Annotated in this window: 52 protein-coding genes (1 of these 52 running past the window's edge); 36 read left to right on the forward strand and 16 right to left on the reverse strand. The window is 59.6% G+C overall.

Features of this window, described 5'->3' with window-relative positions; genetic code table 11:
* Positions 1-55: 55 nt before the first annotated feature.
* The 7 genes from HK23_RS11435 to HK23_RS11465 all read left to right on the forward strand — a co-directional run bounded on the left by HK23_RS11435 (position 56) and on the right by HK23_RS11465 (position 9,030).
* Positions 56-1,165 carry a two-component system sensor histidine kinase NtrB gene (locus HK23_RS11435; RefSeq protein ID WP_061502982.1) on the forward strand — a complete coding sequence of 370 codons (1,110 nt, stop codon included), beginning with the start codon at positions 56-58 and terminating at the stop codon, positions 1,163-1,165.
* A gap of 56 nt (positions 1,166-1,221) precedes the next feature.
* Entirely contained in the window at positions 1,222-2,670 is a 1,449-nt protein-coding gene (gene ntrC / locus HK23_RS11440) for a nitrogen regulation protein NR(I) (RefSeq protein ID WP_063907387.1), read from the forward strand.
* A gap of 9 nt (positions 2,671-2,679) precedes the next feature.
* The gene (locus tag HK23_RS11445) at positions 2,680-4,941 is read left to right on the forward strand and encodes a sensor histidine kinase NtrY-like (protein WP_086654070.1); all 2,262 of its coding nucleotides are present in this window, start codon (positions 2,680-2,682) and stop codon (positions 4,939-4,941) included.
* Positions 4,931-6,322, forward strand: a complete 1,392-nt coding sequence (gene ntrX / locus HK23_RS11450; protein ID WP_063907389.1) for a nitrogen assimilation response regulator NtrX — start codon at positions 4,931-4,933, stop codon at positions 6,320-6,322. The genes HK23_RS11445 and ntrX overlap by 11 nt, the downstream gene beginning before the upstream one ends.
* Before the next feature lie 67 nt (positions 6,323-6,389).
* Positions 6,390-6,674, forward strand: a complete 285-nt coding sequence (gene hfq / locus HK23_RS11455; protein WP_043550541.1) for an RNA chaperone Hfq — start codon at positions 6,390-6,392, stop codon at positions 6,672-6,674.
* Complete coding sequence (hflX, locus tag HK23_RS11460; RefSeq protein ID WP_179193888.1) at positions 6,628-7,971, forward strand: GTPase HflX; 1,344 nt, start codon at positions 6,628-6,630, stop codon at positions 7,969-7,971. The genes hfq and hflX overlap by 47 nt, the downstream gene beginning before the upstream one ends.
* Before the next feature lie 126 nt (positions 7,972-8,097).
* Positions 8,098-9,030: an arginase family protein gene (locus HK23_RS11465; RefSeq protein ID WP_086654072.1), complete on the forward strand. Its 933-nt coding sequence runs from the start codon at positions 8,098-8,100 to the stop codon at positions 9,028-9,030.
* A gap of 20 nt (positions 9,031-9,050) precedes the next feature.
* On the opposite strand, the gene HK23_RS11470 is transcribed toward HK23_RS11465, so the two are convergent.
* The 4 genes from HK23_RS11470 to HK23_RS11485 all read right to left on the reverse strand — a co-directional run bounded on the left by HK23_RS11470 (position 9,051) and on the right by HK23_RS11485 (position 14,263).
* Entirely contained in the window at positions 9,051-10,007 is a 957-nt protein-coding gene (locus HK23_RS11470; protein WP_086654073.1) for a ribokinase, read from the reverse strand.
* A gap of 107 nt (positions 10,008-10,114) precedes the next feature.
* Entirely contained in the window at positions 10,115-10,747 is a 633-nt protein-coding gene (locus tag HK23_RS11475; RefSeq protein WP_086654074.1) for an NUDIX hydrolase, read from the reverse strand.
* Between the two features lie 84 nt (positions 10,748-10,831).
* Positions 10,832-13,438 (reverse strand): ATP-dependent chaperone ClpB, encoded by a 2,607-nt coding sequence (gene clpB, locus HK23_RS11480; RefSeq protein ID WP_086654075.1) that lies wholly within the window; start codon positions 13,436-13,438, stop codon positions 10,832-10,834.
* 216 nt (positions 13,439-13,654) lie between these two features.
* Entirely contained in the window at positions 13,655-14,263 is a 609-nt protein-coding gene (locus tag HK23_RS11485; protein WP_043550728.1) for a superoxide dismutase, read from the reverse strand.
* 322 nt (positions 14,264-14,585) lie between these two features.
* Here HK23_RS11485 and HK23_RS11490 point away from each other — a divergent pair, with 322 nt between their 5' ends.
* Positions 14,586-15,371, forward strand: a complete 786-nt coding sequence (locus HK23_RS11490) for a squalene/phytoene synthase family protein (protein ID WP_373270330.1) — start codon at positions 14,586-14,588, stop codon at positions 15,369-15,371.
* A 53-nt stretch (positions 15,372-15,424) separates the two neighbouring features.
* Here the strand turns inward: HK23_RS11490 and HK23_RS11495 are convergent, their stop codons facing one another.
* The gene (locus HK23_RS11495; RefSeq protein ID WP_256940170.1) at positions 15,425-15,673 is read right to left on the reverse strand and encodes a helix-hairpin-helix domain-containing protein; all 249 of its coding nucleotides are present in this window, start codon (positions 15,671-15,673) and stop codon (positions 15,425-15,427) included.
* Positions 15,663-16,637 (reverse strand): NAD(P)-dependent oxidoreductase, encoded by a 975-nt coding sequence (locus HK23_RS11500; protein WP_086654077.1) that lies wholly within the window; start codon positions 16,635-16,637, stop codon positions 15,663-15,665. Before HK23_RS11500 ends, HK23_RS11495 begins: the two co-directional genes overlap by 11 nt.
* 103 nt (positions 16,638-16,740) lie before the next feature.
* Here HK23_RS11500 and msrP point away from each other — a divergent pair, with 103 nt between their 5' ends.
* Both msrP and HK23_RS11510 read left to right on the forward strand, forming a co-directional pair.
* Positions 16,741-17,694, forward strand: coding sequence for a protein-methionine-sulfoxide reductase catalytic subunit MsrP (gene msrP / locus HK23_RS11505; RefSeq protein WP_086654078.1), 954 nt, complete (start codon positions 16,741-16,743; stop codon positions 17,692-17,694).
* A gap of 4 nt (positions 17,695-17,698) precedes the next feature.
* Positions 17,699-18,319, forward strand: a complete 621-nt coding sequence (locus HK23_RS11510) for a protein-methionine-sulfoxide reductase heme-binding subunit MsrQ (protein WP_086654079.1) — start codon at positions 17,699-17,701, stop codon at positions 18,317-18,319.
* Between the two features lie 72 nt (positions 18,320-18,391).
* On the opposite strand, the gene HK23_RS11515 is transcribed toward HK23_RS11510, so the two are convergent.
* Positions 18,392-19,873 (reverse strand): SulP family inorganic anion transporter, encoded by a 1,482-nt coding sequence (locus HK23_RS11515; protein ID WP_086654122.1) that lies wholly within the window; start codon positions 19,871-19,873, stop codon positions 18,392-18,394.
* Positions 19,874-20,106: 233 nt separating this feature from the next.
* Here HK23_RS11515 and lpxB point away from each other — a divergent pair, with 233 nt between their 5' ends.
* A complete protein-coding gene (gene lpxB / locus HK23_RS11520) occupies positions 20,107-21,306 on the forward strand; it encodes a lipid-A-disaccharide synthase (RefSeq protein ID WP_179193889.1) in 1,200 nt (399 codons plus the stop codon).
* A 233-nt stretch (positions 21,307-21,539) separates the two neighbouring features.
* Here lpxB and hisI read toward each other — a convergent pair whose 3' ends face one another.
* The 5 genes from hisI to HK23_RS11545 are packed head-to-tail and all read right to left on the reverse strand — an operon-like array spanning position 21,540 to position 26,602.
* Positions 21,540-21,959: a phosphoribosyl-AMP cyclohydrolase gene (gene hisI, locus HK23_RS11525; RefSeq protein ID WP_063907398.1), complete on the reverse strand. Its 420-nt coding sequence runs from the start codon at positions 21,957-21,959 to the stop codon at positions 21,540-21,542.
* Complete coding sequence (gene ygfZ / locus HK23_RS11530) at positions 21,956-22,843, reverse strand: CAF17-like 4Fe-4S cluster assembly/insertion protein YgfZ (protein WP_086654081.1); 888 nt, start codon at positions 22,841-22,843, stop codon at positions 21,956-21,958. The genes hisI and ygfZ overlap by 4 nt, the downstream gene beginning before the upstream one ends.
* 29 nt (positions 22,844-22,872) lie before the next feature.
* Positions 22,873-24,645: an asparagine synthase (glutamine-hydrolyzing) gene (asnB, locus tag HK23_RS11535; protein ID WP_086654082.1), complete on the reverse strand. Its 1,773-nt coding sequence runs from the start codon at positions 24,643-24,645 to the stop codon at positions 22,873-22,875.
* Positions 24,645-25,697, reverse strand: coding sequence for a glycosyltransferase (locus HK23_RS11540; protein WP_143217557.1), 1,053 nt, complete (start codon positions 25,695-25,697; stop codon positions 24,645-24,647). The genes asnB and HK23_RS11540 overlap by 1 nt, the downstream gene beginning before the upstream one ends.
* Positions 25,694-26,602, reverse strand: a complete 909-nt coding sequence (locus tag HK23_RS11545; RefSeq protein ID WP_086654083.1) for a glycosyltransferase family 9 protein — start codon at positions 26,600-26,602, stop codon at positions 25,694-25,696. Before HK23_RS11545 ends, HK23_RS11540 begins: the two co-directional genes overlap by 4 nt.
* Positions 26,603-26,804: 202 nt before the next feature.
* Between HK23_RS11545 and HK23_RS11550 the strand changes: the two genes are divergently transcribed.
* The 4 genes from HK23_RS11550 (at position 26,805) to der (ending at position 30,873) form a co-directional block, all read left to right on the forward strand.
* Positions 26,805-27,197: a hypothetical protein gene (locus HK23_RS11550; RefSeq protein ID WP_086654084.1), complete on the forward strand. Its 393-nt coding sequence runs from the start codon at positions 26,805-26,807 to the stop codon at positions 27,195-27,197.
* 123 nt (positions 27,198-27,320) lie between these two features.
* Positions 27,321-28,013, forward strand: a complete 693-nt coding sequence (locus HK23_RS11555) for a hypothetical protein (RefSeq protein ID WP_086654085.1) — start codon at positions 27,321-27,323, stop codon at positions 28,011-28,013.
* Between the two features lie 6 nt (positions 28,014-28,019).
* Positions 28,020-29,417 carry a PQQ-binding-like beta-propeller repeat protein gene (locus tag HK23_RS11560; RefSeq protein ID WP_063907402.1) on the forward strand — a complete coding sequence of 466 codons (1,398 nt, stop codon included), beginning with the start codon at positions 28,020-28,022 and terminating at the stop codon, positions 29,415-29,417.
* Between the two features lie 13 nt (positions 29,418-29,430).
* On the forward strand, positions 29,431-30,873 hold the full coding sequence (gene der, locus HK23_RS11565) for a ribosome biogenesis GTPase Der (RefSeq protein WP_179193894.1): 1,443 nt from the start codon (positions 29,431-29,433) through the stop codon (positions 30,871-30,873).
* 54 nt (positions 30,874-30,927) lie between these two features.
* Here der and HK23_RS11570 read toward each other — a convergent pair whose 3' ends face one another.
* The gene (locus HK23_RS11570) at positions 30,928-32,271 is read right to left on the reverse strand and encodes a GntT/GntP/DsdX family permease (protein WP_063907403.1); all 1,344 of its coding nucleotides are present in this window, start codon (positions 32,269-32,271) and stop codon (positions 30,928-30,930) included.
* A gap of 313 nt (positions 32,272-32,584) precedes the next feature.
* Between HK23_RS11570 and HK23_RS11575 the strand changes: the two genes are divergently transcribed.
* Positions 32,585-33,994 carry an MFS transporter gene (locus HK23_RS11575; RefSeq protein ID WP_086654087.1) on the forward strand — a complete coding sequence of 470 codons (1,410 nt, stop codon included), beginning with the start codon at positions 32,585-32,587 and terminating at the stop codon, positions 33,992-33,994.
* A 64-nt stretch (positions 33,995-34,058) separates the two neighbouring features.
* Here the strand turns inward: HK23_RS11575 and HK23_RS11580 are convergent, their stop codons facing one another.
* A complete protein-coding gene (locus HK23_RS11580; RefSeq protein WP_086654088.1) occupies positions 34,059-35,486 on the reverse strand; it encodes a glutamate--cysteine ligase in 1,428 nt (475 codons plus the stop codon).
* A 72-nt stretch (positions 35,487-35,558) separates the two neighbouring features.
* A complete protein-coding gene (locus tag HK23_RS11585) occupies positions 35,559-36,317 on the reverse strand; it encodes a 16S rRNA (uracil(1498)-N(3))-methyltransferase (RefSeq protein ID WP_086654089.1) in 759 nt (252 codons plus the stop codon).
* 177 nt (positions 36,318-36,494) lie between these two features.
* Here HK23_RS11585 and ubiA point away from each other — a divergent pair, with 177 nt between their 5' ends.
* The 18 genes from ubiA (at position 36,495) to HK23_RS11670 (ending at position 55,050) form a co-directional block, all read left to right on the forward strand.
* The gene (gene ubiA / locus HK23_RS11590) at positions 36,495-37,412 is read left to right on the forward strand and encodes a 4-hydroxybenzoate octaprenyltransferase (protein ID WP_086654090.1); all 918 of its coding nucleotides are present in this window, start codon (positions 36,495-36,497) and stop codon (positions 37,410-37,412) included.
* Between the two features lie 216 nt (positions 37,413-37,628).
* Complete coding sequence (gene mbfA, locus HK23_RS11595) at positions 37,629-38,585, forward strand: iron exporter MbfA (RefSeq protein ID WP_086654091.1); 957 nt, start codon at positions 37,629-37,631, stop codon at positions 38,583-38,585.
* 114 nt (positions 38,586-38,699) lie between these two features.
* A complete protein-coding gene (locus tag HK23_RS11600; protein ID WP_256940171.1) occupies positions 38,700-39,380 on the forward strand; it encodes a LolA family protein in 681 nt (226 codons plus the stop codon).
* A 103-nt stretch (positions 39,381-39,483) separates the two neighbouring features.
* A complete protein-coding gene (locus HK23_RS11605) occupies positions 39,484-40,863 on the forward strand; it encodes a replication-associated recombination protein A (protein ID WP_086654093.1) in 1,380 nt (459 codons plus the stop codon).
* A 10-nt stretch (positions 40,864-40,873) separates the two neighbouring features.
* Positions 40,874-41,857 (forward strand): RluA family pseudouridine synthase, encoded by a 984-nt coding sequence (locus tag HK23_RS11610; RefSeq protein WP_063907410.1) that lies wholly within the window; start codon positions 40,874-40,876, stop codon positions 41,855-41,857.
* 31 nt (positions 41,858-41,888) lie between these two features.
* The gene (locus HK23_RS11615; RefSeq protein WP_086654094.1) at positions 41,889-44,069 is read left to right on the forward strand and encodes an AsmA family protein; all 2,181 of its coding nucleotides are present in this window, start codon (positions 41,889-41,891) and stop codon (positions 44,067-44,069) included.
* Positions 44,066-44,815, forward strand: a complete 750-nt coding sequence (locus tag HK23_RS11620) for an ATP12 family chaperone protein (RefSeq protein WP_086654095.1) — start codon at positions 44,066-44,068, stop codon at positions 44,813-44,815. The genes HK23_RS11615 and HK23_RS11620 overlap by 4 nt, the downstream gene beginning before the upstream one ends.
* A 160-nt stretch (positions 44,816-44,975) precedes the next feature.
* Complete coding sequence (locus tag HK23_RS14590) at positions 44,976-45,146, forward strand: hypothetical protein (RefSeq protein WP_156508092.1); 171 nt, start codon at positions 44,976-44,978, stop codon at positions 45,144-45,146.
* 104 nt (positions 45,147-45,250) lie between these two features.
* Positions 45,251-45,787 (forward strand): Spy/CpxP family protein refolding chaperone, encoded by a 537-nt coding sequence (locus HK23_RS11625; protein ID WP_063907413.1) that lies wholly within the window; start codon positions 45,251-45,253, stop codon positions 45,785-45,787.
* Positions 45,788-45,903: 116 nt separating this feature from the next.
* Positions 45,904-47,298, forward strand: coding sequence for a signal recognition particle protein (gene ffh, locus HK23_RS11630; RefSeq protein WP_063907492.1), 1,395 nt, complete (start codon positions 45,904-45,906; stop codon positions 47,296-47,298).
* 48 nt (positions 47,299-47,346) lie between these two features.
* Positions 47,347-47,697 (forward strand): 30S ribosomal protein S16, encoded by a 351-nt coding sequence (gene rpsP / locus HK23_RS11635; protein ID WP_063907414.1) that lies wholly within the window; start codon positions 47,347-47,349, stop codon positions 47,695-47,697.
* Positions 47,698-47,725: 28 nt separating this feature from the next.
* Complete coding sequence (gene rimM / locus HK23_RS11640; RefSeq protein ID WP_086654096.1) at positions 47,726-48,268, forward strand: ribosome maturation factor RimM; 543 nt, start codon at positions 47,726-47,728, stop codon at positions 48,266-48,268.
* Positions 48,265-49,017: a tRNA (guanosine(37)-N1)-methyltransferase TrmD gene (gene trmD / locus HK23_RS11645; RefSeq protein ID WP_086654097.1), complete on the forward strand. Its 753-nt coding sequence runs from the start codon at positions 48,265-48,267 to the stop codon at positions 49,015-49,017. Before rimM ends, trmD begins: the two co-directional genes overlap by 4 nt.
* Positions 49,018-49,031: 14 nt before the next feature.
* Positions 49,032-49,418 carry a 50S ribosomal protein L19 gene (gene rplS, locus HK23_RS11650; protein ID WP_063907417.1) on the forward strand — a complete coding sequence of 129 codons (387 nt, stop codon included), beginning with the start codon at positions 49,032-49,034 and terminating at the stop codon, positions 49,416-49,418.
* Between the two features lie 181 nt (positions 49,419-49,599).
* On the forward strand, positions 49,600-51,003 hold the full coding sequence (leuC, locus tag HK23_RS11655; protein WP_086654098.1) for a 3-isopropylmalate dehydratase large subunit: 1,404 nt from the start codon (positions 49,600-49,602) through the stop codon (positions 51,001-51,003).
* Complete coding sequence (gene leuD, locus HK23_RS11660) at positions 51,003-51,626, forward strand: 3-isopropylmalate dehydratase small subunit (RefSeq protein ID WP_063907419.1); 624 nt, start codon at positions 51,003-51,005, stop codon at positions 51,624-51,626. Before leuC ends, leuD begins: the two co-directional genes overlap by 1 nt.
* A gap of 15 nt (positions 51,627-51,641) precedes the next feature.
* Entirely contained in the window at positions 51,642-52,757 is a 1,116-nt protein-coding gene (leuB, locus tag HK23_RS11665; RefSeq protein ID WP_063907420.1) for a 3-isopropylmalate dehydrogenase, read from the forward strand.
* A gap of 148 nt (positions 52,758-52,905) precedes the next feature.
* Positions 52,906-55,050 (forward strand): prolyl oligopeptidase family serine peptidase, encoded by a 2,145-nt coding sequence (locus HK23_RS11670; RefSeq protein ID WP_256940172.1) that lies wholly within the window; start codon positions 52,906-52,908, stop codon positions 55,048-55,050.
* A gap of 200 nt (positions 55,051-55,250) precedes the next feature.
* Here the strand turns inward: HK23_RS11670 and rpsU are convergent, their stop codons facing one another.
* Positions 55,251-55,454 carry a 30S ribosomal protein S21 gene (gene rpsU, locus HK23_RS11675; RefSeq protein ID WP_006557524.1) on the reverse strand — a complete coding sequence of 68 codons (204 nt, stop codon included), beginning with the start codon at positions 55,452-55,454 and terminating at the stop codon, positions 55,251-55,253.
* Positions 55,455-55,656: 202 nt separating this feature from the next.
* On the opposite strand from rpsU, the gene def reads away from it, so the two are divergent.
* Positions 55,657-56,187 carry a peptide deformylase gene (gene def, locus HK23_RS11680; protein WP_086654099.1) on the forward strand — a complete coding sequence of 177 codons (531 nt, stop codon included), beginning with the start codon at positions 55,657-55,659 and terminating at the stop codon, positions 56,185-56,187.
* Positions 56,184-56,798: the 5' portion of a ubiquinone biosynthesis protein COQ9 gene (locus HK23_RS11685; RefSeq protein ID WP_086654100.1), read on the forward strand. 51 nt of this gene lie beyond the right edge of the window; 615 of the gene's 666 nt are visible here — the first part of the coding sequence; the start codon lies at positions 56,184-56,186; its stop codon lies off the right edge, out of view. The genes def and HK23_RS11685 overlap by 4 nt, the downstream gene beginning before the upstream one ends.

A 56,798-nucleotide genomic window follows, 5' to 3' on the forward strand; every position in this document is an offset into this window, starting at 1 on the left:
CCCCGCGCCTCCCGCCATGCCGATGCGCAGGCGCACGCGGCATGACACAGGCTGCATGAAGCGCCCCGCATCGCCTCAGGACGGGAGCCCGTCCGCTGGTCTGCTGCTGGACAGCCTGCCGGTGCCGGTGCTGGAACTTGGTCCCACGAACAGGCTACGCTTTGCTAATGCGGCGGCGGAAGAGTTTTTTGCAACCTCTCGCCATCAGCTCTGCCAGAGCGCGCTGGACGAACTGGTGCCGGAAGACCATCCGGTCTTTTTGCTTGTGCAGCATGTGCGGAAGGAAGGCGGCACCATTACCGAGCATGAACTGGTATTCAGCAGCCCGCGCTTTCACCATGAAGGGGTGACGGTGCAGGGGGCGGATGTGCTGGATTATCCGGGCTCCATTCTGCTGACGTTTCATGACTCCTCAGCTGCGCGGGCGCTGGATCGCCAGCTTGCGTTCCGCTCCGCAGCGCGCAGCGTGTCCGGCATGGCCGAAATGCTGGCGCATGAAGTGCGTAATCCGCTCTCGGGCATTAAAGGCGCTGCGCAGATTCTTGAGCATTCCGTTGGGGAAAGCGACAAGGAGCTGGCGACCCTGATCTGCGATGAAGTGGATCGCATTGATGCGCTCGTTGAACGAATGGGCGTGTTTAATGAGGCCCCGGCAGATTATCGCTCCCTGAATATTCATCGCGTTCTGGAGCATGTCCGTCTGCTGGCCAGCAAAGGCTGCGCTGCGGGGCTGCGGATTGTGGAACGGTATGACCCGTCTCTGCCGCATGTCTGGGGGAATCGGGACCAGCTGGTGCAGATGCTGCTCAATCTGGTCAAGAACGCTGCCGAGGCGATCCGCGAGACGGAAAAGCCGGGTGAGATCACGCTGAGCACCAGTTACCGCCCCGGAATTCGGCTGGCAGTGCCCGGCACTTCACAATGGCGGCACCTGCCGCTGGTGGTGACGGTGCGGGATACAGGGCCGGGTATTTCAGAGACCATCCGTCCGCATCTGTTTGAGCCGTTTATCAGCACCAAAATGAGCGGGAGCGGGCTGGGGCTGGCCCTTGTCGGCAAGATTATGGACGACCATGGCGGCGTGATTGAAGTGGAAAGCCGCCCCGGACGCACGGAAATCAGTCTGTATTTGCCCGTGGTGCCGGATGGCAACGAAAGCATCTGACAGCTTCGTTCTTTTTTTGTAATGATCTTTTCGTATCTGAGTGTAACCTGATCCCTATGACACCTTTGCCCACTATTCTTGTTGCTGATGATGATCGCTCCATTCGTACCGTGCTCGGGCAGGCGCTGGGGCGGGCCGGGTATCAGGTTCAGTCCACCCCTAACGCCGCAACGCTCTGGCAGTGGGTGGAGGAAGGCGAAGGGGATCTGGTGATTACCGATGTGGTGATGCCGGATGGCAGCGGCCTGGATCTGATCCCGCGTATCCGGCAGGCCCGGCCAGATCTGCGCATTATTGTCATGAGCGCGCAGTCCAATCTGGTGACAGCGGTCAAGGCCACCCAGCGTGGTGCGTTTGAATACCTTGCCAAACCGTTTGATCTGAAAGAGCTGCTGAGCGTTGTGGCGCGCGCGCTGGTTGCCCCGGCGCATGAGGCGGATAAGCCTGCGGTGGCCTCGCCCCCGGAAGAGCGCCTGCCGTTGATTGGTCAGTCCCCGGTTATGCAGGGGATTTACCGGAGCATTGCCCGTCTGACGACGTCCGATCTGACGGTGATGATTAGCGGAGAGAGTGGCACAGGCAAGGAACTGGTTGCACGTGCCCTGCATGAATATGGGCGCAGACGGGGTGGCCCGTTTGTGGCCGTGAACATGGCCGCCATTCCGCGTGACCAGATTGAAAGTGAATTGTTCGGGCAGGAGCGGGTGCCGGGCGCTGTGACAGGCCGAAGCCCCGGACGTTTTGAGCAGGCAACGGGTGGCACGCTGTTTCTGGATGAAATTGGCGATATGCCGCCGGAAGCGCAGACGCGGCTGCTGCGTGTATTGCAGGAAGGCGAATTTACCACCGTGGGCGGTCGCGCGCCGATCCGGGCGGATGTGCGGATTATTGCCGCAACGCATCGGGACCTGCGGCAGGCTATTCGGGCCGGTACGTTCCGGGAAGATTTGTATTACCGGCTGAATGTTGTGCCGCTGCGCCTGCCGCCCTTGCGGGAGCGGTTGGAGGATATTCCACTGCTGGCCCGCCATTTTCTGGCGCAGAGCCGGGAGGCCGGGGCCGGGGCACGTGTGCTGGATGATTCCGCGGTGGCGCGTCTGCAATCCTGGCGCTGGCCTGGCAATGTGCGTGAGCTTGAAAACCTTATGCGGCGCATTGTCGCCCTTTATCCGCAGGAAACCATCAGCAGTGATCTGATTGATGCGGAACTGGCAGAACCGCTGGCGCATGAGGTGATTGCGGAAAAGGCAATGGTGGAAGAGCCGCTGTCCGATGCCATTTCCCGCCATATCATGCGGTATCTGACAGCAGGGCGGGAGGGGATGCCCTTGCATGATCTGTACGCACGTGTGATTGCAGAGGTGGAACGACCTCTTATTCAGATGACATTGCAGGAAACGCGTGGAAATCAGATCAAGGCAGCGGCCATGTTGGGACTGAACCGGAACACGCTGCGCAAAAAAATTCGCGAGCTGGAAATTCCCGTTGTGCGCGGAGTGGTCTAACCTGCCTTTATGCAGCGCTTTTTCTCTTCTTTGAGCACTCTTCTGGCCCGGACCCGGCTCCACTGGCTTTTGCGGTCTCTGGAACGGAAAAGCGTGGCTCTCACGTTGGCCGCTCTGGCGCTATGCCTTGGCTTTGCAACCTTTGTGGTGCTGTCCGGCGGCATGTCCTTTGGCCATTATGCGGTGATCGAACCGCTGGTGTTGCTGCTGAACAGTCTGGTGCTGGGTCTGCTGCTGCTGGCTGTGGCCATGCGGGTGGGGCCGATGCTGGTGGAGCATCGGAAAGGGCTGGCCGGGGCCAAACTGCACGTTCGACTGGTGACACTGTTCGGGATTGTGGCGGTCGCGCCGACGCTTGTTGTGGGCGTGTTCGCCACTCTGTTTTTTCATTATGGCGTTCAGATCTGGTTTTCCGACCGGGTGAATACGGCGCTGAATGAAGCCATGGAGGCCTCCCGCGGCTACCTGACGGAACATAACGCCAATATCCGCACCGATGCGTTCTCCATGTCCAACTACATCATGAGTGCGCAAAATGAACTGGCGGCCAGTGGCATGAACCTGCTGCAGGACCATGATGCGTTGGGCGAGATGCTGGACAGTCAGGCCACCATGCGCGGGCTGACAGACGCACTAGTGTATGACCCCATTACCAATAAGGTGGTGGCAGCAGGCGGCCTGATGAGCCGCGCCGGAGATCAGGCACTCCCACCACCAGCCGCCACCATGATGGCGCGCTCCAATGATATCGCTATTCTCGATTCCCCCGATGAACGCACGGTGCGGGCGGTGGTTGAGCTTTCCCAGACCCCGGCGCTAATGCTGGTGATTACTCGTCTGGTGGACCCCACCATTCTGGAACATATGCACCGCACGGAAAAAGTGATTGCGGATTACCGGCGCCTGAACGGGAACCGTGCGAAAATCCAGCTGACGTTCGTGATGATTTTTGCGCTGGTGGCTCTGCTGGTGCTGGCGGCAGCGGCGCTGATTGGTCTGGCGCTCGCCAACCAGATTGCCAAGCCGCTGGGGCTGCTCATTCTGGCGGCTCGCCGGATTAGTGAGGGCGATCTGGGCGTGCATGTGCCCGAGGCCAACCGTGATGATGAGGTGACGAGCCTTTCCCGTGCCTTCAACCGCATGACGGAACAGCTGGCCAGCCAGCGCTCAGAACTGATGGCTGCGTACGGGCAGATTAATGAGCGGCGTCGTTTTACCGAAGCCGTTTTGTCCGGCGTGTCTGCCGGGGTGATCGGGCTGGATGTGGAACAGCGGATTGAGCTGCCTAATCGTGCCGCCAGTCTGCTTTTGCAAACAGATCTGATGGACGCCATAGGCGAACCTCTGGCGACGCGCGTGCCGGAATTTGCCGAGCTTCTGGCCGAAGTGCGTTCTGTGCCGGATCAGGTGATTACGCGGGAAGTGCAGACCGGCCCCGAGACCAGCCGGCGTATGTTGCTGGTGCGGATTGGCGCGGAACTACGCGGGACGGTGACGGAGGGCTACGTGATGACCTTCGATGACATCACGGCCCTGCAACAGGCCCAGCGGAAAGCAGCATGGGCGGATGTGGCGCGGCGCATTGCGCATGAAATCAAAAACCCGCTGACCCCGATCCAGCTTGCGGCGGAACGGCTCAAGCGGCGCTTCCTGCGGGAAATTACGTCGGACCCGGAAACATTTGCGCAATGTGCGGACACTATTGTGCGGCAGGTGGGGGATATTGGGCGTATGGTGGATGAATTCTCCGCCTTTGCCCGCATGCCGCAGCCGGTGATGACCAATGAGGATCTTTCCCGCATTATACGGGAAGTTCTGGTGCTCCAGCGTAACGCGCACCCTGAAATTACCTATCACGTCAGCCTGCCGGACAGAGGTCCGGTGGTGCGGTGTGACCGGCGACTGATCAGCCAGGCGTTGATCAACCTGCTGCAGAATGCAGCCGATGCCATTGCCATGACAGCAAAACAGGGTGATGTTGAGGGAAATGGCTTAAACACAGCCAATGCGGTATGGATTGACCTGAAGGACAGTGAAGGCAACGTCGAAATTTCTGTTGCAGATAATGGCGTTGGTTTGCCGTCGGGCGACAGGCATCGGTTGACCGAGCCATACGTGACGCACAAGGCTAAGGGCACCGGGCTTGGTCTGGCCATTGTCAAAAAGATTATGGAAGACCATGGGGGTGCGGTGCGTCTGGAAGACAGGGCGGAGGAAACAGGAACTGTGGCTATTCTGATTTTGCCGATGAAGGACGACCATGGCTCATGAAATCCTGATTGTTGATGATGAGCCCGATATCCGGATGCTCATTGAGGGCATTCTTGAAGATGAGGGTTACGAAACACGGGTTGCTGCGACATCTGATGCAGCCATAGCCGCCTTCCGGGCCCGCAGACCGTCTCTGGTCATTCTGGATGTCTGGTTACGGGACTCTCAGCTTGATGGGCTGGGGATTCTGAATGTCCTGCATGCGGAAGAACCGTCTGTGCCGGTCATCATGATTTCCGGTCACGGCACGATTGAGACCGCCGTGGCGGCCCTCCAGCACGGCGCGTATGATTTTATTGAAAAGCCATTTCAGGCAGACCGCTTACTGGTTGTGGTGCGCCGGGCGCTGGAAGCCTCGCGTCTGGCCAGAGAAAATGAGGAACTGCGCCTGCGGGCCGGGCAGGACACGGAACTGTTTGGCAATAGTGCGCTAATTACAGCAGTGCGTGGCCAGATTGAGCGCGTAGCCCCCACAGGGTCTCGTGTGCTGATTACGGGTGGCCCCGGTTCCGGTAAGGAAGTGGCAGCCCGCATGATCCATGCGCGCTCCCGCCGGACAGACGGACCGTTTGTTGCCCTGAACTGCGCCATCCTTGCCCCGAACCGGTTTGAAGAAGAGCTGTTCGGGCTGGAAGGCGCGCCTGACGGCACGGGGCGGCGGACCGGTGTGCTGGAACGGGCGCATGGTGGCACGCTGGTGCTGGATGAAGTGGCCGATATGCCGCTGGAAACGCAGGGCAAGATTGTCCGCGCCTTGCAGGACCAGACCTTTGAACGGCTGGGTGGTTCAACCCGCGTCAAAGTGGATGTCCGCGTTCTGGCGACCACCAATCGGGATTTGCAGTCCGAGATCATGGCCGGGCGCTTCCGGGAAGACCTGTATTACCGGCTGGCGGTTGTACCGCTCCGTCTGCCGGGCCTGCGGGAACGGCGGGATGATATTCCGGGCCTTGCAGAACTGTTTTTGCGTCGCGCTGCGGAGATGGCTGGTCTGCCCCAGCGTGAACTCTCGGCTGATGCCATTGCCGCCCTGCAGGCCTATGACTGGCCGGGCAATGCGCGTGAACTGCGCAACCTGATGGAACGCGTGCTGATTATGATGCCGGGCAACAGTGTCGAGCCCATCCGCGCGGAAATGCTGCCCTCTACCATCGGGGAGGGCGCTCCGGCCCTGCTGAAGTTTGATGCCTCGGCCGATGTCATGAGTCTGCCGCTGCGCGAGGCGCGAGATATGTTTGAAACGCAGTACTTGCAGGCCCAGCTGCTCCGTTTTGGGGGGAATATCAGCCGGACAGCAATATTTGTTGGCATGGAACGCAGTGCATTGCATCGCAAACTGAAGCAGCTTGGTGTAACGTCCGAGGAACGAGGGGTCGGCTGACGTGTTTGCAGTTCTTCTGCAAGCCATCGTCCGGCTGTAACAAAAAATGAGAATAGGGCCTCCCATCGTGGATAAGGACACCGGATACAATGTGCAGGACGCGTTTCTGAGTCAGATTCGCCGTTCACGCTCATCTGTGACAGTTTTTCTTGTGAATGGCGTAAAATTGCAGGGCAATATTACGTGGTTTGATGATGCCGCCGTTTTGCTGAAACGCGATGAGCATACACAGCTGATTTACAAGCACGCCATCAGCACGGTCATGCCGACTGTGCCTATTAATATCTTTGAAGCACCAAATTCTGGTGCGCAGACAGACAGAGAGCCCACACTTGGCGACGATTTTATCTGATACAAAACCCGTTGCCACCCGTGGCGCGGTTATTCTCCCCTGGGAAAAATCCGCCCATGACCAGGATGTAAGGGCTGCGGAAGCCCGGCTGGAAGAGGCCGTTGGTCTGGCGGCCTCCATCGGGCTGGTAATTGTTTTACAGGCGACGTTGCTGCTGCGGACCAGACGCTCCGCCACCCTGCTGGGTAAAGGGCAGGTCGATTCGCTCAAAATTGCTGTTCAGGCTGAAAAAATTGACGTTCTGGTGGTGGATGCTCGCCTCAGCCCCGCCCAGCAACGCAATCTGGAAACCGAGTTTGGCTGTAAGGTCATTGACCGGACCGGGCTGATTCTGGACATCTTCGGTGCGCGTGCTGCAACGAAGGAAGGGACGCTACAGGTCGAGCTGGCGCATCTGGAATATCAGCGTTCCCGGCTTGTGCGGTTGTGGACCCATCTGGAACGTCAGCGCGGGGGCTTCGGCTTTCTTGGTGGTCCGGGTGAAACACAGATTGAGGCTGACCGCCGGATGATTGGTGATCGGATTGTCCGCCTCAAGAAAGATCTGGAGCAGGTGCGCCGCACACGCGGGCTGCATCGGCAGGCGCGTAAGCGGGTGCCGTTCCCGGTTGTGGCACTGGTTGGCTATACCAACGCGGGCAAATCGACCCTGTTCAATGCGCTGACGGGTGCTGCGGTTTACGCAAAAGACCAGTTGTTTGCGACGCTGGACCCCACCATGCGGGCTATCACCCTACCATCTGGCCGCCGGGTGATCCTGTCGGACACGGTGGGGTTCATTAGTGATCTGCCGACGGAACTGATTGCTGCCTTCCGTGCCACGCTTGAAGAAGTGGCGGAAGCCGACATCATTCTGCATGTGCGCGACATTGCGCATCCGGACAGTGCCGCCCAGAAAAAGGATGTGTTCCACGTTCTGGAAGGCATGGCACGAGATAACATGATTGAGCCGGACTGGTCCGGTCGCATGATTGAAGTGCTGAACAAGATTGATCTGCTGGGCGGCCCGGAAGAGCTGGCGCAGCTGGGCGATGCTATCGGTATTTCCGCGATAACCGGGGACGGTTTGCCGGAACTGATGGCGCTGATCGACCAGCAGATGACCGCCACCATGGAAGAGGTGCGCTACCGCGTGCCCTTGTCTGACGGGGCAGCGTCTGCATGGCTCTATCAGCATGGAGAAGTGCTGAACCGTAAGGATGATGAAAGCGGCGTGGACATTACCGTGCGCATCAAGGCAGAAGACCGCGCGCGGTTTGAAATGCTGTTCAAGCAGGTTGAGCCGCTGCTGGCGTAAAATTTTCGCAGCGTGCATGGTTTGGAAACGGTCAGGTTCTGTATGAGCCTGACCGTTTTTTATTATCTTGTCTGACTATTCTTTTTCCGTAATGTTTTAAGGCGCGCACGCAGGAGGCCAGCTAAGATGGATATTATTCTGGCCCCCACAAATCTTGGGCTTAGTCCGCTCTATGCGCGGCATGAACCGGGCACATGGCGGGCACCGGATGTGCTGATGGCCACCGGGCTGGCAAAGGCTCTGGGCGCTGAGGCGTCCGTTACGACACTCCTTCGGCCGACATATTGCCCGGTGCCGCCTGCGGGAACACTTATCCGAAACGCCTGCGCGATCCGGGATTTCAGCCTGACACTGGCGGAGCATGTGGCGCAGAGTGTTCAGAGTGGAAATTTTGCGCTGGTTCTGGGTGGGGACTGTTCGATTCTACTGGGGGCGCTTGCGGGTGCGCGGCAGAGCGGGTCTCTGTCTCTTATTCATTTTGATGGCCATAGTGATTTTCGGCATCCGGGGAATTATGAGTCCAGCCGGATTATGAGCGGTGTTGCGGGAATGGACCTCGCACTGGCGACAGGGCGCGGAGAGCATTTTCTAACCCAATGGCCTGATATTGAAGGTCCGCTCGTGCAGGATGACCATGTTATTCAGATTGGTGAGCGGGAAAGCCATGATGCCGATTTTGCATGGCCCGACATTGCCGAGACTGCCATCACACAGATTGATATTTTTGATTTTCAAAGGATAGGCGTAGCGGCAGCCTGTGCAAAAATTCAAGCTCTGCTGACGTCACACTCAGAGGCCGGATTCTGGATTCATTTTGATGTTGATGTGCTGGATCAGGTCATCATGCCAGCGGTTGATTGCCCCGGATCTCCGGGGCTTTCACCCGCTGAAATGGTGTCGCTTCTTAATCCGCTTGTTTCTGACAGACGCTGTCTGGGGATGACAGTTTCCATTTATGATCCGGAGAAAGACCCGGACGGGCGCTGTGCCAAAACACTTGTCGCTCTGTTGGGGCAGTTAGCGTATCGCGATCGTGAGGCTTGTGGGAAAGTCCCTTAATTGACAAGCAAGTGATGGGTTTACGCTTCTGGCTGAGCCGCCATTAACGCGGCAACAGCCTCCCATTCGGGTGCCGCGTCTGCCGCGCCATGGCGGGTGGTGGCCAGCGCCCCGCAGGCTGAGGCTATACGAACAGCTTCGGGAAAAGGTTTTCCCTGTGCCAGTGCAAAGGCGAGGCCAGCGTTAAAACAGTCCCCGGCAGCCACAGTATCAACAGGTTCAATACGGAATGGCGCACTATGGCCGCTCTGCGTTCCATCATGCCAGAACACACCGCGGCTTCCCATTTTGACAAGAACGGCTTTTACACCTCTGGCCAAAAGCACTTCAGCCGCCTTTGCCGCGTCTTCTACTGTGTCTGGCCGAAGACCTGTGAGCTGGAACGTCTCGCTCTCGTTTGGTGTCAAAATATCAATCTCGTGCCATAGCGCATCCAGAAGCCCGTGCTCCGGAGCCGGGGCAGGATCAAGCACGACCACAGCACCAGCCGCCCGTGCTTTACGGGCGGCAGCCAGAACGGCCTGTTGAGGCACTTCAAGCTGCAATAAGAGGACTGTTGCCCGTTCCAGCCAGTCTGACGCGGCGTCAACGTCCGTCTCATCCACAGCCATGTTTGCGCCGCCAACAACCGTGATGCAGTTCTCTCCGCTGCCATCAATCCCAATCAACGCAATCCCTGTTGCCTGAGCCGCATCTTCCCGGAGCGGAGTAAGATCGACACCAAAACGCTCAAGTTCCCGACGGGCCTGCGCTCCAAAGCTGTCCTGACCGATGCGCCCGGCTAAAGCCACCTGAATGCCCGATCCGGCAGCCAGTCGCCCGGCAGCGGCGGCCTGATTACTGCCTTTGCCGCCAAGCATGACGGCATAGCTTTCACCGTGCACAGTCTCACCCGGGCGCGGTAAACGGGCAGCCCGGGCGGTAACGTCAATATTGATGCTTCCAAAGGACAGAATCAGGGGCTTCGCATTCGGCATAAGTTGGGTCTCGGTAAGGGAAAGACGTCTATCTTAGCATCTCCGGCCCCCAGTCGTCATGAAGGTGCTGACGGGGTGGCGGAGGGTAAGGTTAGAAAGAAGGAAGGTCAGTCGAATTCGGTCGGCAGGGAAGGGGTAGCGTGGTGCGCAAAGAGGCGTTCGATCTGATGCGGGAGCACCCGGCCTAGAGAAAGCTCTTCTGGAATTTCATCATGGGCAAAAAAGCGCACTTCACTGGTTTCAATACTGGTGGTGGGGCTGCCGCCCGTCAGTTCTCCCAGAAAGAACAGTTTGGTGACGGTAAAGGCTTCCGGGGGCTGGTGCCCCTGCGTGGAGCGGTCCAGCGCCATGGCGAGTTTGGTAATGCGTACGGTGTAGCCCGTTTCTTCCCACACTTCTTTGGCCGCACAGTCAGCAGCAGTCAGGTTCACATCGGTCCATCCACCGGGCACGGTCCATTTGTTATGGTCCAGCACTTCCCGCACCATCAGAATACGGCCGTCTTTGTCAAACACACCGACACGCACTTCCAGTTTAGGTGTCGCGTAGCCAGCCTGTTCCTGAAAAATGGTTTCGATTTTTCCTGCAGGGAGACCGCTTCCTTCCGCCATCATCCGGGCGGCGAGGGTGCGCAGCATTTCATAGCGTTCTTTGTCAAAAGGGTCTTTGGCGTAGGTCAGGCCGGTCTGGGAAATGCCCTGAATTTCACGGGCCCAGATCAGCCAGTTGGGTTCTGCCATAAGGAAACTCCCTTTGTGATGCGCGCAATAAAAAACGGGAAGGCCTGAGCCTTCCCGTTTCTGTTGTGCCTCTTTGCAGGGCGATCAGGCAAGAGCCGCAGCGGCTTCCTGACCGTTGATGAGCAGGCCATCCCCGTTGGCAGAGATTTTGACATTCTCGCCATCGTGAATGGTCCCCTGCAGCAGCAGTTCCGCCAGCGGGTTTTGCAGGCTGCGCTGGATAACCCGTTTCAACGGACGGGCACCATACACAGGGTCATAGCCTTCATTCGCCAGCCATGCGTGGGCCAGATCATCCAGCGTGAGAGTGATCTTGCGATCATCCAGCAGGTTCTGCAGGCGACGCATCTGGATATCGACAATCTTGGTCATGTCCGCTTTCTGCAGGCGGGAGAACAGGATGATCTCGTCCAGACGGTTCAGGAATTCCGGACGGAAGTGCTCGCGCACCACCTTCATGACCTGTGCCTGCACCATGTCGGTCGATTCACCGTCCGGCTGATGTGCCAGCACATCCGAGCCGAGGTTACTGGTGAGCACAATAATGGTGTTACGGAAGTCCACTGTGCGGCCCTGACCATCCGTCAGGCGACCATCGTCGAGCACCTGAAGAAGAATGTTGAAGACATCTTCATGCGCTTTTTCAACTTCGTCGAACAGAATGACCTGATAAGGCCGACGCCGCACTGCTTCTGTCAGCACACCGCCTTCTTCATACCCAACGTAACCCGGAGGGGCACCAATCAGACGGGCGACCGCGTGCTTCTCCATGAATTCACTCATGTCGATGCGGAGCAGAGCCTTTTCATCGTCAAACAGGAAGCGGGCCAGAGCCTTGGTCAGCTCGGTTTTCCCCACACCCGTCGGGCCGAGGAACAGGAAGGAGCCAATCGGGCGATTGGGGTCCTGCAACCCTGCGCGCGCACGCCGCACCGCGTTGGACACAGCTTTAAGGGCTGCTTCCTGACCGACTACGGATTTCCGCAGATCATCTTCCATCCGCAGCAGTTTGGCGCGTTCACCTTCCAGCATGCGGTCCACCGGTACACCCGTCCAGCGGGAGACAACGGAGGCCACGCCCTGATCTGTCACGGCTTCGGACACAAGATCCGTTTTCCCAGCTTCAGACTGCGTTTCCTGCGCCTGTGCAATCTGGGCCTGCAGGTTGGGGATGACGCCATACATCAGCTCGGACGCCTTGCCGAGGTCACCCTTACGCTGAGCAACCTCCACTTCGGACCGGGCCTGATCAAGCTGTTCCTGCAACTTCTGCACAGCATTCACGCGGTCTTTTTCCGCATGCCAGGCCGCACTCATGGCGTCAGACTTTTCTTCCAGATCGGCCAGTTCCGCTTCCACGGCTTCCAGACGGTCCTTGCTGGCGCTGTCATCTTCCTTGCGCAGGGCTTCACGCTCAATCTTGAGCTGAATGATGCGGCGGTCGAGTTCGTCCAGTTCTTCCGGCTTGCTGTCAATCTGCATACGTAGGCGGCTGGCTGCCTCGTCAATCAGATCGATGGCTTTATCCGGCAGGAAGCGGTCGGTGATGTAGCGGTTGGAAAGTGTTGCGGCAGACACCAGTGCGCCGTCGGTAATCCGGACACCGTGATGCAGTTCGTACTTTTCCTTGATCCCGCGCAGGATGGAAATGGTATCCGCGACGGAGGGCTCACCAACAAACACAGGCTGGAAGCGCCGGGCGAGGGCGGCATCCTTCTCGATATATTTGCGGTATTCGTCCAGCGTGGTGGCACCAATACAATGCAACGTGCCGCGGGCCAGTTCCGGCTTGATGAGGTTGGACGCATCCATCGCCCCGTCGGTGCGGCCTGCGCCTACCAGCGTATGCATCTCATCAATAAAGAGAATGACCTGCCCTTCGGCAGATTCAATTTCTTTCAGAACCGCTTTCAGGCGTTCTTCAAATTCACCGCGATATTTCGCGCCAGCCACCAGTGCGCCCATGTCGAGCGAGAGCAACTTCTTGTTCTTCAGAGCTTCCGGCACGTCACCATTGACGATGCGCTGCGCCAGACCTTCCACAATGGCGGTCTTACCCACGCCGGGTTCACCAATCAGAACCGGATTGTTTTTGCTGCGGCGGGCGAGAACCTGAATGGCACGACGAATTTCTTCATCACGGCCAATCACGGGGTCCAGCTTGCCTGCCTGTGCAACTTCCGTCACATCACGGGCATATTTTTTCAAAGCATCAAAATTGGCTTCAGCGTTTTCGCTGGTCACAGTGCGTCCTTTGCGGATGGTGGCAATGGCTTTGTCCAGAGCGTCGGGCGTTGCGCCATGCTCTTTCAAAGCGCGACCGGCAGGGCTGTCAGAGGCGGCAATGGCCACCAGCAGACGGTCCTGCGCCACAAAGGAATCTCCGGCTTTCTGCGCGCCCTGTTCGGCGGCATCCAGCACACGGACCAGATCCGGTGTGGCAGAGGGCTGACCAGCCCCGCCGCCCTGTACTTTGGGCAGTTTGGCCAGAGCCTGTTCATTAGCTGCTCTTACTGCATCCGGTGCACCACCTGCGGCGCGGATAAGGGAGGACGCAGCGCCTTCCTCATCATCCAGCATGGCCTTGAGCAGATGCTCCGGCGTGAGCTGCTGGTTAAAATCCCGAATGGCAATAGTCTGTGCGGCCTGCAAAAAACCGCGAGAACGTTCAGTAAATTTTGCGATATCCATAGTTTCCCTCTTGTCCCTTCTACTCAGGCGACTGAAGGCCTTGTCCCCATCCCATTATGGCAATGGCGGCATGGTCTTTTCTCGCTAACAGAGATTGGAATATCCGTTGCAACAATCAAGAGGGGGGGATGCAGGGCTGCTATTTTTTGCCGGCAACAGGGCAAAAAAAACGCCTCCGGTGAGGGAGGCGTTCTTTCCGGACTGAGCTGAAAAAACTCAGGCAGCGTTCAGCTGAGCTTCAGCGAACTCGTAGTTTGCCAGCTTGTCCAGGTAGTTGGTGATGTAGTCCGGACGACGGTTGCGGAAGTCCAGATAGTAAGCGTGTTCCCACACATCCAGACCCAGCAGCACTTTGCCCTGACCTTCAGCCAGCGGGTTGGAGCCGTTGGCGGTTTTGGTCACGGCCAGTTTGCCGTCCTGACCCAGAACCAGCCAGGCCCAGCCGGAACCGAACTGAGAGGCCGCTGCCTTTTTGAACTGGTCCTTGAAGGCATCAACGCTGCCGAAGTCACCGTTGATTTTTGCAGCCAGCTTGTCCGGAATCGCACCGCCAGCAGAGGAGAGGTTCTGCCAGAACAGGATGTGGTTCCAATGCTGACCTGCATTGTTGAACACGGGAGCCTGAGCGCTGTCGCCTTTAACAGCCAGAATAATTTCGTCGAGAGACTTGCCCTGCAGAGCGGGGTTGGCTTCAACAAAATTGTTCAGAGCCGTGACATAGGCCTGATGGTGCTTGTCATGATGCAGTTCAAGCGTTTCCTGGCACATGCCGCGTGCGGCAAGAGCGTTGTAGGAATAGGGAAGGGCTGGCAGTTCAAAAGCCATGACATACTCCATAAAGGTAAAAGCGGGCGACCATGCGCCATGATCCAGAGCTATGGGGCGGCGGCACATGCGTCAAGGGACTGCGGTGTGACAATGTTGCTTTCCACCGGGCCAGTCACACACAGTTGTCCCTGATGTTCCGTCTTTGCCGCTAACGTCTCGCACGGGAAAAAGATCCTTTAAAACACCCTGACCGCGCCAGAGTGCTGGGAGCAGCCGGTGCCGGTGTGGCGGCGGCTGCTCTGCAGAACATGTGCGGAACCGGTGGCTTTGTGGGGTGTAAAGGAGTGGAAAGGGCAGGATGACGAAAGACGGGCAGGGCATGCGGCAGGAGGGGGCTTTGACGGCAGACTATCTGGCGGAGAGTGTGCGGCGTGCTGACCCGGACAGGGCCTTGTGCGCGCGCTTTCTGCCTGCCTCTGTTCGCGCGGATGTGGGGGTGTTGCTGGCGTTCCATACAGAACTGACACGTGCGCTTGCCCCGGCACGCTCTGCGGCGATAGCTGGCCCTATCGCGGGGCTGATCAGGCTCCAATGGTGGCGAGATGTGCTGGAGGGGGCGCGGACGCCTGACCACGAACTTGCCCCTCCGCTTTTATCCGCACTTGAGCGAGGCATATTTTGCCGGGAGACGCTGTTACGCATTCTCAGCGCACGGGAGGCTGAGCTGGACCCGCAGCCAGATATCCGCATCTGGCGAAAGATGATGCAGGATGGCGCTGGAGGGGTTCAGCGCGCTGTGGGTGAAGCACTGGGTGTGCAGGATGAGAGCATTCTCGTTCGGCTGGAAGCCTGCGGAGCGGCTTATGGCACCGGGGCCATGCTGCGGCACTGGCCGCGCCTGCAACTGAGCGGACGTTATCTGTTTCCGGGCGATGAGGTCGGGTTGCGGCAGGAAGGTGAGGCGTTTCTGGCTGCGTGTGACGTGGCTTCTCTACCGCCCGCCGGCCGACTGGCGGTCTTGCCAGCTGTGCTGGCTGAGCGGGATCTCGCCCGCAACAGTGCACAGGCAGGACAGCCTCGAGGGCTGGGGGACCGTCTGGCTGTCATGCGAGCAGGGTGGAAAGCTGCTCGCGCCTTTCAGCGTTCTGGCGCGGCGGCATTGTAGACAGGAAAGATGCCGGCCTGTTGACGGCTTTTCCGTTGGGGCGTGAAGCGCCACTAGTCTCGTGCCTCTCCGGTGCGGGCCTGATGGATGGCGGCGGCAAAAACATCATGCACACACGGATCATGCCGTTGCCGGGTTTTCTGGCAGAGCGCCAGATACAGAGTATCCGGCTCCTGCTCAGCAAGCTGCGGCACAGTCTGAATACCCAGAACGGCAAAATCGGCCAGCGCAGCCTTGCCGACATTGCGGAGGTCGGTAAGGCTGCGGGTGTCTTTCTGTGTGGCAGTGTCCTCAGGCATCATTGGCGACGATGTGTTCCATCACGCCGATCAGCGCAGAGTAATCCTCGTTCGCCGCAGCGCGGCGGGTAAGGGAGAGTTGCTGCGTGGTTGCGGCCATGGTGGGCATGGGGACGGCCAGACGCGCCCCGGCATCCAGCAGCAGGCGCATGTCTTTCTGCATCAGGCGGGTGGGGAACTGCGGCGTGAAGTCACCATCTTTGGCGGCACGGATCTTGCGTTTGTGGTGCGGGGAAATGACGGCAACCTCGCCCAGCGCATCAAACAGCATGGATCGGTCCAGCCCGGCAGCCAGCCCATAGGCAATGGTTTCCGCTACAGCGGCCAGACCTGCGCCCATAATGCCGTTAATCACCAGTTTCAGTCGTGTGCCACTGCCGGAGGGGCCTGCGTGGACGGTGGTCTTGCCAATGCAGTCAAACACCGGCTTTGCGCGGGCAATCAGGGCGTCATCGCCGCCTGCCAGCACAACCAGTGCACCGGCTTCTGCTTCCGGTGTGCTGCCGGAAACAGGGCAGTCAATGACGGAAATGCCCTTTTCTTCACCGGCTTTCTGCAGGGCGTCCGTGGCTTCGGGTGAGACGGAGCTGGTGTTCAGTAAAAGCTGATTTTCGCGCATTCCTGCCAGTGCGCCGTTCTCACCATACATGGCGGCGGCAAGGGCTTCATCATCCGGCACGCAGACGAGGACGATGTCCGCTTTTTTTGCAACGTCGGCAGGGGAGGGCAGGAAGGGCGTGGAGCCGTCGCCGCCTTTGCCGGAGGGTGTGTAGGCCACCAGCGCGTATCCGGCTTTTTTGAGATTGTCTCCCATACGGCTGGCCATGGCCCCAAAGCCAATAAATCCAATGGTCTGCTGCGTGGTCATTCTGCAAGTTCCTGTCATTTTGCGTGCGGCAACTATGGCAGAAACGGCAGAACTTCTCATGTGGTTTCCTGCATGGTTCCTTTGCGCTGAATGCTGCATAAGAAGAAAGCGTATTCAGGACGTTTTTCCATATACAGTAGCGGCACTTTTGTTTTCACTGCACGGAGCAGTTCTGCTCACGTAAAAAGGAAGGGGCTTTCCTATGGCTGTGTATCGCTATCCTCGCCCGGCTTCCTCGGACATTACGCCCCGACGGCTGTTTTTCTCACGCCGGGCTTTGCTTGGCACGGCAGTGGGTGGGGTTCTGGCAGGCGGGTTGAATTCCGGCATGGCGCAGGCTGATGCGCCTGTTGCGCCGTCCGCACGGGGCTGCCCTGCGGCGGAAACACCCACGCCTCGGGATGATGTCACACATTATAATAATTTTTATGAATTCGGGATGGAGAAGAGCGACCCGGCAGAACTGTCCGGCGGCTTTCATCCTCGCCCCTGGCAAGTGCAGGTGGATGGGTTGGTTGAGCATCCGCAGGTCTGGGATCTGGACGCGCTGAATGCCCGTTTTGGGCATGAAGACCGTCTGTATCGCATGCGGTGCGTGGAAGCGTGGTCTATGGTCATTCCCTGGCAGGGGTTTGAACTGGGGGCGTTGCTGCGGGCGGCAGGGGTGAAGGCGGGAGCAAAATATGTGGCGTTCACGTCCGTTGTGCGACCGTCTGAAATGCCCGGACAGCGGGGTGGCCTGTTCTCCCTTCGCTGGCCCTATGTGGAAGGGCTGCGGCTGGACGAAGCCATGCATCCGCTTACTTTGCTGGCGACGGGTGTGTATGGCGAGGCGCTGCCTGCGCAAAATGGTGCGCCCATCCGGCTTGTGGTGCCATGGAAGTATGGATTTAAAGGCATCAAATCCATTACCCGCATTACCGTGACAGATCAGCAACCGCCGACAAGCTGGAACCAGATGGCCCCGGATGAATATGGTTTTTACGCCAATGTGAACCCGGATGTGGACCACCCGCGCTGGAGCCAGTCGAGCGAGCAGATTATCGGGGAAGGCAGCCTGTTCAGAACCGCCCGACGGCCAACGCGGCTGTTCAACGGCTATGCAGAGCAGGTGGCCTCTTTGTATCGCGGTATGGATTTGCGGAAGGATTTTTAGGCGGATGGCACCACCCTCTTCTGGCCCGCGGCGGCGGTCCCGTTTTTCTCCGCTGACACGTCAGGTTTTTCTTTATCTGTTTTGTCTGATCCCCGCCGTGTCCGATATTGCGCAGGGGATGGCGAATACGCTGGGACCAAACCCGGTCTCGGTCTGTTTGCACGATTTCGGGCGCTGGGCGTTCCGGTTCTTGCTGATCTCGCTGGCAGTCAGTCCGCTTAAGCGTTTTGTCGGGCTGGACTTTATGGTCTATCGCCGTCCGCTTGGGTTGCTGGCCTTTAGTTATGCGGCGCTGCATGTGGTGTTTTACGTTGGTGTGGCCCGGCATTTTGATGCGCATGTCTTGTGGAAGGACTTTACCAGCCGTCCGTTCCTGACCTTCGGGCTACTGACATTCCTGATTTTACTGGCGCTGGCGCTGACCTCCACCCGCAGGGCGATCATCGCTTTGGGGAGGCGCTGGGCGAAGCTGCATAAGCTGGTTTATGTGGCCATGATTCTGGCCTCTGTTCACTACGCCATCGCCTTTAAAACCTGGCACACGGAGCCGTTTATTTATGCGGCGATTGCAGGAGTTTTGCTTTCCTTGCGACTGGTGCCGAAGGCAGGGAAACGCACAGTCTGATGTTTGAATAGAAAAAGCCCCGCCAGACGTTGGTTCTGGCGGGGCTTTTTGCAGAGCGTTTTGAAAAGCGGATTAAGCCGCAGGGTGCGTTTGTGTATCTGCTAGCAGGGTGTCATGCCCCAGTGCGTTGAGCAGCTGTGCTGCGCGGGCGTCGGGATTCATGATCTGCACTGTCTTGCCGCGTCCTTGCAGGCGGGAGACGATTTTTTCCAGCGTATCAGCCGCACTGATGTCCCACAGCCGCGCGTCTTTCAGGTCCAGCACGATGTGGCTGGCGGTATCCTGAAAATCGACGGCGTCAGACAGCAGGCTGGCGGAGGCAAAAAAGACCTGCCCCTGCACGTGGTAGGTGCGGGTGGTGCCATCAGCGCTCAGCGTGTTGTTCACTTTCAGAAGCGTCATGACCTGAAAGGAGAAGAACAGCCCGCTGAGCAACACGCCACAGGCCACCCCGGCGGCCAGATCATGCGTGAGGACCACCACGATAACCGTCACCAGCATGACAGTGGAAGACAGACGCGGATGCCGCACAAGGTCACGCAGGGACGACCATGAGAACGTGCTGACGGACACCATGATCATGATGGCCACCAGAGCCGCTACCGGCACGCGCGCCACAAACCCGTGGCAGGCCACCAGCAGCAGAAGCAGGAAGGCCCCGGCAGTAAAGGTGGAGAGACGACCGCGTCCACCGTAGCGGAGGTTGCCCACGGTCTGGCCGATCATCCCGCAGCCCGCCATGCCGCCAAACAGGCCAACAAACATGTTGGAAATCCCAAGCCCTGTGCATTCCATGCGCTTGTTGCTGTGGGTGTCCGTCATTTCATCCACTACGGTGGCAGTCATGAGGGATTCCAGCAGGCCGACCATCGCCATGGCGAAGGCATAGGGTAGCACGATTTTAAAGGTTTCGACCGTCATCGGCACGTGCGGCAGCGTGAGGGACGGCAGGCCGGTGGGCAGCGCGCCCAGATCAGACACCACATGCACCGGCATGGGGACGACCATGGTCAGTCCGGTGAGCACCAGAATGCAGATAAGCGGGGAGGGAATGACGGTGGTGATGCGCGGCAGCAGATAGACAATGGCCAGCCCCAGAGCGATCAGCGCGTAGGTGTGCCATGTGACATGCAGCATCTGCGGAATTTGGGCGGAAAAGATCAGCAGGCCGAGCGCGTTCACAAAGCCTGTTTCTACTTCCCGTGAGACAAAGCGCATCATGCTTTGCAGCTTGAGCAGGCCAAACACAATCTGGAACGCCCCAGCCAGCAGGGTAGCGAGGAGCAGGTAATCAAACCCATACCCATGCACGAGGTCCGCCGCCACCAGAGCAACGGAGCCAGCGGCCCCGGAAATCATCCCCGGTCTGCCGCCCGTAATGGCAATGGCAATGCTGATGACAAAGGAGGCAAACAGCCCCACCGCAGGGGCCACGCCCGCTGCGTAAGAAAAGGCGATGACTTCCGGGATCAGCGCAAAGGTTCCGACCATCCCGGCCAGAACGTTTTTGACCGGATCATCCGTCCATTCTTTGAGATATTGGCTAACAGTCACGAGACCCCTTTCTGCCATGTCTGGTGTTTTCTCTGATACAGGAGGGCATAAGATGGACGCGCCCGTAACGGAAAGGTTTTTCTGAGGTTTACAGCCCTTGCATGCGGTCATCTGGCGTTTGCGAGCAGCCGCTATCCGTTGGTGCGCCGGGCTTTATGACGTCATAAGCCGATATCGAACATAAAGTGGACATTGTGCTGCCTCAGGTGGCCCGGTATGCGTGAGGTATGGTTGTGAACGCTCCTTCTCCCGCTGCCCCTCTGATCTGGATTCTGGCTGGTGAGGCCAGTGGTGACGTGCTGGGCGCGCGCCTGATGCACGCTTTGCGCGCCCGGAACCCGGCTATCCGCTTTGCCGGGGTGGGCGGTGTGCGCATGGAAGAGCAGGGGCTGCGCAGCCTGTTCCCCATGCGGGATCTGGCCGTGATGGGACTTGTGGAAGTGTTGCCGCGCCTGCGTTCGCTTTCCGCCCGGCTGAATGAAGCCGTGCAGGATATTGAAGCCCGCAGGCCAGACCTTGTGGTGACCATCGATAGCCCCGGCTTTACCCTGCGGTTGCTGAAGCGCATTGCCGGGCTCGGCATTCCGCGTGTGCATTATGTGGCCCCGCAGGTCTGGGCATGGCGGCAGAAGCGGGTGAAGGAATTCCCCGGCCTGTGGGAAGAGCTTCTGTGCCTGTTACCGTTTGAGGAAAAGTTTTTCAGCAAGCATGGCCTGCTGACCAAATTTGTCGGGCATCCGGTTTTGCAATCCGGTGCGGAGACAGGGGATGCGGCTCGGTTTTATCAGCAGCATGGTCTGAAACAGGGCGCGCGGGTGTTGATCCTGATGCCCGGCAGTCGTCGTTCGGAAGCGCCGCGTCTTTTGCCCGTCTTCGGGAAGATGCTCGCCCTGTTGCAGCGGGACATGCCTGACGTGGTGCCGGTTATCCCGGTCTCTCCCGTTGTGGCGGCCACAGTAGCACGAGAGACGGCGCGCTGGCCGGTTCGCCCCGTGATTGTAACGGATGTGCAGGATAAGCATGATGCATTTGCCGCAGCCGGGGCGGCTCTGACAAAATCAGGCACCTCAACGCTGGAACTCGCGCTGGCTGGCGTGCCGATGGCTGTAACCTATCGTGTTAATCCGCTGACGGCCTTTATGGCGCGGCGGCTGATCCGGGTGCCGTATGTAGCGATGGTCAATCTGCTGGCCGGGCGGGCTATTGTGCCAGAACTGTTGCAGGAACAGTGCCGCCCTTCCGTTCTGGCCAGTGCCGTGCGGGCGCTGTTTGAAAACCCAAAGCTGGCGAATGGGCAGAAAGATGCCTTCAAAACCGTTCTGCATGGTTTGCAGGGGCCGGGGGGTAAATTGCCAGCGGATGCGGCGGCAGAGGCTGTGCTTCAGCTTTTGGAAGATGCGGCGCAGAAAAAGAGCGGATCAGAAAAAATTTGATCTAAGCAAAATGTTTAACAGAAAATCGGTTCTGTATTAAGGGATTTTTCTGACTTCATCGTATTTGTTGCGTGCAGTCGGGTCGTCTTTCTGCACCGGATTATACCCGTTTTTTTCGAATCTATTGAGCGCAAAAATTCTCTACCGCTCTTTGGAAAATACGTTTGGGTTTAAACGAATTTTTTGAGAAAATTTTCGGCAGGGGGGTATTCGCCCCTGCCGGAACGCCCTGTTCAGGCCTTTTTGCCATACAGGGCGTTGGGGTCGATCTCGGGTTTGGTGAGTTCCACCAGCCCTTCCGGGCCAAATGCGCGGTAGAAGCAACTGCGGCGACCCGTGTGGCAGGCCACGCCAATCTGGTTGACCAGCAGCAGAACAGCATCGGCGTCGCAATCCAGACGCGCTTCAATCAGATGCTGAATTTGCCCGGAGGTTTCCCCTTTGCGCCACAGCTTCTGGCGGCTGCGGGAGAAGTAGCAGACGCGGCCTGTTTGCAGCGTTTCCTGCAGGGCTTCACGCGTCATCCACGCAATCATCAGCACCTCGCCCGTGTCATGCTGCTGGGCAATGGCGGCAATCAGGCCTGAGCCATCAAATTTTACAACGTCCAGCATGCTGGAAAGGGCGGCGGGTGTTGGGGCCTGATAGGTCATGAGGATGCAGACGAGTCCGGGTTGGGTGTGGAAGAGGAAGGCTGAGGCGGCGTGAGTGCTGCGGTCAGCCAGACGGGCGGGCGGGGCACAACATGGTGGCCGCCGCAGTCCAGCGTTTGTGCAACCGCGCTGGTTTTGAGCAAGGCAAGCCCGACATGATCCTGTGAGGAGCAGAGCGTGCCAACCTCCACGCCGTTCGCCAGAACAGGGGTGCCGGGGGCGGGCAAGGGGCCGGTGCAGGCAACAGGAACCATCCGGCGTTTGACCAGAGTGCGGTAATGCATACGGGCTGTGACTTCCTGCCCCATATAGCAGCCCTTGCTCCATGAGACGCCGCCAAGCAGATCCATATTGGCTTCTGCGGCCAGTGTGCGGCCCACTTCGCAATCCTGCACGCCATCAGGCAGGCCCAGAACCAGCCGGTGCAGGTTGTAGTCCTGCGGGGTGTCCGTGGGTTCTGTGCCCTCTGGCACATCAAGCAGACGCCACCCGGCGGCAGGCAGACGCGGGTCTGCAAAGCTGATGGTGTTTTCCATCAGGGCGGCATCGGGTGCCTCGCCCCATGCGACCATGACGCGCATACCGGTGGCTTCCATCTGCACATCGGCGCGCAGGCGGAAACGGAGAAGCTGCTTGCACAGGCCTTCGGCCTGTTCACTGGCGCAGTCCAGCAGCAGGCAGGTGTCGTCCGGGTCTGCCACCAGAAAGAAATCGGCCTGCCAGCGGCCTTGTGGGGTGAGGCAGGCGGACCATGTGGCCTGTCCGGGTTCAAGGGCGGCGACATCTGCTGTGACGAGCCCTTGCAGGAACTTTACGCGGTCCGCGCCTGAGAGTTTAAGGACGGTCCGGTTTTCCAGCAGGGCACTATGGGAAGGGGTAGGCATGACAGGTGCTCCCGATGATGGTGCAGACCTCAAGAGGACTGGTTGAGTGTTTCAAAAACGTCACCCGCCGGGGCCAGCCCGCGGATATGGGTCCGGTGCCATAAGGCATAGAACAGTAACGTCCAGGCAGCGGGGCCGGTTTTACGGCCTGCCGCAGCTTGAAAGAGTGCGCGTACCCGCTCGGGTTTGGCAATTTCCTGAATGCACGCCTGTTGTGCAACCAGTTGCCCCAGTCGCGCACCGTCCTGTGCAATCCATGCGCCAATGGGCACGGTAAAGCCCTGTTTGGGGGCAAAGGGGCGGGCTGCCGGGCAATGCTGTTCCAGCCAGCGGCGCAGCAGCCATTTGCCTTTATCCCCCCGCACGCGCAGCGTGTCGGGCAGACGCCATGCCAGATCCGCCACCACGGGGTCGAGCAGGGGAGTGCGCCCTTCCAGCCCGTGCGCCATCAGGCAACGGTCCAGCTTGAGCAGCAGATCATTGGGGAGCCATTCGGCAATATCAACGGCCTGCGCGGCGGAAAGGCGGGTTGGGGCAGAGGGCGCAGCCATTTCGGCGGCCATAATACCATCGCGCCAGCGGGTCGGGCGACTGCGGAGAATGTCCAGACTGTCAAACATCCCGCGCCGCCACATGCGCCGGCCCCCCTGCCACCACGGGCGCATGGCAGAGCGGTACCGGCCATAGCCAGCAAAGAGTTCGTCGCCGCCCTCACCGGAGAGGATCACGCGGACATCCTTTGTGGCTTCCTGCGCCAGAAACCATGTGGGGATAATGGCGTAATCGGCTGCCGGGTCATCCATGCAGGCCACAATGGCAGGCAGATGCTGCCAGACCTTATTGGCGGTAATGCGCACGGTCTGGTGTTCCGCCTGCGCGCTACGGGCGAGGGCTGCTGCGGCTTCCGCTTCATTCGCGGCGTTGGGCGCATCAAAAACGGCTGTCCAGGTGCGCAATTTTTCAGGGCGCGGCAGGCGACTCATGGCGGTTAGCAGGCTGGCGCTGTCAATCCCGCCAGACAGAAACAGGCCGAACGGCACGTCAGCGCGTTCATGGGTCTGCACGCTGTTCATGAGCGCCTCATCCAGCTGCGCCAGTGCGGTTTCTTCCGTCAGGGGCGGCTGCACTTTGGGGGAAGACGGCAGGGGCGACAGACGCTGGCGGTCCAGAATACGGCCCTGCACAATGCGGATAGTTTCACCCGGCAGCACGCGGGAAATGCCTTTGAAAATAGTGTCCCGCCCGGTGGTGAACTGAAGTTGCAGCAGTTCATCCCGCGCGGTGGAGGCGACTGTGCGGGGCGCAAGGTTGGCTGCCAGCAGCACGGCAGGTTCCGATGCAAAGGCTACACCGCCCTCAAACTCTGTGAAATACAGGGGCTTTATGCCAAACGGGTCACGGCACAGCAGTAGCTCGTCCTGTGAACTGTCATACAGCGCAATGGCATACATGCCGCGCAGATGGCGGGGGAAGTCCGCGCCGTAGCGTTCCCACAGCCGGAGGGGAGATTCGCAGTCACTGCCGGTTTTGAAGTGCTCCGGGCCAATCTGAGCCCGAATTTCCGGGTCATTATAAATTTCGCCATTGGCGATCAGCGTGCCAGAGCCAGCGGAAAGAGGCTGGTCGCCGCCCGCAATATCAATGATGGACAGGCGGGTATGGATCAGGTCAGCATGCGGAAAGTGGGCAAAATGCGCACCATCGGGGCCGCGATGCTGGAGGGCAGCGGCCATCCGGTCCAGCACATCCTGCCCGCAGGGCTGGGTGCCGCGTGTGTAAACCAGACCGCCAATGCCGCACATCAGGCTTTCTCCACAGTGGAAAGAAAGTCCAACCATGCTTTCAGTACAGGCGCGGTTGCAAAAGTCTGCTCATAATCCGCACGGCCTGCTGCGGCGAGTTTAGTGGCTCGCACCGGGTCTTCCAGCACGGCGGCAAGCTGACGGGCGAGAGTGCGGTCATCTTCAACCGGGGCCAGCAGACCGTTTTCTCCTGAACGAATCAGTTCCGTGGGGCCTTGTGACGCCGCTGCAACCACCGGCTTTTCTGCCGAGAAGCCCTCAATCACCACATTCCCCAACGGTTCATGGCGCGAGGGGCAGACAAGGGCTGTGCAGGCACGAATCAGGCCACCCGGATGCGTAGCCCAGCCGGGCATCAGCACACGGTCCGCCACGCCTTCCTTGCGGGCAAGGTCTTCCAGTGCGGCGCGTTCCGGGCCTTCCCCGGCAATAACCAGCCATACGCCCGGCAAATGGGCCATGGCGCGGATCAGCACATCAAACGCCTTGTTGGTATGCAGACGGCCTAATGCCAGCAGAAAGGGCGCGCCGGGGGGCAGGCCAGCGGGCCGGGCCGGCGCAGTATGGGCCAGTTCCGTTGCAAAATTGGGAAGGTAATGCACCCGGTCCTGCGGCCAGCCCTGTTCCCGCATCCAGCGCACCAGTCCGTGCGTATTGCCGATAAGGTGTGAACAGCGGCGGTAATAAGACAGATCATAAAACCCGCCGAGGCGGCCTGCCAGAATCCAGTCCCCTTGCGGGGTGAAGCGGGCGGCCCTGTTCATCCACGCAACGGTGACGCGAGGGGCAAACTGTTTGAGCTGTGTGCGGAGCTGCGGGCGGGTGCGCCAGTCTGTCAGGCCTCCAAATTTAAGCTCACAGGGAGTGACGCCACCCGCCTTGAGCCGGGCGGTGCGGGCAGGGTCTCGCCGGATGATGGGGAGAACAGACAGGCCGGAGGCAGCCTGCGCCATGCAGAGTCGTTCAAAAAACAGTTCCGCCCCGCCCGTGGGCGCACCGGCCATGACATGCGCAACGCGCAGCGGGGCGGCAGAAGGGGAATGCGCAGTCATGACCTGGTCTCCGCCAGCAGGGTGGATGCGGCCTGAGCAACAACATCCAGAGATAATCCGGCAATAGGTGCGTCTCCCTCTGGTCCGGGAGCGGCAACCCATGTGGCACAGCGCCCGGAGGGGGCATATTCCGAGGCCCGTGAGGGGCCGAACAGCCCCAGAGTCGGTGTGCCTGCGGCGGCAGCCAGATGCATCAGGCCGGAATCGTTCCCGATAAACAGACTGCACCGGGCCAGCATGGCAGCAACCTGAGTCAGAGAGAAGCGGCCTCCGGCATCAATGGCGTCAGGCAAGGCTTCCAGCAGGGGTAAGGCGAGGGCACGTTCCTGCTCTCCGGGGCCGTAGAAAATAGCCGGTCGGGCTGCGGGGTATTGGCGGGACAGGTCGGCCCAAAGCGGCAGATAACGCTCTGTTGGCCAGATTTTTCCGGTCCAGTTGGCTGTGGGGCCAAGGGCGATGATCGGCCCGGCATCTGAGGGAATGATCTGGCTGGCTAGCGTCTTGTCCGCCTCAGACAGCCAGACAGTCGGCATCGGCGGCGGGGAAAGGCGGAGCAACTGGCCGAGATGGTTCAGGCGCAGGCCGGGGCGACGGCCCCCGCGCATAATCAGCCGTTTGCGGGTGCGCAGGAAAAATGTGGTGGCGGAGCCGCGCAGATCGATCGCCAGATCCCACTTCTGGCCGATGCAGGCTTTCCACAAATCCAGCCAGTGCCGGTCATGCGTGCGCTTGGTCATGACGATCACGCGCTCGAGTCCGGGCAAGTTCTCAAATAATCCGGCCGCCACAGGCCCGCAGGCAATGGTAAAGCGCGCATTGGGATAGGTGCGGATGAGGTGGGCCAGAAGGCCGGTGGAGAGCACGGCATCGCCAAGCCGTGTGGCCGTGATGAAGAGAATGCGCATTGGACGGATTCTATACGGGCCTCGCCCTGTTTTTCCAAGAGTAAGAAGGAGATAGCCGCCGCTATGCCGTATTCTGGCCCACAAGCGGGTCCACAAGGGCTGGGGATGGACATTTGCACGGCCTGTGTCATGAACCGCAGGTATTCCGACATCCGCCCGAAGGTTCGGGCAGGACACGTCGTGCAGGACAGGGAAATTGGGAATGAGGAAAGGTTTTTTTCTGGTTTTGGGTGGTCTGCTGGCGGGCGTTGCCCTGGCAGACTCCGGGGCCGCTCAGGCAGCAACCGGCGCATGGGGTGCCCCTGCATGTGGGGCAGAGCCCACGGCACCGTCTGTCGATGTGTCTTCCGTTGAGCGGTACAATGCCAGCGTGGACAAGGTGACGGCGTATGAAAAGGCCGCCCGGGCATACAACACCTGTGTGGCGCGCACCGCCAACAAGGAAGAGACCGCCATCAGTAATGAAGCGCGTGAGAAAATCGCGCATATTCATGAAGGCAGCGCTGTGGTGCAGAAGCGGATTGCCGGGAATTTTGTGCATCTGACGGCCTTCCTGAAAGCAGCCAGCGCAAAATTCGGCGGTGGCGCGCACTAAAGCGCCTCCTTCTGCCGCGTATGATAAGGGGTGTCTTTCTCGCAGGTGACTTGTATGATGTGTGTGCATAGGGCAGAAGTGCCGATTACACACGCATCATAGTCAGAACGGGACCAGCCAGACGTGGCAGAAGATGTTTTCAAGGAAGTTGATGACGAATTGAAGGCTGAACGCCTGCGTCAGACTGCTCGCCGTTATGCCGGATTGGGACTGGGGGTCATTGCCGCCGTCGTGATTGGGGCAGGCGCATGGTCCTGGCACCTGTCCAGCCTGAAGTCTGCGTCTCTCGGGGCAACGGGGTCTTATCTGACGGCCCTGCGTGAGACAGACCACCTTCCGCCTGCTTCCACAACACAGACACCGCTGGGGGAAACCGCCCAGACCGGTCTTGCTGCCCTGCAGAAGCTTGTCGCCACCGGACCGAAAGGCGTTGCAACTCTTGCGCGCCTGCAGGAAGGCGGCGTGCAGGCTGCGCATGGTGATGTGAAAGCAGCACTTGCAGCATGGGATGCCGTGCAGACGGACCAGAGTGCGGACCCAGTTCTGCGGGATCTGGCGACGCTTCTGTGGTGCCAGAAACAGCTTGATGCGGGAGACCCGGCAACGCTGCGGTCCCGTCTTTCCCTGCTGACCGGTAGCGGTAAGGCATGGAATGGTCTGGCGACAGAAGCTCTGGCGACGCTGGATATTCGTGAAGGGCATCTGGATGACGCCCGTAAGAAATTTGCCGTGCTCGCCGCGGCGCAGGACGTTCCTTCGGGCGTGCGGAACAGGGCTCAGGCGCTGTCCCAGGCTCTTGATCCGTCGGCAGGGTAAGGCACCATGAGTAACAAAACACGTTCCGGTTTTTTTGGTCGTCCGTCTGTAGCGCGCAGAAAATTACTGGCCGGGGCCGCCATGATGCCCGTGCTGGCAGGTTGCAGCCTGTTTGATGAAGATGAAAAACCCATTCTGGCGGGCCACCGCACGAATGTGCTGTCTTCCGGCGCTGGCCTGACGGTCGATAAGGAAGACCATACGGCCATTACCCTGCCGGAAGCGATTTCTGTTTCAGACTGGCCGCTGGTGGGGCGCGTAACGTCGCATGTCGGGAGCAACTATCGCTGGGGCGGCCTGCATCCGCGCTGGACGAAAGATATCGGGGCCGGCATTTCCGAACCTGATCTTCTGGCATGGGCTGCTTTGGGGGATTTCGGCCGCGGGCTGATCCAGTCTCCGCCGGTGGTGCATAACGGGCGACTGTTCATTATGGACGCGCGCTGCGTTGTGCGGGCCTTTAGCTGGCCGCATATGTCGCATTTGTGGACCATCAACCCCAAACCGAAAAAGCTCCAGTCCAGCAATGTTGGCGGCGGCATCGGTGTGGAGGGGGATACTGTCTATATTGTGGACGGTATTTCTCAGGCGCTGGCTGTTAATGCGGCGACAGGTAAGGTGAAATGGCGTTCCGACTTTGGAACGCCGGGCCGCTCTGCTCCGACCATCGCAGATGGCCGCGTCTTCTTTGCCACCATTGATGAGCGCCTGTTTGCGCTGGATGCTGCAACCGGCAATCAGCTGTGGTCCTATACGGCGACAGCAGCGGATACGACCGTGTTCGGCCAGCCTGCTCCGGCTGTGGTGAATGGTGTTGTGGTCGCCGGCTTTGGCGGGGGCGATCTTGTAGCCTTCCGTGCAGAAAGTGGCGAGGTTGTGTGGAGCGATATGCTCGGCAACGTCGGCAGTCAGGCGAGCACGCTGAACCTCACCTGTGTGCGCGGTCTGCCCGTGGTGGTGGACAGCACCGTTTATGCTGTCAGCATGGCGCAGGTTCTCGCTGCGGTCGATATCCGTACAGGTCGCCGCCTGTGGGAGCGTGCCGTTGGGAGCCAGAACAGCCTGCTGTGCGTGGGTGACTGGCTCTACGTGCTGTCTCAGGATGACCAGCTGGCCTGTATCGACCGTCTCTCCGGACATGTGCGCTGGATCACGCAGCTGCGCCGCTTTGAGCGCGTTGATGTCAGCAAAAATATTGTGACATGGATTGGTCCGGTCATGGCCGGTGGCCAGCTTGTGTGCGTCAGCACCATGCCGGGCAACGGTATTGCACGCGTCAACCCGACGACCGGTGCCATCATTTCCGTGGATTCCACGGATCAGGTTTCTTTTGTTCCCCCAATTGTTGTTGATGAGCAGATGCTGATTGTCACCAACGACGGAAAGCTTCGCTCTTATGGCTGATCGCCGGCGGCCCATGCGGCCTGTTGCGCCTGTACCTTCTGCTGATCTCCCTCTGGTGGCCATTGTTGGTCGCCCGAATGTGGGGAAATCAACACTGTTTAACCGCCTTGTCGGCCGTCGTCAGGCGCTGGTGGCAGATACCCCCGGTGTTACGCGTGACCGTAAAGAAGGCCTTGCCCTGCTGCGCGGACGCACCATCCGTCTGGTAGATACGGCCGGCCTGGAAGAAGCCGCTCCGAACAGCCTGTTTGGCCGTATGCGTGCCTCTTCGGAAAGTGCTGTGCGCGAGGCTGTGCTCGTCCTGTTCTGCATTGATGCCCGTGCCGGTATTACGCCCGCGGATGAGCATTTTGCGGCCTGGGTGCGCAAGCAGGGCCGTCCGGTTATGCTCGTGGCGAACAAGGCCGAAGGGCGTGGCGGTGCGGCTTCGGCTATGGAAGCCTATTCTCTGGGGCTTGGTGAACCGGTTGCGGTTTCTGCCGAGCATGGCGAAGGCCTGTCCGACCTGATGGGCGAAATTGTCGAACATCTGCCGCCGGAACCGGAAGTCGAGTTTGAGGAAGACGAGGACGCATTTGAGGCTGATGCGGAAGCACTGGACCCGGATGCGGAAATCGTTCTCCCGGCCCGGCCGCCCGGCCCGATCCGTATTGCCATTGTGGGTCGCCCCAATGCGGGGAAATCAACCCTTCTGAACGCCCTGCTGGGTGAAGAGCGGATGATTACCGGCCCCGAACCCGGCCTGACGCGCGATTCTGTGGCGGTGACGCTGCATGATGAAGGCGACGTGTTTGAGGTGGTGGATACGGCCGGTCTGCGTCGTAAAGCGCGGATTGATGAAGCTCTGGAAAAAATGTCGGTCTCAGCCTCCATCGAAGCCCTGAAAATGGCGGAAGTGGCGGTGCTGGTTCTGGATGCCACGCTGGGTGTGCATGAGCAGGATTTGCAGATTGCCCGCCTGATTGAGCGCGAAGGCCGTGCCTGTGTTCTGGCGCTGAACAAATGGGATGCGGTGGAAGACAGAAATGCCACGCGTCAGGCTATTTTGGACCGTCTGAGCATTTCTCTGGCGCAGATGCGCGGTGTGCCGGTGGTGACGTTCTCTGCCCTGACAGGCGCATCCATTCATAGGCTTCTGCCTGCTGTCCGTGAGGCTTGTGCCGTGTGGAATGCACGTGTGCCGACCGGTGAGCTGAACCGCTGGTTTGAGGATGCTCTGGAACGCCATGCCGCCCCACTGGTGGAAGGCCGCCGCCTGAAGCTGCGTTACATGACGCAGGTGAAGTCTCGTCCGCCGACGTTCGTGATTTTTGGCACCCGTGCCGAGCAGACCCCGGAAGACTACAAGCGCTATCTGGTCAACGGGCTGCGTGAGACATTTAATCTGCCGGGCGTGCCGATCCGTCTGCAAACACGGGGCACGAAAAACCCCTATAATACCAAATCCAGATCATAAAGCTGGGTTTGCTCAAAAGGGCTTCATGGCAACATGAAGCCCTTTTCTTTTGCCTTAATGAATGACCCAGGACAGAGGCAGGCAGATCAGCAGGCCGAGCACGGCAATCAGCGTTTCGATCATGGTCCAGCTGCGCAGGGTCTGGGAGAGGTTCATGCCCAGATATTCCTTCATCTGCCAGAACCCGGCATCGTTCATCAGGCTCAGTCCCACGGAACCTGCTCCGGTAACCAGCACCAGCAGTTCGGGCGAGACAGAATGTGAGGTTGCCAGAATAGGGCCGACAATGCCGGAGGCGGTGGTGGTGGCGACGGTGGCGGACCCGGTGGCGATGCGGACCAGCAGCGCCAGCATCCAGGCCAGAACCAGCAGCGGCACATGGGCTCCAAGCGCCAGATTGGTGATGGAGGCAGAAAGTCCGCTGTCAATCAGCTCCCGCCCGAAGCCGCCGCCGGCGCCAATCAGCAGCATGATGGTGGCTGTGGGCGCAAGGCACTCGTTGCTGAAGCGGAGAATGGTCTCACGCGACAGGCCGCTCAGGCTGCCCATCAGCCAGAAGGACATCAGAGTGGCCACCAGCAGGGCAATGTCTGTGTTGCCCAGAAAATGCAGAACCCGGTAGGGCAGGGCTGTGGCCGGCCAGAGGAGTTCTGCCAGCGCGCCACCCAGCATCAGGACAACGGGCATTAGCAGGGTTGCACAGGAGAGAGCAAAAGAGGGTAGCTTTTCGTGCTCAATCTGCCCGGTAAACTGGGCTTCCAGCGCAGTGGGGGCCAGCGTGCCAATGCGTGGCGCTATGTACCAGGTGTAAACTGGCCCGGCGAGCGCTGCGATGGGCGTGCCAATCACAATGCCCCAGAACAGTGTGCGGGCTGTATCCGCATGGTAGGCGGTAATGGCCAGCAAGGTGGCCGGGTGCGGCGGCACCATGGCGTGCGTGACAGAAAGGGCTGCTGCCATCGGGAAGGCCAGCACAGGCAGGGGCAGATTATTCCGGCGGGACAGGATGATGACCAGCGGGATGAGCAGCACAAACCCGACCTCAAAAAACACCGGCAGTCCGACCAGCAGGCCAATGACCATCATGGCCCAGTTCAGCCGCTTTTTTCCGGCAATGCGGGAGATGGTCAGGGCGATCTGATCCGCGCCGCCTGTTTCGGCCAGAATTTTCCCCAGCATGGTGCCAAGGGCCACAACTCCGGCCACATGACCCAGCACATGACCCATGCCGTTTTCAAAGGAGGCAATGGCCTGCTCGGTTGGCATGCCTGTGGCCAGAGCCAGCCCGACGGACACGATAAAAAGCGTGACGAAGGGGTTGAGGCGCACCACGCCGATCAGGAGCATGAGCAGGACGATGGCGGCGGCTGTCAGGCCAGAGGCAAGAAAAGGCGTCATCTGCTGAGGATGGAGCGGGACGCGGCGCGAATGTCAACCATTTGCTTGGGGCGTTACGGAGCCACTTCCTGACAGAAGCAGGGGTAGAAAACCCTAAACCAATCAAGAAAAAGAGATTTTCTTTATTTGAAAAACGAATAAGTAATATTTCATATGGAAGCACAATCGCGTGTGCTTCTCAGGCAGCCTGCCGCGTGGTGAGGCTCTTATAAAGACTGCCGCAGCCTGTTTGGTCTTTCCCTTTAAGGCTCAGGATGGCACAGAAGCCCCCCGGCGCAAGACGTTACGTATCAGAAAAGGAACGACCAGGCTGATGAATGAACTTGCGCAAACAGCAGGCAAATCCCCCCAGACAAAAAGTGCCGATGGTCTGTTTGGCCCCGCCCGGACATGGGCCATGCTGGCGGTTTCCCTCTCCGTGCTGATGGCCTTGCTGGATTATGCCATTGCCAATGTGGCCCTGCCTGACATTGCGCGGGATCTGCACGCGTCGTCATCAGCGTCCATCTGGGTGGTGAATGCGTATCAGCTGGCTAGTCTGGTTTCTCTGCTGCCTCTGGCGGCGCTGGGGAGCAAAGTCGGGTTTTCCCGCATGTGCCAGTTCGGGATCATCCTGTTCATGGGGTCTTCCGTGCTGTGTGCGATGGCCACGACCCTCCCTGCGCTGGCTGCGGCCCGTGTGCTGCAAGGGGTTGGTGGGGCCTGTATTCTGAGCGTGAATATTGCGCTGGTCCGTTACATTTATCCGCATGCAGAAATTGGGAAGGGCATTGCGCTGAATGGCGTTGTGGTCGCTATGGGTGTGGCCCTTGGGCCAACGGCGGCGGCGGCTATTCTGACAGTAGCATCCTGGCCGTGGTTGTTCTGGGTCAATTTGCCGCTGGGCGCTGCGGCCCTGTTCATGGCCTTTCGTGCTCTGCCAGTAACGCCACGCAGCACGTCCCGCCCGGATATTACCGGCAGCGTCTTGTGCATGCTGGCCTTTGGCGCGCTGGTAATGGGCGGGGACGGGCTGGCGCATCAGTCCGGCATATTGCTGTCCTGTGTTCTGATTGGTGTCGGGTTACTGTCCGGTCTGTTGCTGATTCAGCGGGAAAGCGGACTGCCGCAGCCTATTCTGCCGGTTGATATGCTGGCGAAGCCGGATTTTGCCATTGCCTTCATGACGGGCTTTTGCGGCTTTGTGGCCTCCAATTTCTACATCATTTCCATGCCGTTTACGCTGCATGATGTGCTGGGGATGAGCCCGGCTGCGACGGGCCTGCTGATTACGCCATGGCCAATCGGCATTATGTCCGCAGCGCCACTGGTGCGGCGGCTGGCGGATACGGTGTCCGCTGGTGTGCTTTCATCCATCGGCCTGCTGATGACGGCGACAGGGTTTTTCCTGTTGTGGATGATGCCCGCTCATCCCACCGCCTTTGATATCGTCTGGCGGACATGGCTGGCCGGGTGTGGTTTTGGCTTGTTTCAGCCGCCCAATAACCGCGCCATGATGGTCTCGGCGTCCCATGCGCGGGCCGGGGGCGCCAGCGGGATGGTGCAGGTCGCGCGTCAGGCCGGGCAGACGTGTGGGGCGATGGGGGTTGCGGCCTTTTTCTCCCTGTTTGCACACGGGGCGGCGCTGAAATGCCTGCTTATGGCCAGCTGTGTAGCGGCCTTTGCGGCGTTGCTGAGTTCAAGCCGACTGCTGGCAAGAAAGAAGATCGCAAAAAAGGCCTGAGAGAAAACAGATAAAAAAAGGGCTGGCACGCGGGGAGCGGCCAGCCCGAAAAATGGAAGCGGGATCAGATCTCGCTTTCACCAAAAATGCGGGTCACATCGCCGCTCCATGCGCCGTAATAGCGCTCCAGCCAGCGTTCGGCCTGCGTGGGGCCGCCGGCAGCCATGGCGGTCAGCGGGGCGAGATAGGCCCATTCTTCCCGCTCATTCTCATCCACAAAGCCACGGGCCTGAAGGCCATCCATGGCAATACCGATGACCTGTGCAGCCAGATCCCGCACGGTGCCCTGGCCCCACGGCGTATTCAGCGCCTGAGACGGCACGAGAGAGCGCAGCTTGACGTAATCTTCCCACGGGCGGTCACACACCAGTTCATAGGCGGATTCAAGAGCAGCATCGTCATAAAGCAGGCCAACCCACAGGGCAGACTGGGCGAGCATCATTTCTGCTGAGCCTGCATCGGCCCCGCGCATTTCCAGAAACTGCTTGAGGCGCACATCCGGGAAGGCGGTGGAGATGTGGTTTTCAAAGTCGGCCAGCGTGGGGGTGACGTCTTCCAGACCGTCCTGACGGTCTCCGTTCATCCAGGCGCGGAAGGAGCGGCCAGAGACATCCCGCATCTTGCCATCACGCATGATGAAATACATGGGCACATCCAGCACCCATTCCGCATAGCGTTCAAAGCCAAAGTCTTTTTCAAACACGCAGGCTGGCATGCCAGAGCGGGCGTTGTCCGTATCCGTCCAGATGCGGGCGCGGTTGGAGAGGTAGTTGTTCGGCTTGCCCTCAAAGAACGGGGAGTTGGCGAACAGAGCGGTGGCCACCGGCTGCAGGGCGAGGGCGACCTGCATCTTGCGGACCATATCCTGCTCGGACCCGAAATCCAGATTAACCTGCACGGTGCAGGTGCGCTGCATCATGTCCAGCCCGAGCTTGCCGACCTTGGGCATATAGTTGCGCATGATGGCGTAGCGGGATTTGGGCATCCACGGCAGATCTTCCCGCGTGGCGGTCGGGTGGAAGCCCAGCGGGCTGAACCCCAGACCCAGCTTGCGGGCCAGCGGGCGCACGGACTCATAATGTCTGTCCAGCTCTTCCGCGGTTTCATGCAGCGTTTGCAGCGGCGCACCAGAGAGCTCGAACTGCCCGGCAGGCTCCAGAGAAATGCCTGCGCCTTTGGCGTCTTCAATGCCCTTCAGGCCAATAATCTTGCCTTCATCCAGAATGGGTTCCCAGTCATCCGGCTCCACTTCCTGCAGGCCATTCAGCAGATCTTCAATGCCTGCCGGGCTGTAGGGTGGTGTGGCGTAGGCCGGGCGGCCAGCCTGCGGGCTGGAACCGTTGGCAGCAGCTTCCGGCCGCACCCAGCCAAATTTTTCATGCTCTGTGCCAATGCGCCATGAGTCGCGGGGCTTGCACCCTTTGGCAAAAACCTCAGCCAGCTGAGAAACTGAGCGAACGGGTGTGTCGTCGTGGGCATCGGCGTGAGACATTAGAAATCACTGTTCCTTGAAAAACAGCCCGGCTGCAGGACGCGGGCCAGAACGAAGGTAAAGGTATTCTGACTAATCCTGAGCAGAGCGCAAGCCGTCGCCCATAAGCGCCAGTCCTGCGGCAACTGCGGTATCAGCCCGCAAAACCAGCGGCCCCAGAGAAATGGGGATAATGGCAGGACGTGCAAGGAGGGTGCGGCATTCCGCATCGGAAAAGCCGCCTTCCGGGCCAATCAGCAGGCCATCTCCCGCACGGGCATCCCGCAGGGTGTGGTGGAGGGAAACACCCCGGTCTTCAGCCCGTTCCATAGCCGTAAACAGGCGTGCATCCTCAGGCCATGCGCCCAGAAGGCTGGCCAGCGGGCAGGGCTCGGCAATGGTGGGGATATCCAGCCGCTCACACTGTTCGGAGGCTTCGGTGGCGATGGTCGCCAGCCGTTCCGGGTTGGTGCGGTGGGTGTTGGTGCGTTCGGTGATGAGGGGCAGGAAGCGCGTTACCCCCAGTTCCGTGCCCATGCGCAGGACCATATCCGTTGCGTCGCGCTTGAGCAGCGCGAAGGCGAGAACAAGGTCCGGTTGCTGGCTGGGAGGGCGCAGACGTTCCGTGAGTGTCAGGCTGCCGCGATCCTTGCGAATCTCGCCCAGACTGGCCAGCCATTCACCCATGTCTGCATTGAAGACGCGAACGGAATCCCCGGCCTTTTTGCGCATCACCGTGCCCAGATAGCGCGCCTGTGCCGGGCTGAGCAGGCAGGACGTGCCAGCTTCCGCCGGGCCATCTGCGGCGTCCTGCGGCACAAAAAGACGGGGAAGATGCTCGGGCGAACTCATGGCATTCAGCGATCAGGCAGGTTGGAACGGGAAGGGAGACACGGTCCGGCGGATCGTTCTCGCAGTGATATGGTTGTTTAGGCGGTAATGCCGTTCTGCGCAAAGAGGTTCATGCCAGAGGGTAATTTATGGCATACCCCCGGCACTGCTGTGTTTGGTTAAAGGACCGCCTGTATCGTGTCAGCTTCTTCCGGTCATACCGACATCCGGGTCACGGGCTGGATTGCCCGCCTGCCTCCGGCCCTGCGCCCTTATGCTCTGCTGGCGCGGCTGGACCGGCCTATTGGCACATGGCTGCTGTTTTTGCCGGGTATCTGGGGGATTCTGCTGCCGCAGGGCGTGCCCGTTGCGGAGCGTGTGCGGCTGATTGTGCTGTTTGGCATTGGCAGTCTTGTCATGCGGGCAGCGGGCTGCGTGGTGAATGACATGTGGGACCGTGATATTGACCGGCAGGTGGCCCGCACGGCTGGCCGCCCGCTGGCCTCCGGTGCTCTGCGGATGCGGCATGCTGTGCTGTTTCTGGCTATCCTGCTGGCGATTGGTCTGTCCATCCTGCTGCAACTGAACGGGCTTTCTCAGATTCTCGGGGCGTCCTCGCTGGTGCTGGTGGCCCTGTATCCGCTAGCCAAGCGGTTTACATGGTGGCCGCAGCTTGTGATGGGCTTTACCTTCGGGTTCGGGGCGCCGCTGGGCTACGCGGCTGCGGCAGGCCATCTCTCCCTCGCACAGCTGGCGCTGTATGCGGCAACCATCGTCTGGCAGCTGGGGTTTGATACCATCTACGGCTTTCAGGATATGGAAGATGACGCCCGCATTGGTGTGAAATCCACATCACGCCTCATGGCCGGGCGGGCACGGGCTTTTATTGGCACCTGTTACGTGCTGATGGTGGTGTTGCTGGCGGTGGCGGCACTGCTTGCTGGTGTGGACATTCTTTTCTGGCCGGTCTTGTTGCTGCCGGTCTTTCTGCTGTGGCGGCAGGTTGTGGGGGTTAATCCAGCCGACCCCGCTTTGTGTCTGGCGCAGTTCCGTGCCAACCGGGAAATTGGTTTTGCGGTGGCGCTGGCGCTGCTGGCGGGTTTGGTCGCCTTTTAAAAGCAGCTGCCGGCGTTGTGTTTGTTAAGCTGGCAGCATCAAGAGAGAACATAATCTTTCTGTCGGGACAGTAATGAATGGGGCTAGGTCAGGTTATGACCCCGCTCTTTTCTGTTTTATAGGAAAGTCATTGGCACAGTTGTTCTGAAAATGAGAAATATTCTCATTATGTAAGAATAAATTGAGACTTATCCTGAAAATGTATATGCGGGGCAGATGCGTAAATTTACAGCCCTGACTGAACAGGAAATTCTTGCTCTGGCCATTTCCAATGAGGAAGAGGACGGCCGCATCTATGCGGACTTTTCCTATGCCTTGCAGGAAAACTACCCTGATACCGCGAAAATCTTCGCGGATATGGTGCATGAGGAAGATGACCACAGGCGGCATCTGATTGATGTCTATGTCCGGCGTTTTGGGGATCATATTCCTCTCATTCGTCGGCAGGATATTGCCGGGTTCATGCCGCGTAAGCCTGCCTGGCAAATTCAGGGGCAGGGTATTGAGGTCGTGCGGCGCTACGCGGAGGACATGGAGCGCGATGCGGCCCGCTTTTACCGTCAGGCAGCCCTCCGCACCAACGATGCTGAAACCCGCAAACTGCTGGGTGACCTCGCAACAGCAGAAGATCAGCATGGGCGTGCCGCCAGTGATATGGCCTCTCGCCATCTGACGGACGACAAGCGGGATGATGAAGACGAAAACGCCCGGCGGCGCTTTGTGCTCCAGATTGTGCAGCCCGGTCTTGTGGGGCTGATGGACGGCTCTGTCTCCACACTCGCCCCGGTTTTCGCCGCAGCCTTTGCCACGCATGACCCGCACAGCGCATTTCTGGTCGGGCTGGCGGCCTCTTTGGGGGCCGGGATCTCCATGGGGTTCGCGGAAGCGCTTTCTGATGATGGCGCGTTGTCCGGGCGCGGCAAGCCGCTCATCCGGGGGCTGGTGTGCGGGGCTATGACCATGGCGGGTGGTATTGGTCATACCCTGCCGTTCCTGATTGACTCCTTCAGCGCAGCTATGACGGTGGCTATTGCCGTGGTGGTGATTGAGCTGTTCCTGATCTCATGGATCCGGTGGCGCTATCAGGACACGCCCTTTGGCTCGGCCATTGTGCAGATTGTGTTTGGCGGAGCGCTGGTTTTTCTGGCCGGGGTGCTGATCGGCAGTTCCTGAGCACCGTCCTCTGTTATCCCGCTGCGGCTGGTGGCATACTGCGCCTGCCATAATAAAGGCCCGGGCAAGGTGTTTGCTGGCGGCTTATGGTCACCAATGGGAATGACAGCGCGTATGACATCACGTTCCGGCAAATTTTCAGCCCTCTGTCTGGCTCTTTCTGTAGGGGGTGGTGTGAGCGCTGTGGCTCCTGTCACTCCGGCCATGGCGCAGGTGGCGGCTCAGACCGCCCCGCAGGCCGATGCACCGCAAGGCATCACGCTTTCCGCGTCGGACAAGGTCTGGCTTGGGAAGATTGAAAAGGCCCTCAACAGCGTCACCACCTTTCAGGCGCATATGCAGCAGCTGGATGCGGACGGAAAACGCACTACCGGCGTTGTTTTGATGCAGCGCCCCGGCCAGATGCGACTGGCGTATGATCCGCCAACGCCGCTGCTGCTGGTGGCTAATCAGGGCAAAGTGGTGTTCCGGGATAACCAGCTTGATCAGACCACCGTTATCCCCATGGAGCGCACGCCGCTGGGGTTGCTGCTGCGGCAGCATGTCAGTCTGGCGAATGATGTCACCATTACCGGCTTCCAGCATGAGGGCGGGCTGGTGCAGGTTACGGTTGTGCGCACCTCTTCCCCCGGCGATGGCAGCCTGACACTGGTGTTTTATGATAATCCGGTGGCGCTGCGGTCATGGAGCGTGGTGGATGCGCAGGGGCGCGAGACGCGCGTGACCCTGTTTGATGTGAAGAGCGGAATTACCATTCCCGCAGGTACCTTCACGCTGCCAGCGCAGCCGGAATAAAACAGCGCAGGCGGGGCTGCCGGACTTTCTTCTGAGCGCAGAGGTGGCAAAACAGGCACGGCAGCCCGATATTAGGGATAGTATTTCTTCAGGACAGGCAGGTATGGCGGCACGGCGCACAGCACCTTCGGACATGGCTCCGGGTGGGGATCTTTTTGGTAATCAGGCTCCGCCGCCGGACCGTGAGCCGTCTGCCGCGCATGCAGGGCGGCCTGCGCCTAATCAGCCTCTGGCGGACAGGTTGCGGCCAAACCGGCTGGAAGATGTGGTCGGGCAGGGGCATCTGCTGGGGCCGGATGGCACGCTGACGCGGATGCTGGAGCGGGGCTCTCTCGCTAGTCTGATTCTCTGGGGCGGTCCCGGTGTCGGCAAAACGACCATTGCACGCCTGCTGGCTCAGGCCGCGGGGCTGCGGTTTGTGCAGCTTTCCGCTGTATTTTCCGGCGTTGCAGACCTGAAGAAAGCCTTTGAGAACGCCCGCAGGCAGGCAGAAGCCGGTGGTGGCACGCTGCTGTTTGTGGATGAAATCCATCGCTTTAACCGTGCCCAGCAGGACGGTTTTCTGCCTGTAGTGGAAGACGGCACCATTGTGCTGGTTGGGGCGACCACGGAAAATCCGTCCTTCGCGCTCAATTCGGCTTTGCTGTCCCGCTGTCAGGTGATGGTGCTGAACCGTCTGGATGACCCGGCGGAGGAAGCCCTGCTGGCGCGGGCGGAGGAAGAAACAGGCCGACCGCTGCCACTGACGGAAGAAGGTCGGGCGACCCTCCGCGCCATGGCGGATGGGGATGGCCGTTATCTGCTGAACATGGTTGAGCAGATTCTCAGCCTGAAAACCGATACGCCATTGGATGCGCAGGCGCTGGCCCGTCTGCTGGCCAAGCGCGCTGTGCTGTATGACCGGGACCGGGAAGAGCATTACAACCTGATTTCCGGCCTGCATAAATCTATGCGCGGTTCAGACCCGGATGCGGCCCTGTACTGGTTTGCCCGGATGCTGGAAGGCGGGGAGGACCCGCGTTACCTTGCGCGCCGTATGACGCGCTTTGCTGCGGAAGATGTTGGAATGGCCGACCCGCATGCCCTCCCGCTGGCGATTGCCGCGTGGGAAACTTACGAACGCCTTGGCTCACCGGAGGGCGAACTGGCTCTGGCGCAGCTTGTGGTGCATCTGGCTACGGCGCCTAAATCCAATGGTGTTTATAAAGCCTACGGGGCGGCTCGACGTGCCGCAAAGGCCACCGGCAGCCTGATGCCCCCCGCGCATATTCTGAACGCGCCCACCAAGCTGATGCAGGAAATCGGCTACGGAAAGGGCTATCAGTATGATCATGATACGGAAGAAGGCTTCTCCGGGCAGAATTATTTTCCGGACGAGATGAAGCGTCAGACCTTCTATAATCCGACCGGAAAAGGGTTTGAGCGGGAGATCCGCCACCGTCTGGAAACATGGGCCCGCTTGCGGGATCGGCGTCAGTCGTGAATATCGTCGCATGAGTGTTGTGATTCTGACTGTCAGCGAGGACGAGGCGGATATTCGCCTTGATCGCTATTTTCGTCGCCATTACCCGCATCTGACGCAGGGCGCGCTGCAAAAGCTGTGCCGTACTGGCCAGATTCGGGTGGATGGCAAACGCGTTGAGGCCTCTACCCGCCTGCAACCGGGCCAGTCCGTGCGCGTGCCGCCCATCCCCATGGCGGCCAGACCGGCAAAGGATGCCCCTCGCCCGCTGGATGAGCGGCTGGTGCGCGAGATCAAGGGCATGGTGCTATATCAGGACAAGCAGGTGATTGTTCTGAACAAACCCGCAGGCCTGCCGGTGCAGGGTGGCCCCGGCATTACCAAACATGTGGACATGATGCTGGATGGCCTGCGGGCCGAGCCGGATGATCCGCGCCCGCGTCTTGTGCATCGGATTGACCGGGATACGTCCGGTCTGCTGCTGCTGGCCCGCACCCCCGGTGTGGCGGCCAAGCTGGCGGAAGCCTTCCGTGGGCGGGATGTGAAAAAGACCTACTGGGCTGTTGTGGTCGGTCGGCCTGACCCGATGGCGGGCGAGATTGACCAGCCTCTGGCGCGCCTTGGTGTGGGGGCTAATGCCATCATGGTGGCAGCGGACCGTAAGGACCCGGACGGCCAGTATGCCCGCACGACCTATGAGGTTGTGGATTCGGCCGCCCGCAAATTCTCATGGCTGGCGCTGTCTCCGCTCACCGGGCGGACGCATCAGCTGCGTGTGCATTGTGAATCGCTCGGCACCCCCATTCTGGGCGACCCGAAATATGGTGGGGCCACCGCGCATGTGGATGGCTTTACGGACCAGCTGCATCTGCATGCCCGGCAGCTGGATATGCCACACCCGGCAGGGGGGCGGCTGACTGTGACTGCCGAACTCCCGCCGCATATGCGTGAGACCTTCCGTTCTCTGGGGTTTGCGCCGGGGGCTACGCCCAAGCCGTCTCGTCGCGGCGGATAACAGCGACTTCTGGAACGCAGGAGGAAAGCCAATGCGGCTGAAATGGAAGATCGCTCTGGTAGCCGGGGTTGCTGTGCTGCTGGTCGGCGGGGGCAGCGTTGTCTCCGCCATGCAGGATGCAAACTGGCTGCGCGTGCGGCTGGTTGCCGCTGTGGAAGAACAGACAGGCCGCCATCTGACGGTTGATCAGCTGCATGTGTGGCTCCTGCCGTTCCCGTGGGTGGAAGCCCGTGGCGTGCATCTTTCCGGCGTGGAAGAGGCTGATGCCGCCGGGACCGGGCAGTCTGCGCCGAATATGGTGGATGCAGGGGAAGTCCGTGCTCGCCTTGGGCTGCTGCCGCTGTTCCAGCATCGCATTGTGTTTAATGACGTCAGCATCATTCAGCCCCGCGTCTCTCTGCGGCGTCTGCCAGATGGGCGAGCGGACTGGGTCTTCACGCCGCCTGTGCATCCGGATACCGGAGGGGGCAGCCCGTCTTCCGGCAAGATGCATTGGGATGTCAGTGTGTCCACCGTCCGTATTTCCAAAGCGGACGTGCAGTGGGACGATCAGATTCGGCACAAAACCGGCCAGATCAATTTTGGGCATATTCAGGCAAAGGATCTGGATGGGGCCACCCCCAGCTTTGATGTGCAGGGTGAGAAAGGCAAAGGCCAGTTTGTTCTGACCGGCCAGACAGGTCGCCTCTTGCCGGTGCGCGCCAAAGATTTCCCTGTGCAGTTCAAGCTCGCTCTTAACATTGCCGGTCATCCCGCCGGGCTGGCGCATCTGGATGGCACGGTAACGGACCCGGACGGCGCACGCGCTTATGCGTTGCAGGTCGGCGGTTCGCTGGGGCAGTTGCGGGATCTGGAGCAGTTCTTCCCCCGCGCTGATCTGCCGGACGGACAGAATATTTCTGTCGATGCGCAGATTGCCGGTGCTGGCGAGCAGCCGGTGGCACAAGGCCTCCATGTGCATACAGGGCAGGTTGAACTGGGCCGCTTTGTGCCCGGCAGCAAGCTGAGCCGCGCGATGCTGGATGCCACAAAGCCTGATGAGCCTCTGGCTGTGCAGATTGACGGGCAGCTTGGAGCGCAGGCTCTGGGGCTACGCGGCACGCTCGGCACACTGGCGCAGATGACAGCCCTCGCACTGGCGCCCGAAAAAACTGAAACGCCTGTGGACCTGACCCTTGTGGACGGCGCGTCCAATCTGAAACTGGCGGGAACGCTGGGTGGCGGGCACTCCTCCGTGGATGTGCATGGCGTGCTGGATCAGTTGGCTCCCGGCGGCATTTTCCCGACGGCAGAAGACGTCAAGGTGGATGGTCATGTGGAAACGGCTTCCACGCTGGCGTTGGTGAAAAAGCATGCACCGCAGGACCTGATCCGCGGACTGACGTTGAACGCCAATGTGGAAACGCCGCACGTTGCCTGGCGCGACCTGACATGGACTCAGCTTACCAGCCACGTTGTGGTGCAGGGCGGCCGACTGGTGGCGGACCCTGTGCAGGCAGACGGTTCCGGCACCGCGCAGTCCGCCCGGTTTGTTTACGATGCATCTGGTAACACCCCCGCCTACGAGATTGCGATGCATCCGGTTGTTCTGCCGGTTGCTGCCGTGCAGGGCTGGATGGGTGCGCCTTCTCTGATGCAGGGGCCGCTGATGCTTGTCGGCACCGTTAGCATGCAGGGAGATGATGATGAGACCCGCCGGCGCACGCTGGCCGGGCATATCGGTGCGTCTGTTGTGGATGGTTCTATTGGTGGTGCGGCACTTCGTAACTTGCTCGGACCGGATATTCCGCTGAAAGGCAAAATGCCCGTGCGGTGTTTTGGCACGCATATGCAGCTTGCTGATGGTGCAGCGCAGGTTGATCTGCTGGCCATGGAAACGCCATTCCTTTCCCTGCATGGCCACGGCACGGTGGGGTTAGGCACACACGCGCTGGACCTGCATCTCTCGCCGCGTGTCCTGCTTGGCGGGGCGTCTGCTGCCTCTGACCTGCGGGTGACGGGCACGTTTGCCGCGCCTGTGCCGAAGATGGAGCCGTCTTATGGCGGCCGCTATGGCCTCAATATTGGTGGAGATGATGGCGGGAACGATAATTGCCCCGCGTTGCTCTCTGCTGCACGGGAAGGGGGCGCAGGTCCCGCACCGTCTGCCCCCAAAGCTGGAAAAGACGGAAAGGTGATGAACATGTTGCGCGGACTGGGGCTGTTTAAATGAGCGATCTGGAGAAAAAACCAGCCCCCGCCGGAGCCCGCAAACGGTTCTGGAAGCAGGCGACTGTCGTGCCCGAACAGGAGGGCTTTGCCGTGCAGCTGGACGGCAGGCCGGTCCGGCTGCCGGAACGCACCATGCTGTCTGTGTCCTCCCGTGCTTTGGCAGAGGCGCTGGCAGCAGAATGGCAGGCGGCTGGCCTGACGGTTGGTGGCCATTTCCGCCCGGAAGATCTGCCGCTGACCCGCATAGCCGGCTCCATGCTGGAGCGTATTCCCGGCGCACGGGCTGGCGTGGTCGATAGTCTGCTGGCTTATGCGCATAGTGACTTGCTGTGTTACCGCGAGGCTGGAAATTCAAGGCTGGCGCGGCGGCAGCGCGAACTGTGGGGACCCTGGCTGGACTGGTGTCAGGACACATTCGGCATGGAGCTGCGGACGACGGAAGGGGTGATGCCCATCATCCAGCCCGAGGCCACAATGAAGACCCTGCGCGCTCTGCTCGAGTCTCTTTCCGATGCAGAGCTGGCGGTGCTGGGCGTGGCTGTACCTGCATTGGGCAGCCTGTATCTGGGCCTCGCTCTGGTGAAAGGGCAGGGGGAGCCGGAAGAGCTGGTGGCCTGTGCCACGCTGGATGAGCGGGAACAGATGGCAATCTGGGGTGAGGATACCGACGTGACGGACCGCATTGCCACCCGGCTGCGTGACGTGACGGATGCGGCTCAGTTTTTAGCGCTCCTGCGGAAAGGCTGATTCTGCCTGTCCACACGGGAGCGTGTTTTGTGTGTTGATCGACACTGACATGCCATGAATTTGCCCCGGTCTGCTTCCAGACATGACCTTACAGACTGATGAACGAGCGCGTTCTCTCAGCCTGAAGACAAGGTCATGTCACCCGATGAGGAGCATTCAGATGCGATATGAATCGACAGGTGGAGAACCTCGGCGTCAGGTTCTGTCAGGTCCCGGTTCACGCGCACGGTTGCAGGGGCGCGTTGCCCATGCAGTTGCAACCTGTGCCATGGGATCATGGTTTTTGCTGGGACTGATTCCGGTTCTGGTCATCATCTATTCCATGAGCTGAGACAAAAGCTCCCTGATGACACTGTGGTGACACATCTTGCGTCCGCAGGAATGATCGCCAAGTATTTATCAGGACATAGAATTTTTCAGGAGTTGTAAGAGCCCATGAATTACAGAAACGGTTTCCTTGCCGCAGCAGCGGTTATTGGCCTCTCTGTCGCCGCGCTGCCTGCCCACGCCCACCCCGGTAAGGGTGGTTTCCCGCCGCCGGGCGGTCCTGGTGGCCCCGGTGGTCCGGGTGCCTGCATGCCGGGTGGCCACGGTGGTGGCATGAGCATGCTGGAAGGGCTGGACCTGACCAAGCAGCAGCGCAAGAAGATCGACACCATCCTGCGTGAAGCCCACGATCAGGACCATGCGGACGATATGCGTGATGAATCCTCCAAAATTCATCAGCAGATTCAGGATATCCTGACGACCCCGGGCCCGGTTGATAAAGACAAGATTGCGACTCTGCAGCAGCAGCAGGCCACCCTGCGTGCGCAGGCTGAGGCGCGCCATCTGGAAGTTGCCTCCCGCATCCATGATGTGCTGACGGCAGACCAGCTGGCTCAGGTTAAGGCCCGTCAGGCTAAAATCCATGATCTGATGGAACAGCTGCGCGAAGTTGAACACCCGGCCCCGCCGGCGTCTGACAAGTAAAAAACAGACGTTTCTTGACTCGGTGAGAGCGGGGTTGTAACTCCCTCTCACAAATCAGGACCGCCACTCCGCGAGTGTTCGCGCAGTGGCGCGTCACCTTTTGGGGTAGTACGCTTTTGTTCGAGGCTCTTTCAGGCAGGCTTTCTGGGGTTTTTGATGGACTCGCCAAACGTGGCGCGCTGTCAGAAGCCGACGTTATGGAGGCAATGCGCGAAGTTCGTCTGGCTATGCTGGATGCAGACGTCGCGCTGCCTGTGGTCAAGGACTTCGTTAATAAGGTTAAGGAACGCGCCGTGGGTGCGGAAGTGCTGGAAAGCATTTCCCCCGGTCAGGCCGTTGCGAAGATTGTTAACGATGCGCTGATTGATGCCCTTGGTGGAGCGGGCGCTGTTCCGCTTAACCTGAACGCTATTCCGCCTGTGCCCGTCCTGATGGTGGGTTTGCAGGGCTCTGGTAAAACCACGACTTCGGGCAAGATCGCCCTGCGCCTTTCCACGCGTGAGCGGAAGAAAGTGCTGCTGGCGTCTCTGGATACCCAGCGCCCCGCTGCCCAGTTGCAGCTGGCACAGCTGGCCGAGCAGGCGCATGTGGCTTCTCTGCCGATCGTAGCGGGCCAGACCCCGGTTGAAATTGCACAGCGTGCGATGGATGTGGGTCGGCGCGAAGGCTACGACGTTGTTATTCTGGATACAGCAGGCCGTCTGTCTATCGACGAAGCGTTGATGGAAGAGGTCCGGCAGGTTCGTGCCGTGACCCAGCCTGCTGAAACCCTGCTGGTTGTGGATGCCATGACCGGGCAGGACGCCGTGAACACGGCCAAGGCGTTTAATGACGCCGTGGGCGTGACCGGCGTGGTGATGACCCGGATGGACGGTGATGCCCGCGGTGGCGCGGCCCTGTCCATGAAGGCCATCACCGGCGCACCCATCAAGCTGACCGGTTCCGGTGAAAAGCTGGATGCGCTTGAAGAATTCCACCCCGAGCGTGTGGCTGGCCGTATTCTGGGTCTGGGCGACATTGCCGGGCTGGTTGAAAAAGCGGCTGACACCCTCGATCATGAAGAAGGGGAACGGCTGGCCAAGAAGATGATGGCCGGCAAGTTCGATCTTGATGATTACGCATCGCAGATCAAACAGATCAGCAAGCTGGGGTCTATTTCCGGAATTGTCGGCATGCTGCCGGGTATGGGGAAAATCAAGGAAGCTCTTGGCGACAAGGACCTTGATACCTCCATCCTGAAGACGCATCTGGCCATTATTTCTTCCATGACCAAGGGCGAGCGCAAAGCGCCGGCCATTATCAAGGCCTCCCGCAAAAAGCGGATCGCAGCCGGGTCAGGGACGAGTGTTCAGGAGGTCAACAAGCTGCTCAAGCAGTTTGATATGATGTCCTCAATGATGAAGCGCTTTAACAAGCTGGGCGTGAAAGGTCTCATGCGCCAGGGAATGTCCGCGCTCATGCCTAAAGGAATGGGTGGAGGGCCGCCGGGTGGCGGCTCTCCCTTCCGCTAAAGCGGCCTGTTTCTATCCGAAGTTTTTCAGGGTTTTGGAGAAGTCTGAATGAGTCTTAAAATTCGTCTTGCCCGCGCAGGGGCCAAGAAGCGTCCTTACTACCACATCGTGGTGGCTGATAGCCGTTCCCCGCGTGATGGCCGCTTTATTGAAAAAGTAGGGTCTTACAACCCGATGCTGCCGTCCGACCACGCAGAACGCGTGCGTCTGGTTAACGAGCGCATCACGCACTGGCTGTCTCAGGGTGCGCAGGCAACCGACCGTGTTGCTCGCTTCCTTGGTAACGCTGGTCTGGCTCCCAAGCCCGCTTACGCTGAGCAGCCCAAGAAATCTGCTCCGAAGAAGAAAGCTCAGGAACGCGCTAAGGCTGCAGCCGCAGCTGCTGAAGCCGCAGCCTGAGGCCAGAGCGAGCTAAGCTGACCCGATCATGCGCGCAGACCTGATTCAGATAGGCATTGTTGGCAGACCGCACGGTGTGCGTGGGCTTGTGCATGTGCACAGCCATGCTGCCGATGCGGCCTCGCTGGAAGCTTATAAGGTTCTGGTGGATGAAAAGGGGCGGGAATGGTCTCTGCGCTGGCGCGGGGCGGACGGTGTGGCGGAACTGCGGGATGCGCAGGGCAAGCCTCTGGCCGACCGGACCGCAGCGCAGGCGCTGGTCAATACCCGTCTTTTCGTGCCGCGTGATGTGCTGCCCGAGCCTGAGGAAGAAGAATTCTACCATGCTGATCTGATCGGTATGGAGGCACGGGAAGGCGACTGCTCTTTGGGGCGGGTTGTCATGGTGCATGATTACGGGGGTGGCGCCAGTCTGGAGCTGACCGGTGGCGTGCTTGTTCCGTTCACACGCGCCTGCGTGCCGGAGATTGATCTGAAGGGGCGGGTGGTCACCATCGTGCGTCCTGTTGAGGTCTCTGGCGAGGAAGGGCGTGGCGTGGGGACGGCTAAAGCAGCGGGACCTGCGGCGTGAGCTGGCAGGCAACGGTGCTGACGCTGTTCCCGGAGATGTTTCCCGGTCCGCTGGGATTGTCTCTGGCCGGACGAGCGCTGGAAAACGGTGTGTGGTCCTGTGTTGCGGAGGACCTGCGTGAGCAGGGTCTGGGCCGGCATCGGGCGGTGGATGATTCCCCGTTTGGTGGGGGTGCAGGCATGGTGATCCGCCCGGATGTGGTGGATGCCGCTCTGGCTGCCACGCAGGCTCCGGTGGATGTGCCGCGTGTGTTTTTAACACCGCGTGGCCGGCCACTGCGCCAGCAGGACGTACAGCGTTACGCACAGGGGCCGGGCCTCGTGCTGCTGTGTGGCCGGTTTGAAGGGGTGGACGAGCGGGTTCTTGAAAGCCGGAAAATCGAACAGATCTCCATTGGGGATTATGTTCTGTCCGGTGGAGAAACTGCCGCCCTTGTGCTGCTGGATGCCTGCGTCCGACTGCTGCCCGGCGTGATGGGGAGTGAGGAAAGCGGGGTTGAGGAAAGTTTTTCCGAAGGCCTGCTGGAATATCCTCACTATACCCGTCCTGCTGTATGGGAAGGTCAAAACGTGCCTGAAGTCCTGCTGTCAGGAAACCACGCGGCAATTGCTGCGTGGCGCCAGAAGCAGGCGGAAGAAATCACGCGGGAAAGACGGCCGGACCTGTGGTCTGCCTGGCTGGCTCGCAGGGAGAAAAACGGGACTGCTGCACTCGGAAAAACCGGGCAGACAGACCCAACAGGGGTTTGAGGAAGGATACCGAAATGAACATTATTCAGCAGTATGAAGCTGCAGAAATCGAACGTCTGACCGCCGCACGCGCCGTGCCGGAATTCGCAGCCGGTGATACGGTGCGCGTGTCCGTGCAGGTTGTTGAAGGTGAGCGTAAGCGTCTTCAGGCATTTGAAGGTGTTGTGATTGCCCGTTCCAACAAGGGCCTGAACAGCAACTTCACCGTGCGCAAAATCTCCAATGGTGAAGGTGTGGAGCGTGTGTTCCCGCTGTATGCACCGACCATTGCTGAAATCAAGGTTGTGCGTCGCGGTAAAGTGCGTCGTGCAAAGCTGTACTATCTGCGTGGCCGTAGCGGTAAGTCCGCTCGTATCGCTGAGCGTCCGCGTGACGTTGCTGCTCCGGCAGCTGCCAGCTAATATCGCGTTAAAGCAGGCCGCCTTCGGGTAGCCTGCCTGACCTCAAAAACCCGGTGGGGCTTCGGCTCGCCGGGTTTTCGGGTGCTGAGAAGATGAAGGCGCGGGTTTTTCGTCTGTCAGACCAGGGCTGAGTTCAGGCTGATCTGCGCGAGTCCGTGCCGTTCCATGAAAGGGGAGGGCCATGGCGCCGCGTACGTTATTCGACAAGATCTGGGACCACCATGTTGTCGAAACTTTGCCGGATGGCACCTCTATCCTTTATATCGACCGTCACCTTCTGCATGAAGTGACAAGCCCGCAGGCGTTTGAAGGCCTGCGTCTGGCCGGGCGTAAGCTGCGTCATCCTGAAATGACCATGGCTGTGGTGGACCATAATGTTCCCACGTCTGACCGTACCAAACCCATAGAAGAACCGGAAAGCCGGAACCAGATTGAAACGCTGGAACGGAATGTGAAGGAATTCGGGGTTCCGTATTTCCCGCTGCTTTCAGCCTCGCAGGGCATTGTGCATGTGGTCGGGCCGGAGCAGGGCATTTCCCTGCCGGGCATGACCATTGTGTGCGGTGACTCCCATACATCGACGCACGGTGCGATGGGCTCTCTGGCGTTCGGTATTGGCACGTCTGAAGTCGAGCATGTGATGGCCACCCAGACCATCCTGCAACGTCCTGCCAAAAACATGCGCGTGATGGTAGAAGGGCAGCTTGCACCGGGTGTGTCCGCCAAGGACGTGATGCTGGCCATTATCGGGCATATCGGCACCGCAGGCGGCACCGGGCATGTGATCGAGTTCGCTGGCTCCGCCATTCGCGGGCTGGACATGGCTGGTCGTATGACCATCTGCAACATGTCCATCGAGGCTGGCGCGCGCGCCGGGCTTGTGGCCCCGGATGACACCACGTTTGACTATGTGCGCAACCGTCCGTTTGCCCCCAAAGGGGAAGACTTCGAGAAGGCCGTTGCGTTCTGGCGCACACTGGCCACCGATGAGGGCGCGCACTTTGACAAGGAAGTCTCTCTGCGGGCCGAAGATATTGCCCCGAGCCTGACATGGGGGACCAGCCCGGAAACGGTTCTGCCTATCACTGGCACGGTGCCGGACCCCGCGCAGGAGCCTGATGAGTCCAAACGCACGCAGATGCAGCGCATGCTGGACTATATGGGGCTGGAAGCCGGGCAGAAAATTGCCGGAACGCCGGTGGATGTCGTGTTCATTGGCTCCTGCACCAACAGCCGGATTGAAGACCTCCGTGCCGCTGCTCAGGTGGCCGCAGGTCGCAAGGTCGCGGACGGCGTGCGCGCCATGATCGTGCCGGGTTCTGGTCTGGTAAAAATGCAGGCGGAAGAAGAAGGTCTGGACCAGATTTTTCTGGACGCCGGGTTTGAATGGCGTGAGGCCGGGTGCTCCATGTGTCTGGGTATGAACCCGGATAAGCTGACACCGGGCCAGCGTTGCGCCTCAACCTCCAACCGTAATTTTGAAGGGCGTCAGGGCCCGGGTGGGCGCACACATCTGCTCTCTCCGGCCATGGCGGCTGCGGCGGCTGTTACGGGCTGCCTGACGGATTCAAGGGAACTGGTCTGATGGAAAAATTCACGACCCTGTCAGCTGTTGCTGCGGCTTTGCCAGAAGACAACATTGATACGGATAAAATCATTCCGGCCCGCTTTCTGAAAACCACGCAGCGGACCGGTTTGGGCAAATACGCGTTTGACAGCATGCGCTATCGCCCGGACGGGTCTGAAAACCCGGACTTCATCCTGAACAAGGAGCCCTGGCGGAAAGCTGAGATTCTCATCACTTATGACAATCTCGGTTGCGGCTCTTCTCGTGAGCATGCCCCCTGGGCGCTGCTGGATTTCGGCATTCGTTGTGTGATTGCCCCGTCTTTTGCAGATATTTTCTTCAATAACTGCTTCAAGAACGGCATCCTGCCCATCACCCTGCCGCGTGAAGTCTGTGATCAGCTGATGTCTGATTCCACCATGGGCAGCAATGCCCGGCTGACCATTGACCTGCCCCGGCAGGTGGTGATCCGTCCGGATGGGGAAGAAGTGCCGTTTGAGATTGATCCGTTCCGCAAGCACATGCTGCTTGAAGGACTGGATGATATTGGCCAGACGCTCCAGCACGAGACTGAAATTAAGTCCTTTGAACACAAGGTTGCCGGGGAACGCCCCTGGATGCCGACAATCACCCTTGATTGAAGAATTGGAAAAGTCATGAGTGCTCAGCCTGCAAAACTGCTTGTTCTGCCGGGGGATGGTATCGGCCCGGAAGTGATGCGGGAAGTTGGCCGCGTTATCAGCTGGCTGGAAAAAAATCGTGGTCTTGCGTTTGAGATCACGGAAGATCTGGTCGGCGGTGCGTCTCTGGCTGAATATGGTGAGCCAATCCGCAACGAGGTGATTGAAAAGGCTCGTGCAGCGGATGCGGTGCTGTTTGGTTCCGTGGGTGATCCGCGCTGGGGCCATGTTGGTTTTGAGAAGCGCCCGGAAGTAGCCATTCTCAAGCTCCGTCAGGAACTTGAGCTGTTTGCCAACCTGCGCCCGGCCAAGGTGTTTGATGCGCTGGTTGATGCCAGCACGCTGAAGCCCGATGTGGTGCGTGGTCTGGACATCATGATTGTCCGAGAGACAGTGGGTGGCATCTACTTTGGTGATCCGCGCGGGATTGAAACCCTGCCGGATGGCACGCGCCGTGGCATTAATACCGAAGTCTATACGACGCCGGAAATCGAGCGCGTGGCCCGTGTGGCGTTTGAAATGGCCCGTAAGCGGTCTGGCCATGTCTGTTCCGTTGAAAAGTGCAACGTGATGGAAAGCGGCCTGCTGTGGAAAGAGGTTGTGACCGACCTCCATGCACGTGAATTTTCTGATGTGAAACTCACGCACATGCTGGCCGATAACTGCGCCATGCAGCTGGTGCGCAACCCGCGCCAGTTTGATGTGATTGTGACTGGCAACCTGTTTGGCGACATCCTGTCCGATCTGGCCTCCATGCTGACAGGCAGCCTCGGCATGCTGCCGTCCGCCACGCTGGGTGCTGTGCGGGCTGATGGGAAATGCGCTGCTCTGTATGAGCCGATCCACGGGAGTGCGCCGGATATTGCCGGTCAGGGCATTGCCAACCCGATCGCACAGATCCTCTCCTTTGCCATGCTGCTGCGTTATTCGCTGAACCTGCAGGATGAAGCGAAGATGGTGGAAGAAGCCGTCTCCCGCGTGCTGGAAAGCGGCCTGCGCACGGCGGACATCATGAGCGAAGGCAAGGCCCGTGTTGGCACGTCCGTAATGGGCGAGGCTATTGTCCGTGAACTGGACAAGCTTCAGAAGTAAGAACGCACTTTCTGACGGCTGTTTTCTCGCCTGACCAGATCAAGCCCCCGGTGCCTCGCATCGGGGGTTTTTCTTTTGGTGGACTGTTTTTCAATACGGTGAAAAAACAGTCTGCATGACACATCAGAGAATTCCGGGAACGGTGAAAATGCGCTTGAAACATTGGATTTTGACAGGGGCGGCCTCAGCGCTTGTCATGGCGGCAGCGGCGCCCGGTGGACGGGCAGAGACTGCCGGTGCAGATGCTGCGCCCGTTATCACGGCCACGACAAACACCACGTTTCTGGATGAGATCCATGGTCCGCAGGCTATGGCGTGGGTGCGTGCCCAAAACCTGCACACGACCAGCACGCTGGAAAAAGACCCGCGTTATGCCGGGTTTTATAGGGATGTGCTGTCCGGCCTTCAGGCTCCGGACCGTCTTGCCATGCCGTCAATCATGGGTGGGGCAATCTGGAATTTCTGGCAGGATGCCGCGCATCCGCATGGGATCTGGCGAGAAGCTACGCAGGCCTCTTACCTGAAAAAAATACCCGACTGGACCGTGCGGCTGGACGTGGATGCTCTGGCGAAACAGGATGGCGTGAACTGGGTCTTTAAAGGCGCAAACTGCCTTGCCCCGGCGGATGAGCATTGCCTTGTGGCGCTCTCCGATGGTGGGGAAGATGCCGAGACGCTGCGGGAATTCAACACAAAAACCGGGCAGTTTGTGTCGGGCGGCTTTGTCTTCTCACGCTCCAAGCAGACAGCGGCCTGGGTGGATGACAACACGATTCTGCTGGCCCGTGACTGGGATGGAAAAGGCACCACGCTGACGCCGTCGGGTTATCCGTTTGTTGTCAAAACCATGGTGCGTGGGGCGGCTGCGGGAGAGGAAAAGGAACTCTTCCGGGGTGAAGCATCCGATATGGCCGTCATGCCCATGGTGCTGACAGATGGGGACGGGCATCAACTGGTGATGATCCAGCGGAGCGTGAACTTCTTTGAAACCCGTTATGCTGTGGTGGACGGAGGCAAAGCCCTGCGCTGGCTGGCGCTGCCTGCCAAAAGTGAAATTCAGGGGTTGCTCAAAGGCCGTCTGATTGTCTCTGTTGAGGAAGACTGGCGCCCGACCGGACAGACAAGCATTCCTGCCGGTAGCCTGCTTTCCGTCGATCCTGCTGCGGTAGAGCAGGGTGTGCAGGTGATCTTCACCCCCGGTCCGTCTCAGTCGATCGATCAGGTGGGCGTGACCAAAAACACCGTTCTGGTCAGTTTGTTTGACAACGTGCGTGGCCGCGCTATGCGCTTTACGCCCACAGAGGCTGGCAAACCTTGGCAGGCGACGGCTCTTGCGCTGCCGGATATGACGTCCGTTCATATTGTGGATACCGATCATGCGTCGGATACCGCGTTTCTGAGCGTGGAAGGGTATCTGGAGCCGTCTCAGCTCTGGTTGCTGGAGGGCAAGGGGCAGCCACATAAGGTTAAATCCGCTCCGGCCCGGTTCAAAGCCGATAAGCTGGTGACAGAGCAGTATTGGGCCACGTCTACAGATGGCACGCGTGTTCCGTATTTTATTGTGCATCGGCGGGACATGAAGCTGAACGGCGCAAACCCGACACTGCTGACGGCTTATGGTGGTTTTCAGGTGTCCTACACGCCGCTGTATGCGCCGGAAATTGGGCAGCTCTGGCTGGATCGAGGTGGTGTGTATGTTGTGGCCAATATCCGTGGCGGCGGAGAGTTCGGTCCGGCATGGCATGAGGCGGGTCGGAAATCCGGGCGGCAGAAAGTCTATGATGACTTTGCGTCTGTCGGGCTTGATTTGATCAGCCGCAAGATTACCTCTCCGCGCGATCTGGGTATTCGCGGGCGCTCCAATGGTGGCCTGTTGTCTGGCGTGCAGATGACGCAGCATCCGGATTTGTGGAACGCGGTAATTATTGGCGTGCCGCTGCTGGATATGGAGCATTTCGAAACGATGTCCGCCGGGGCCTCATGGGCTGCGGAATATGGCTCCATGTCTGTTCCCGCAGAGGCTGATTTCCTGCGGTCCATTTCCCCCGTGCAGCATTTGAAAGCAGATGTGTCCTACCCGGAGCCGTTCATTTTTACAGCGACTAGTGATGATCGCGTTGGCCCGGTGCATGCCCGGCGTTTTGCGGCGCGGCTGGAAGCGCTAGGCAAACCGTTTTTCTATTATGAGGATATTGAAGGCGGCCATTCCGGGACGGTTAATGCGCCGGAAGTAGCGCACGAGCGGGCGCTGGAAGCAGTCTATTTATCTCACCGCCTGATGGATGCGGACTGAGTGTTCTTGTTCGGCAGATATGCTGCCAGATGATGAGAGAGCCGGGGGCGGGGTGGTCTGCTTCCGGTTCTGTCGTCTGTTCTGCGGGGTTCATCCGGTTGCGGTTAAGCGGCAGGACTGTGGACGTTCAGGCGCAAAACAAAAAAAGGGCGGGACACGTGCTGTGTCCCGCCCTTTTTAGCGCATGGAGTGCGGAAGCTTTAGAAGCCTTCGCGCTCGAGACGCTTGCGTTCCATTTTACGGGCGCGGCGCACGGCCTCAGCAGACTCACGCGCTTTACGCTCGGAAGGCTTTTCGAAATGACGACGCAGCTTCATTTCACGGAAGATGCCTTCACGCTGCATTTTTTTCTTGAGCGCTTTGAGAGCCTGATCGACATTGTTGTCACGGACGAGAACGTGCACTTGGCCACTAACCCCTGTTTCAGAAAACCCGGATGATCCCGGTTTTGACGTGATATGGAAAAAGACTCGGTAAAACACCTGCGTGCTACCGATTCCTCTATTGGCGGCGTCTATAGCACGGGCTTGCGGAAAGACACAATTCGTTCTTGCCTCTCATCAACAAACTCTTGTGACTATTTAACAGAGCTATAAGGAGGCGGGTATGGCGATCTTGAAAATTGCACGGATGGGGCATCCGGTTTTACTCAAACGGGCAGAAGATGTGGCGGACGTCAGCGCGCCGGATGTCGGGCGTTTGATACAGGACATGATGGAAACGCTGGCAGACGCCGGTGGCGTTGGGCTGGCTGCGCCACAAGTCTATGTTTCAAAAAGGCTTTTCCTGTATTCCGTGCCGGAAAGCCGGAGCGAGGGCGAGGACGATCCGCCATGCGGTGTGCAGGTTCTCATTAACCCGGTTCTGGAACCGGTGGGGGATGAGCAGGTGCCGCGTCTGGAAGGATGCCTCTCTATTCCCGGCCTGCGCGGGGAAGTTCCGCGTTACAAACGGGTCCGCTATGCGGGATATGATCACAGGGGCCAGCCGGTGGAAGGGGTAGCCTCGGGCTTCCGGGCAAATGTCATGCAGCATGAAATGGATCATCTGGACGGGATTCTCTATCCCATGCGAATGGATGATCTGGGAAAGCTCGGATTTGATACCGAGATAACGCGATACGGAGTGCGGACATGACCATAGGATGGGGCAAGGTCGAGCAGGCAATTTCTCTTGCCGTGGCAGGACTGGCCACAGGCAGTATGCCCGCGCCCATAGAGCGGGATGCTGTGCGGGATGAAGCCCTGCGCAAGCTGGCTGCTGTAGCCGGGGAGCGCGGCTGGAGCGTGCCTGTGCTGAGGGACGTGGCCGGGCCGCAGGCGGATCTGCTGTTCCCGGGTGGGGCGGTGGAAATGGTCGAGGCCTGGTCTGACCTGTGTGACCGCGAGATGGTTGCCGCCATGCTGGAGACGACCGAGCCGCGTCTGAGCCGGCGTGTGCGGGAGGCCCTTTTGCTGCGTCTGCCTGTGGGTCAGGCCATGCGGGCGGGGGCCAGAACCGGATTTGCTACGCTGGCTACGCCTTGCGCGCGCGGCGCGTTACGGCGGTCTCTAATGCGGACCATCAATGCGATCTGGCAGGCGGCGCAGGATGACTCATCAGGCATGACCTACGTCACCAAGCGCCTGACGCTGGGCGCGGTCTATGCCACGACTCTGCTTTATTGGCTGGCGCGCGGGCAGAATGAAGCTGCTTTGGCTGCCTTTATTGATCGTCGTCTGGCCGGGGTGCTGCGTTTGGGTAAGCTG

This window comes from Acetobacter malorum, from assembly GCF_002153605.1.
Classification (GTDB): domain Bacteria; phylum Pseudomonadota; class Alphaproteobacteria; order Acetobacterales; family Acetobacteraceae; genus Acetobacter; species Acetobacter malorum_A.

What these genes read in the sequence shown, in the direction of transcription:
- HK23_RS11435 (WP_061502982.1), top strand. Translation starts at nt 56, where the DNA reads ATGAAGCGCCCCGCATCGCCTCAGGACGGGAGCCCGTCCGCTGGTCTG.
- ntrC (WP_063907387.1), top strand. Translation starts at nt 1,222, where the DNA reads ATGACACCTTTGCCCACTATTCTTGTTGCTGATGATGATCGCTCCATT.
- HK23_RS11445 (WP_086654070.1), top strand. Translation starts at nt 2,680, where the DNA reads ATGCAGCGCTTTTTCTCTTCTTTGAGCACTCTTCTGGCCCGGACCCGG.
- ntrX (WP_063907389.1), top strand. Translation starts at nt 4,931, where the DNA reads ATGGCTCATGAAATCCTGATTGTTGATGATGAGCCCGATATCCGGATG.
- HK23_RS11465 (WP_086654072.1), top strand. Translation starts at nt 8,098, where the DNA reads ATGGATATTATTCTGGCCCCCACAAATCTTGGGCTTAGTCCGCTCTAT.
- HK23_RS11470 (WP_086654073.1), bottom strand. Translation starts at nt 10,007, where the DNA reads ATGCCGAATGCGAAGCCCCTGATTCTGTCCTTTGGAAGCATCAATATT.
- HK23_RS11475 (WP_086654074.1), bottom strand. Translation starts at nt 10,747, where the DNA reads ATGGCAGAACCCAACTGGCTGATCTGGGCCCGTGAAATTCAGGGCATT.
- clpB (WP_086654075.1), bottom strand. Translation starts at nt 13,438, where the DNA reads ATGGATATCGCAAAATTTACTGAACGTTCTCGCGGTTTTTTGCAGGCC.
- HK23_RS11485 (WP_043550728.1), bottom strand. Translation starts at nt 14,263, where the DNA reads ATGGCTTTTGAACTGCCAGCCCTTCCCTATTCCTACAACGCTCTTGCC.
- HK23_RS11490 (WP_373270330.1), top strand. Translation starts at nt 14,586, where the DNA reads ATGCGGCAGGAGGGGGCTTTGACGGCAGACTATCTGGCGGAGAGTGTG.
- HK23_RS11495 (WP_256940170.1), bottom strand. Translation starts at nt 15,673, where the DNA reads ATGATGCCTGAGGACACTGCCACACAGAAAGACACCCGCAGCCTTACC.
- HK23_RS11500 (WP_086654077.1), bottom strand. Translation starts at nt 16,637, where the DNA reads ATGCAGCATTCAGCGCAAAGGAACCATGCAGGAAACCACATGAGAAGT.
- msrP (WP_086654078.1), top strand. Translation starts at nt 16,741, where the DNA reads ATGGCTGTGTATCGCTATCCTCGCCCGGCTTCCTCGGACATTACGCCC.
- HK23_RS11510 (WP_086654079.1), top strand. Translation starts at nt 17,699, where the DNA reads ATGGCACCACCCTCTTCTGGCCCGCGGCGGCGGTCCCGTTTTTCTCCG.
- hisI (WP_063907398.1), bottom strand. Translation starts at nt 21,959, where the DNA reads ATGACCTATCAGGCCCCAACACCCGCCGCCCTTTCCAGCATGCTGGAC.
- ygfZ (WP_086654081.1), bottom strand. Translation starts at nt 22,843, where the DNA reads ATGCCTACCCCTTCCCATAGTGCCCTGCTGGAAAACCGGACCGTCCTT.
- asnB (WP_086654082.1), bottom strand. Translation starts at nt 24,645, where the DNA reads ATGTGCGGCATTGGCGGTCTGGTTTACACACGCGGCACCCAGCCCTGC.
- HK23_RS11540 (WP_143217557.1), bottom strand. Translation starts at nt 25,697, where the DNA reads ATGACTGCGCATTCCCCTTCTGCCGCCCCGCTGCGCGTTGCGCATGTC.
- HK23_RS11545 (WP_086654083.1), bottom strand. Translation starts at nt 26,602, where the DNA reads ATGCGCATTCTCTTCATCACGGCCACACGGCTTGGCGATGCCGTGCTC.
- HK23_RS11550 (WP_086654084.1), top strand. Translation starts at nt 26,805, where the DNA reads ATGAGGAAAGGTTTTTTTCTGGTTTTGGGTGGTCTGCTGGCGGGCGTT.
- HK23_RS11560 (WP_063907402.1), top strand. Translation starts at nt 28,020, where the DNA reads ATGAGTAACAAAACACGTTCCGGTTTTTTTGGTCGTCCGTCTGTAGCG.
- der (WP_179193894.1), top strand. Translation starts at nt 29,431, where the DNA reads ATGCGGCCTGTTGCGCCTGTACCTTCTGCTGATCTCCCTCTGGTGGCC.
- HK23_RS11570 (WP_063907403.1), bottom strand. Translation starts at nt 32,271, where the DNA reads ATGACGCCTTTTCTTGCCTCTGGCCTGACAGCCGCCGCCATCGTCCTG.
- HK23_RS11575 (WP_086654087.1), top strand. Translation starts at nt 32,585, where the DNA reads ATGAATGAACTTGCGCAAACAGCAGGCAAATCCCCCCAGACAAAAAGT.
- HK23_RS11580 (WP_086654088.1), bottom strand. Translation starts at nt 35,486, where the DNA reads ATGTCTCACGCCGATGCCCACGACGACACACCCGTTCGCTCAGTTTCT.
- HK23_RS11585 (WP_086654089.1), bottom strand. Translation starts at nt 36,317, where the DNA reads ATGAGTTCGCCCGAGCATCTTCCCCGTCTTTTTGTGCCGCAGGACGCC.
- mbfA (WP_086654091.1), top strand. Translation starts at nt 37,629, where the DNA reads ATGCGTAAATTTACAGCCCTGACTGAACAGGAAATTCTTGCTCTGGCC.
- HK23_RS11600 (WP_256940171.1), top strand. Translation starts at nt 38,700, where the DNA reads ATGACATCACGTTCCGGCAAATTTTCAGCCCTCTGTCTGGCTCTTTCT.
- HK23_RS11605 (WP_086654093.1), top strand. Translation starts at nt 39,484, where the DNA reads ATGGCGGCACGGCGCACAGCACCTTCGGACATGGCTCCGGGTGGGGAT.
- HK23_RS11610 (WP_063907410.1), top strand. Translation starts at nt 40,874, where the DNA reads ATGAGTGTTGTGATTCTGACTGTCAGCGAGGACGAGGCGGATATTCGC.
- HK23_RS11615 (WP_086654094.1), top strand. Translation starts at nt 41,889, where the DNA reads ATGCGGCTGAAATGGAAGATCGCTCTGGTAGCCGGGGTTGCTGTGCTG.
- HK23_RS11620 (WP_086654095.1), top strand. Translation starts at nt 44,066, where the DNA reads ATGAGCGATCTGGAGAAAAAACCAGCCCCCGCCGGAGCCCGCAAACGG.
- HK23_RS14590 (WP_156508092.1), top strand. Translation starts at nt 44,976, where the DNA reads ATGCGATATGAATCGACAGGTGGAGAACCTCGGCGTCAGGTTCTGTCA.
- HK23_RS11625 (WP_063907413.1), top strand. Translation starts at nt 45,251, where the DNA reads ATGAATTACAGAAACGGTTTCCTTGCCGCAGCAGCGGTTATTGGCCTC.
- rpsP (WP_063907414.1), top strand. Translation starts at nt 47,347, where the DNA reads ATGAGTCTTAAAATTCGTCTTGCCCGCGCAGGGGCCAAGAAGCGTCCT.
- rimM (WP_086654096.1), top strand. Translation starts at nt 47,726, where the DNA reads ATGCGCGCAGACCTGATTCAGATAGGCATTGTTGGCAGACCGCACGGT.
- rplS (WP_063907417.1), top strand. Translation starts at nt 49,032, where the DNA reads ATGAACATTATTCAGCAGTATGAAGCTGCAGAAATCGAACGTCTGACC.
- leuC (WP_086654098.1), top strand. Translation starts at nt 49,600, where the DNA reads ATGGCGCCGCGTACGTTATTCGACAAGATCTGGGACCACCATGTTGTC.
- leuD (WP_063907419.1), top strand. Translation starts at nt 51,003, where the DNA reads ATGGAAAAATTCACGACCCTGTCAGCTGTTGCTGCGGCTTTGCCAGAA.
- leuB (WP_063907420.1), top strand. Translation starts at nt 51,642, where the DNA reads ATGAGTGCTCAGCCTGCAAAACTGCTTGTTCTGCCGGGGGATGGTATC.
- HK23_RS11670 (WP_256940172.1), top strand. Translation starts at nt 52,906, where the DNA reads ATGCGCTTGAAACATTGGATTTTGACAGGGGCGGCCTCAGCGCTTGTC.
- def (WP_086654099.1), top strand. Translation starts at nt 55,657, where the DNA reads ATGGCGATCTTGAAAATTGCACGGATGGGGCATCCGGTTTTACTCAAA.